Here is a 55,949-nt window from a genome sequence, read left to right as displayed (position 1 = left end):
GAGAACGGCCTGAAGTTCTACGACGACGTCATCTCCACCATCACCGCCGCGGGCATGCAGCCCATGCTCACCCTCGACCACTGGGTCTACCCCGGCTGGGAGGTCGATCGCGGCGGCTGGAACAACCCCGCCATCGTGTCGGACTGGCTCGCCAACGCGCGCACCGTCGTGGACCGCTACGCCCATTTCAATCCGCTCTGGGTCACCTTCAACGAGCCGGTCATGTACATGCTCAACGAGACCCGTCACGGCGGCATCTCGGCCGCGACCATTCCGGCCATGACCGATCGAATCGCCCAGGCGCACAACGGCATCTACGACTACATCCATCGGGTGCAGCCGGGAGCCATGGTGACGAGCAATGTCGCCTACATCCCGACGGCCGAGGACGCGATCAACGGCCCGCTCATGAACGCGATCGCCACCAAGCTGGACTACATCGGCATCGACTACTACTACGGCATGTCCCCGGACGATATGCGCGCCATCTCCACCGAACTCTGGAAGAACTCATTGCAGCCCGAGGGCATCTACTATGCGCTGCAACACTATTCGCGGGCCTTCCCGGGTAAGCCGCTCTATATCGTCGAGAACGGCATGCCCACCGAGAACGGCCTCCCGCGCGCCGATGGCTACACCCGTGCCGACGACCTCCGCGATACCGTCTACTGGATCCAGCGCGCCAAGGCCGACGGTATGAACGTCATCGGCTACAACTACTGGAGCCTCACCGACAATTACGAATGGGGTTCCTACACACCCCGTTTCGGTCTCTACACGGTGGACGTGCTGACCGATCCCACCCTCACCCGCAAGCCCACCGACGCGGTCCCGGCCTATACGGCCATCACCGCCAACAGCGGTGTCCCCGCCGACTATCGCCCCACCCGCGATCCCAAGGCCTGCTCCCTGGTGGACGCCGTGGCCAGCTGCGCCGACCCGGTCACCGTCCCGCGCTGATCGGACGGAAACGCCCCCGGCCGCAACGGGCACCGGGGGCGTAGGTGATCCGTCAGCGCAGGGCGGGGATGACCTCGTTCTCGAAGATCTCGATGCCCGTGGTGTCGTAGGCGGCTTCCGGGAAGTAGTGGATGCTGTACGACAGGCCGAGATCCTTTGTGCGGGTGATGTTCTCGATGACCTGCTCGGGGGTGCCCACGGCGGGGCTGTTGCGGAAGAGGCTGTCCACGTGGGACTTGGCGGCTTCCTCGCCGAGGGTTTTGGCGAAGCGGACTTCCAGATCGGTGAGGCGCTGCTGGACCTCGGATTCGGTCGCGCCCACCAGGGTGTTGAAGTTGGAGCTGCGGGTGATGGCATCGAAGTCGGTGCCGACCTTATCGCAGTGCCCGCGCAGCAGCTCCGACTTGTGGGCGAACTCCGTCGGATCGCCCGAGAAATTGGTGTACTGCGCGTACTTAGCGGCAATCCGCAGCGTCACCTTCTCGCCGCCGCCCGCCACCCAGATCGGAATTCCGCCCTCCTGCAACGGAAGCGGGCGGACGATGGCGTTGTCCACCTGATAGTGCTTACCGTCCAGGGTGGCCGCACCGGTGGTCCACGCCTGCTTGAAGATCTGCACGCCCTCGTCGAGGCGGCCCAGACGTTCACCGGCGGAAGGGAATCCGTAGCCGTAGGCGCGCCATTCGTGTTCGTACCAGCCGCCGCCGATGCCCATTTCCACGCGGCCGCCGGAGATCAGGTCGACGGTGGCGGCCACCTTGGCCAGGTAGGCCGGATTGCGGTAGCTGATGGCCGTGCACATCTGGCCGAGGCGGATGCGGGAGGTGGTGGCGGCGAAGGCGGACATCAGGGTCCACGCCTCGTGGGTCGCCTCTTCGGTGGGGACCGGCACGGTGTGGAAGTGGTCGTACACCCACAGCGATTCCCAGTCCGCGTTCGCGTCCGCGCGCTGGGCGAGATCGCGCATTACGTCCCACTGTGCGGCGGGGTCGATATCGACCAGGTCCAGCCGCCAGCCCTGTGGGATGAAGATGCCGAAACGCACGAGTTGTCTCCTCCGTATGGATGGATGGTTCCGGCGATCCACCCTTCCCCCTCGTCAGCGCGAGGGCAACTATTCGACTCCGAGCGCGCCGAACTCCCAGGCCGGTGCGATCAGCGGGTGCGCCGCGGTGCCGGATCGGGTAGCTCGGCCGGGCTGAGCACCTTGTGCAGGGCGTTCGCCACCGTCTCCAGCTCCGCGTGATCCAGTTGCCCGCCGAAACGGCGTTCGATGCCCGCGAGATAGTGCGGTGCCGCCTCCCGGAATCGCTCCCGCCCCTTATCGGTGATGCCGACGAAGGCCGAGCGGCCGTCATCGGGATTGGATTCGCGCCGCACCAGCCCGTGGGACTCCATCTCGGTGACCAACCGGCTCACCCGGGTTCGGCTCAGCACCACGCGCTCACCCAGATCGCTCATCCGGAGTTGGTGCGGTCCATCGAGTTCCAGTAGGACGTCGTACCAGCTCAGCGGCAGTCCGGTGGCGCGGCGCAATTCTGCGTCGAGTTCGGGCACCAGTGTGGCGTGCACCTGGAGCAGCGCGGCCCAGGCGGCGACGGCGGGGTGGGATTTCGGCGGCACCGGTTCAGCATAACCGGTTGCGTGCGCGCGCACATAAGTAGTAGCGTGCACACGCACATACTTTTGTGTTCGGGAAAGGAAAGACCATGACCACGTTGATCACTCGCGAAGAACTGGCGCACGAGATCGAGGCCGGAGCGGTGACGGTGCTGGACGCCCTCGGCGGCGAGTACTACGCCAAGGCGCATCTGCCGGGCGCGATCGCCCTGGTGGAGGCGGACGTCGAGACCCTCGCGCCGCGACTGCTGCCCGATAAGACGGCCGCCATCGTCACCTACTGCTCCAACGCCGCCTGTCCGAACAGTCAGAATGTCGCGGGCAAGCTGGAGCGGCTCGGCTACACCAACGTGCGCAAATACCGTGACGGCATTCAGGATTGGGCCGAGGCGGGCCTGCCAATCGAGAGTTAAGCCCGGAGAAATCGTCCCAGACGCTCTAGAATCCGCAGCAGTCATCATTCGGTGTTCGCAGACTGCGGAGGGGGCTCGTCGATGAGCTCAATGCAATTGGACGCGCCCGACGGGCCCATCGAGGCCTATCTCGCCACACCGTCGGGCGACGGCCCGTGGCCGGGGGTGGTGGTGCTGCACGACATGCTCGGTATCGGCAGCGCCGTACAGAAATCCACTCGAATGCTCGCCGATCACGGCTATCTCGCCATCGCACCGGACCTGTTCGCGCGCGGCAGGGTTCGGTGCGTACCGGGCATGATCCGCGACCTCATGGGCAATAACCGCGATGGCGTCGCGGTCCGCGATATTCTCGCCGCCCGCGCCCAGCTGACCAATGATCCGCGCTGCACCGGCAAGGTCGCGGTGGCGGGCTTCTGTCTCGGCGGCGCGTTCGCGCTGCTCGCGGCCACCGAGGGATTCGACGCGGCCGCGCCGTTCTATCCCGCCGGACGCGGCAATTACGAGGAGATGCTGCGCGGAACCTGCCCGGTGGTGGCCAGCTACGGCCGGCGCGATCCCCAGAACATCGGGCGCGGGCCGAAACTCGAGCGCGTTCTCACCGCGGCCGGGGTGCCGAACGATGTGAAAACCTATGCGGCATCGGGGCATTCGTTCGCCGATGACCATCCGGGGCAGCCGCTGCTGAAGGTGATGGGCCTTGGCTACAACGCCGACGCCACATCCGATGCCTGGCGGCGCATCTTCGCCTTCTTCGACACCCATTTATCGCCCGGCGACCAGCCCGGCGGGCCGAAGGAGTAACCGAGCCAGTCCCGAATTCTCCTGCTGGAGCGCAGATCCCGCCACAGCGCGCCGAACTCGTAGTACTGCAACGTGAGTACGTTGCCGCTGTCGATATTCTTGGTCAAACCGTAAGTGGGACGGAAGGTTTCGGCCCGGAAGGTGCCGAACATCCGGTCCCACAGGATGAATATGCCGCCGTAGTTCCGGTCCAGGTACTCCGCGTCGCTGGCGTGGTGCACGCGATGGTGCGAGGGCGTATTGAACACGAACTCGAACCAGCGCGGCAGCTGCCCGATGGTCTCGGTGTGCACCCAGAACTGGTAGATCAGATTGAACGACCAGGCGGTGAACACCATCCACGGCGGTACGCCCAGCAGCGGCAGCGGAATCCACGCCAGTAGTTCGAACCACGGATTCCACTTCTGCCGCAGTGCGGTCGCGTAGTTGAAGTACCGGCTGTTGTGGTGCACCTGATGCGCCGCCCACACCACCCGCACCCGATGCGAGGTGCGGTGATAGACGTACCAGAGCACGTCGACCGCCAGGATCACCGCGACCCAGCTCAGCGGATTGCGCGGATCGATCTGCCAGGGCGCGTGCACGTACAGCACCGCGTATCCGAGCAGCGCCACGAATTTGGCCGCACCGCTGACGAAGATCGATACCAATCCCATGATCAGGCTGTTGCGCGCATCGGACTTCTCGTATCCGGTGCGCTCGTCACCGTGCGCCCGCAGCGAGAGGATCTCCACCACCATGGCGAGCACGAAGAACGGGATCGCATACGTCACGGGCTGATTGATCTGGTCCCACAGATTCACGGCTACCACTCCACTCCCGCGCCGATGTGCGCGCGGTCACTACATCTGCCTCGACTGTAAGGCTCGCGATGCGATCTCCGGAAGCCCGCGTTTCCGGAAACGTTTGTGCTGCCGGAACCTCAGCCCCGGCGACAACGCGTGACCAGCGCCAAACAGCCCACCGCCAGTGCGGCGACGACGCCGAACATGGCCGGATAGCCGACACCGGTGCCGTCGTGCAGCATCGCCATGACGGCGGGCACGCCGAAGCCCAGATAGCTGACCGCGTAGAACACCGCGGTCAGACCCGCGAGATCCTCCGGCCCCGCCATCCGCTCGATCTCCAGGAGTCCGGCCACCAGGCCGATGCCGAAGCCCATGCCGAGGACGGCGGCGGTGGCAATGGTGAGCCACAGCGTGAGCGCCCCCGAAGCCGCGGCGGCCAACACCATTCCGGCGATCACCAGAATCAGCGCCAGCACCGGCAACCGAATGGTGCCCGGCCGATCCAGTTTGCGCGCCACCGATTGAATGGCGAAACCGCACCCGAGCGTGATCACGGTGATGAGCGCCGAGAACGCGATGGGCGCACCGTGCACGCGCGGCATCATCAAGGTCGGCATGATCGCGTAGGCGGTGGCCGACGAGGTGAACAGCCACAGCGAGACCGGCAACGCGACCAGCCGGAACCGCCGATGCGCCGCGGCCGGAACCTTGAGATCATCCAGTAGTCGAGCGGTAGTCGGCACGGGCACAAGGGTTTCCGGCGTCCGGGTCAGCGCGGCGGCAGCGGCCAGGCACAACCCCACATTGATCAGATAGGGCAGCACATCCGGTAGCGGACCCCACTGCGCCAGCACTCCCGCCACACCCGCACCCACACCGAACCCGCCGGTGAGACTCATGGCCGAACGCCGTGCCCCGAGCCCGGAAGCGTTCTCGCCCGCGAACGGCGGCTGTGAAAGCTCCTTGAGCCAACTGCTGCCCACCGCCATGGCCAAGCCGATGGCCACACCACTGAGCACGCGACCGGCGGAAAGCATTGGCACGGAAGAAGACCCGAACGCCAGCAGCAATGATCCGGCCGCCGCGATCAACGGCGCGGGCCGCATGAGCCGCCCCCGCCCATACCGATCCGACAGCGGCCCGCCGATCAGCAATGCGGGCACGATCCCCAGCACATACTCGAACAGCAACAGATCAACCGTGGTGACCGGCAACCCGTCCCGCTTGTACATCACCAGCAACGGCGTGAATTCGTTTCCGCCCCAGGCGATAGCGAAGATAGCCGCGCTGACGCTGATCCACGCCCGCCTGTGTGTCACCCGCGCCGCGACGGGCCGGTCCATGACGGCGACGGTGGTCGTCGCACCCGCCGCGTCGTTGAGACTGCCTGCGTGGCCCATATTTTCGCCCGCGATGCCCGGCCGAGCGGTCATGGAGTTCGAGTCGGCCTGCTGCCGTGCAGGGGTCGCGCGGGACGCGAAGTCGTTGATTTCGTTCGCCATCACAGCCCTCTCAGGGTGACGCCGTGCACGTCCATGAGGTGCTGGGCGAGGGCGGTGGCGAAGCCCGCGGTGTCGCCGGATTCGATGAGGTCGGCGAGGCGGGCGTGCTGGGCGATGATGCGGTCGGTGTGGATTTCGCCGTGGCGCAGGGCGACGCTGTTCATGCGGCGCTGGCGTTCGCGCAGCGAGTCGTAGAAACCGGCGAGCAGGGGATTGCCCGCGGCGACCACGTATTCGCGGTGGAAGTCGGCGTCCACGACGGCGAATTCGTCGAGGTCACCGCTCGCGGCGAGGGCGCGCTGGCGATCCAGGGAGGCGTGCAGGCGGGCGATGAGGGCCGACCGGTCGGTCTCGGCGAGAGCGCGTACGGCACCCGTCTCGACGACATAGCGCGCCTGTGTCACGTCCTCCGCCTCGTGCGAGGGCACCGGCACCACCAGCGCACCGCGCTTGGGGTACAGCTTCATCCAGCCCTCGGTCTCGAGCCGCAGGAACGCCTCCCGCACCGGCGTGCGCGAGGTGCCGAGCGCGGTGGCGATCTCGCCCTCGCTGATCAGCTCGCCGCCGGGGAGTTCCCCGCTCAGGATGCGTTCCTTGACCTCGCGGTAGGCCCGCTCGGCGGATGAATACGTCATAGACACAAGTTGCATCCTAGGTATCCGACCGGTCGGATTTGCTGGGATGTGGCCGGTCTCACCGCCCCGCCGTGTCAGCCCGGTGGCCACGCCGACCCGGGGACTTGCGCGCGCCGAACCTTTGGCACGATGATCTGTGCTGTTGGCATGCTGCCAGTAAGTCTGACAGGGAGGTCCCGCATGGCGAATGACGCCACCCCGCCGCTGAACGAAGTCGTGAACGGCGCACTCGAATTCACGATTCCGATCGCGCACAAGATGGGGATCAAGGCTACCGAGGTCCGGCCGGGCTACGCCGCCACCCGGGTTCCCATCGAGGGCAACGGCAATCACTTCGGCGTCATGTACGCGGGCGTGCTGTTCACCGTCGCGGAAATCCTGGGCGGTGCGCTCGCGGTCGCCAGTTTCGATGGCGCGCTGTACTACCCGCTGGTCAAGGACCTGCACATCTACTTCCGCAAGCCCGCCGCCACCGATGTGACCGCGGTGGCAGAGCTATCGGAGTCCGAGATCGCCCGGATCGCCGAGGAAGCGGAGTTGAAGGGCAAGTCCGACTTCACCCTGAAGGCGACCGTCACCGATGCCAATGGCGTCGTCGTCGCCGAGACCGAGGGTGTCTACCAGCTGCGCGCCCACCGCAAGTAGGCGGACGGGCCCGGTATCGCACGCCGATACCGGGCCGCGGCGGCCCGGTATCTCGGCATGAACGCCGCCGATCAGGCGATGCGCAGCGGGAGCCGGTGGTGGCGGCGCACGAAGATGCTCGGAAACCATTGCGGCGGTGCGTCATCCACCAGGGTGAAGGTCGAGGTGCGGTCCAGTAGCGCGGTCAGCGCGGTGGTGGCCTCGAGTTTCGCCAGCGCCGATCCGACGCAGAAGTGCACGCCGCGGCCGAAGGCGAGATTGTTCGCGCCACTGCGGCGATCCAGATCCAGGGTGTCCGGATCGTCGAAGCGGGCCGGATCACGGTTGGCCGCGCCCCAGGAGAGCAGCAGATGGCTGCCCGCCGCAAGCTCGATGCCGCCGAGCGTGGTGTCCGCGGTGACGTGCCGATGATGCCCTCGGAAGGGCGATTCCAGGCGCAGCGCCTCATCCAGGAACGCGGGCAGCAGGGCGGGCTCGCGCCGGAGTTCCGCTTGCAGCTCGGGGTTTTCGGCCAGTATGCGAACGGCATTGGCGATCAGCCCGGCCGAGGATTCACCGCCCGCCCCCACCAACTGCACCAGCACCAGTACGGCCACGGTATCGGTCAGTGTGCCCGCGGCGCAGGCTCTCGCGAGCACGCCCAGTAGGTCATCGCCCGAGTTCGCCTCGGCGGCCTTGAAGGTGGTGTACAGGTAGCCGGTGAGTTCCGCCGCCGCGGTGACCGAACGGCCGAACCCATCGGAATCGACTACGCCGCCGAGCATTTCGGTGCTGTCGTAGGCCCAGTCGAGCAGCCGCGGGACATCCGCGTTCGGCAGTCCGATGATATCGGCGACCAGGGCAAGCGGGAGCTGGTCGGCCACGGCGGTCGCCCAGTCGATGCGGCCGTCGCGCGCATGCGCGGACCACAGGCTGTCCACGAGCTTACGGACGGTCGGTCCGAGACCGCGAATTCGCTTGGCCAGCAAGGGTTGTACGAGCTTGCGATGCGCCAGGTGGGTGGGATCGTCGGCGGTGGCGAGCACATGCACGGCTTGACCGCCGCCATCCATATCGAAAGTGGCGGGCGGACCGTCGCTCTGCCGCAGCAGCACCCCGGTCAGGTTGGAGGAGAAGGCATCCGGCCGCCCGATCGCCTCGGCGACCAGATCCCAGGAGGTGACCAGGTGGAAGTCCGTCCCCGGGATCCGATACACCGGAGACCGCTCCCGCAGCCGGTGATACAGCGGGTACGGATTGTCCAGGTGGACGGGATCGAAGATATCGATCGCGTCCGGTGCGGTCTGCGTCATTGCCCACTCCGATGTCGGGAACCTCTGGTGGGCACACCGTCTCCGCTGCTGATCCGGGTGTCAACAAGTGTCTCCGGGTGAGACGCCAGTGGACCCGCCAGATGCGATGAGTCGGCCTAGTAGTTCGCGAAATGCACTGGTGAAAGCATGAATTCGCCGCGAGACAGAAGATGTCTTCTGTCTCGCGGCGAGATATTCGCGACCGCTGCGAGCGCGGCCGGATCTCTACCCGTTGTGCGGCAGGCGCACCAGCATCTTGCCGGTATTGGCACCGCTCATCATGGCCGTGAACGCGTCCAGCGTCTGCTCGATCCCGTCCACCACGGTCTCCTCGGCGCGCAGCGAACCGTCGGCCAGCCAGCCCGCCGCCTGTCCGATCCACTCCGGGGCCTGATGCAGATGATCGCTGACATTCATGCCGCGCAGGTTGATTCGCTTACCGATGGCCAGCGGCAGATGTGCGGGTCCGGGGGCGAGTTCGGTGTCGTTGTACACCGAGATGGCCCCGCACAGCGCGATCCGCCCGTACCGGTTCATGGCCACCAGCGCGGCATCGAGGTGATCGCCGCCCACATTGTCGAAGTACACATCGATGCCCTCGGGCGCGGCAATGGCCAACTGCCCCACCAGATCACCCTCGCGATAGTCGATGGCGGCATCGAAGCCGAATTCGTTCAGCAGCCGCGCGGTCTTGGCCGGGCCGCCCGCGGATCCGATCACCTTGGACGCGCCGAGCCGCTTGGCGACCTGACCCGCGATCGAGCCCACCGCACCGGCCGCGCCGGAGATGAACACCACATCGCCCTCCTTGACCGGGGCGACCTCGGTGAGACCCGCGTACGCGGTGATGCCGGTGGTGCCGAGCACACCCAAATACGCTTGCGCGGGCGCGATTTCGGCATTCACGACCTGTACTGCGGCGCCGTCGAGCAGCGCGTATTCCCGCCAGCCGTAGAAATGGCTGACGACCGTGCCGACCGGCACATCGTCCGCAGCCGAGGCGACCACGGTGCCGACGGCCCCGCCGGTCATGGCCTCACCGAGCACGAAAGGCGGGATATAGGATTCGACATCATTCATGCGCCCGCGCATGTACGGATCCACCGACAGCCAGTCATTGCGCACCAGCACCTGTCCCGGCCCGGGCTCGGGCAGCGTGACGGTGGCGAGTTCGAAATCGCCGGGTTTGGGCTCGCCGAAGGGGCGGGCGATCAGACGCCATTCACGGCTGTCCACGGTCATTACTGTTCTCCTTCAAAGGTTTTCGATGGCGCGCCGAGCCCGGCCAGTACGGCGTCGGACGCGGTGCGCAGTAGATCGGGGCGGCCCGCCGAGAGCAGCCCGATGGTGGCGGCCAGCACGATCCGGGCGGCGTCACCCGGCCGCTCCAGCTCGGCCGCGGCGAGCACTCCGGTGAGCAGCTCGTGCAGTTCATCGGTGAAGCCGCGGCAGATATCCCCGCACAGCCGGGCCTGTTCGTCGAGCAGTTCGGCGGCGTGCGGTGAGGCGGCGAACGGTCCCGCCATCAGTTCGGCCTTGGCGGTGACGATGCCGAAGACCCGGTCCGCCAGGGGAATCGGCGCGACGGCCGATTCCCGCGCGGCGGTCAGCGCCTGCTCGTGGAGCCGTTCGGCGATGCGCCGCACGGCATCGTCCTTATTGCGTACGTACTGGTAGACCGCCGACCTGGAAACGCCTGTCTCAGCGGCGATATCGTCCATGGTGGTGCGCCGCGCCCCGTACCGCAGCAGGCAGCGCAGGGTGGCGTCCAGGACATCGGCGGTCCGATCGGGCACGGCGGGTCAGAGCGCCTTCAGCAGCTCCGCCGCCAGCGGGGCGGAGGAGGCCGGGTTCTGCCCGGTGTAGAGATTGCGGTCGACCTCGATATGCGGGGCCCACGGCTCGCCCTCGCGGAAGTCGGTGCCCAGTTCGACGAGCCGATCCTGGAGCAGCCATTTGGCCTTGTCCGCCAATCCGGCCTGGGTTTCCTCGGCATTGGTGAAGCCGGTGAGCCGGTAGCCCGCGAACGGCGACTTGCCGTCGGCGTCGGCGGTGGCCAGCAGTGCGGCCGGGGCGTGGCACACCACACCCAGCGGCTTGCCCGAAGCCAGTGCGGCGGTGAGCAATTCACCGGATACCGGATTGACGGCCAGATCTTCCATCGGCCCGTGCCCGCCCGGGTAGTAGACCGCATCGTAATCGGCGAGGTCGACCGCGCTCAGATCAATGGGCGAACTCAATTCGGTTGCCTTGCGCAGGGTTTCGGCGACCTTCTCCGCGCCCTCGGGACCGCCGTTGGCCTCGGGGGCGAGACTGCCGCGATCGATCGGCGGTACCACCGCGCCCGGGGTGGCGACGACGATGTCGTGCCCGGCTGCCTTGAACGCCTCGTACGGCGCGGCGAACTCCTCGGCCCAGTACCCGGTGGGGTGCTGGGTGCCGTCGGCCAGCGTCCAATGATCGACGCCGGTCATGACGAACAGGACCTTGGCCATGATGCTCCTCGCTCGGAATGATGTATTACCGATGAACTGACACTTCGTATGCGGAATGTCAGGTTGTCGGGTTCCACCGTAGGTACGCGAACATAGATCGACCAATAGACTCGCCTATATGAGACATAGGCAAACCGATGGATCCGTGGATTTGGCGCAGCTCCGGACGTTTCTCGCCGTCTACCGGGCCGGATCGCTCACCGCGGGCGCGAGCCAGGTCGGCCTCTCCCAGCCTACGGTGACGACGCAGTTGCAGGCCCTGGAACGACACCTGGGCCGCCCGCTCTTCGAACGCCTGCCGCGCGGGGTGAGCCCCACCGCGGCCGCGCACGATCTGGCCACCCGGGTGGCCGATCCGCTCGACGCGCTGGAGACCGTGGTCGCCGATTCGCCCGAGGCGGACACCCCCGAACCCCCGGTGCTGCTCGGCGGTCCCGCGGAACTGCTCGCCGCGCTCACCCTGCCCGCCCTGGCCCCGCTCATCTCCCGGGGCATCCGGTTCACCGTCACCACCGGACTGGCCGATGATCTGCTCACCGACCTGCGCCTGGGCAAACTCGATCTGGTGCTGTCCACCATTCGCCCGCGCGGGCGCACCGTCCTGGCCGAACCGCTGGCCGATGAGGAGTTCGTACTCGTCGCCGCACCGCAGGTGGCCGCGCATATCGATATCGAGCGATTGCGCGTCAATGATCTCGCGGGGGTGCCGCTCATCAGTTATGCGGCGGATCTGCCCATCCTGCGCCGCTATTGGCGGCACGTCTTCGACAGCCGGCTGGAAGCCGAAGCGGCCCTGGTGATTCCGGATCTGCGCGCGGTGCTGTCCGCGGTCGTCGCGGGTGCGGGCCTGTCGGTGCTGCCGCGCTATCTGTGTGCGCGCGAACTCGACGCGGGATCGATTGTGACACTGCTGGATCCGGAGGATTCGCCGATCAATACGGTCTATCTCGCGCGCCGCGTCGGCGGTCCGGCCCGCCCGCATATTGATTTGGTTCGTACCCGCCTGGTGGAGGCCGCAGAGGTGTGGCGGGCCTGCGTGCACTGAGCACGCCGACCCGCCACGGTACCGAAATACGCTGCGGCGCTACTTATCCGAGATCAACCCGAATTCGCTGAGCAGTTCGCCCACCTCGGTCGAATCGAGGCGTTTGAACAGCTGTTTGCGCAGGATCTGCGGTCCGGGCAGATCGATGGCCTTACCGTCGCGTAGTCGGCTGGTCGCCGCCAGCAGGGAGCGGATGTCGTAGGTGGAGTTGAAGACCTCCGGCACCCCGCGCTCGATGTTCAGCAGCTGATACGCCGCCTCCATACCGGTGCGCACCGAATACTCGGTGGTGAAGATGCAATCGCGGCTGGTTTCGGAGAACTGCCCGATGAACGCGAAGTTGACCGATCCGTCCGGCACCACGTTCGGCCGGTCACCGGCCTTGCGCGGCATGAAGAACGCGGTCACGTACGGCATCATGCACGGTACGCAGGTGGCGGCGTTCGCGGCCAGATCCGGAATATCGGCGACCGGAACACCCATGTGGTACAGCCATTCCTGGGTGATCTCCTCGCCCGTGCACTCCTGCATGGTCTTCTTCACATAGTCGCCGGGCACATCCACGAACAGCGAGTACACCCACACCACGATCTGATCCTTGGGCTGCTGTTTGAAGTGCGGCTGCCGGTTCACCGTCCAGCTCATCAGCCAGCTCGAATCCTTCACCGTGACAATGCCGCCGGTGACGACCTTGCCGCTGAACGGATCTCGCTTACAGATCTTCTGAATGTATTCGGGGATGCGCTGATCCAGCGTGGTGACGGTGGCCGATTCCCATTTGGTCTTCTCGATATCGCCCGCGAACACCTCCGGGCGGCCGAACGCCGGATCCTTCGCCGCGAGGGTGCGCCACAGATCCCAGGCGGGCGCGGGACCCTTGTTCAGTTTCGCGGGGGTGTCCTGATCGCCCTCATCGGAATTCTCGGTCAGCGAGCCGATGGTCATGAGCAGCAGATCGTTCTCGCTCAGATCCACCCCGCCCTCCACACCCTCGGACACCCAGTGAATCCGCTTGGCCTGCTTGCGTTTCCCGCTCAAATCGAAGTCCACATCGGTGACCGTGGTATCGAATTTGAAGTTCACGCCCTGATCGAGCAGCCACTGATACAGCGGCAGCACCAGCGATTCGTACTGGTTGTACTTGGTGAACTTGAGCGCCGAGAAGTCCGGCAGACCGCCGATATGGTGGATGAAGCGGTGCAGGTACAGCTTCATCTCCAGCGCGCTGTGCCATTCCTCGAAGGCGAACATGGTGCGCCAGTACAGCCAGAAGTTGCTCTGCAGGAAGTCCTTCGAGAAGACCTCGTCGATGCGCTTGTCCTCCATCTCCTCGCGCGTGGCGAGGAAGACCTTGACGATCTCCTTCTGCGCCTTGTCATTCAGCGTGAACAGGCCGTCGGTGTGCGCGTCCTGACCGCGTTCCACGGTGGCGCGCTGGAGCGAGAAGTTCGGATCGTCCTTGTTCAGCCAGTAGAACTCGTCCAGCACGCTGGCCCCGTCGATCTCCATGGACGGGATGGTGCGATACAGGTCCCACAGGCATTCGAAATGGTTCTCCATCTCGCGGCCGCCGCGAATGACGAAGCCCTTCTTGGGTTTACGGATACCGTCCAGCGCGCCGCCGGGCAGTTTCAACTCCTCCAGAATGGTGATCTTGTCACCCGGCAACTGTCCGTCGCGGATCAGGAAGGCGGCTCCGGACAGCGAGGCGAGACCGGACCCGACGAACCACGCCGTTTTGCCGTCGACGCCCTCGGGCTTACGCGGGCGCGCGAAGGCTTCGTAATTGCCGCTGCTGTAGAACATGTGACTCCCATCCCTGGTTGTTTCGAACTTCGGGCGGATCAGTTGCCGTACTTGTAGAAGCCCTCCCCGCTGGCGATGCCGAGCTTGCCCTTGCCGATGTAGTTGTCCTGCAACCACTTCGCGAGGTGTTTGCCGTTCTCGTCGCCGTTGACCAGCATGTTGTACGGGGTGGTCAGACCGACGATGTCGAGAATCTGGAACGGTCCGGCGGGCGCTCCGGTGGCGATGCGCCAGGTCTTGTCCACCGTCTCGGGATCGGCGTAGCCGTTCGCGCCCAGATCCATGGCGGCGTTGAGCAGTGGGATCAGCAGCGAGTTGAGTACGTAACCCGCCTTCTCCTTATGCAATTCGATCGGCACCATGCCGATGTCCGAGGCGAAGTCGACGACCGCCTGATACACCTTGGGATCGGTGGCCGGGGTGCCCATCACCTCTGCGGTATTGAATTTCCACACCTGATTCGCGAAGTGCAGCGCCAGGAACCGATCCGGGCGGCCGGTGAATTCCACCATGGCACTGGGCAGCAGGCTGGAGGAGTTGGTGGCGAAAATGGTGCGCTCGGGGGCGAGTTCACCGAGCTTGGTATAGGTGTCCTGCTTGATCGAGAGCACCTCGGGGACCGCCTCGATGACCAGGTCGGCGTCCCGAACCGCCTGTGCCAGATCGGAAGTCAGCGTGATGCCCGCCGCGGTCTTCTCGGCCTTACCACCCCCCGCGCCGTTCACCTCACCCTTGTAGATGGCCGCGAGTTTCTCGAAGCGCTCGCCCGCCGCCTGCAGCGCATCGTCATTGATATCGTACGCGGTGACGTCGAAGCCGCTGAACGCGGTCTGGAAGGCGATCTGCGATCCGAGTACACCGGTGCCGAGTACGGTCACCTTGCGGATATCGATGGTCAATTACCTCTCCTGTCTTCGGGTTTGGTGACGGACGTGTGCAGGGCCGCGAAGAATCCGGCCACGATCTGCGCGATTTGCGCACGCAGATCGGTGAGCGGGTCATATCCGGGGTGCGCCCCGGTGGCGGGCCGGGCCAGCGCCAGATGCAGCACCGCGAAGACGCTGCGCCCGGCCAGCCGGGAAAGTTCCTCCAGCCGAGGCGATTCCAGTCCGCGGGCGCGGGCGTCGACGGCGAGCCGATCGGCGATCATGGCCTCCAGCCGGGCGACCAGGGCCAAGCCTTCGGCGCGATACTTCTCGTCCGGCGGGCCGAAGAGCAGTTCGCGCTGATAGGCGACGGTGTTCTCGGCGCTGCGCGCGGCGGATCGCACGGTGGGCCGGATGAGTTCGAGCACCGTCTCCACCGGATCGTCATAGGCACGGGCGCGATGCTCGGCGAAGTCCAGCGCGGACCGGAAGTCCGCGTTGTAGACCATGAGCAGCAACTCGCCCTTGGAGGCGGCGTAGCGGAACAGCGTGCCCGCGGCGATATCCGCGCGATCGGAGATCTGCTGGGTGGTGACGCGTGCGAAACCGTTTTCGGCAAACAATGCGGCAGCGGCGTCGAAGATGCGGCCCTGCTTATCCCGCATACCGCGTACCCGCCGTCCGACCTGGGGCGACTCCTGCGGTACGGGCACTGGACACCTCCGGATCGCCCTCGAATAATGAGCGGACTCATTCCCGAGCGTACCCATGGCTACCGAATGCGCAACCCTCCCGCGCAAATTACCGACTGAGCAGTATGTTGTGAGGGTGCGGCGTCTGCGCGACCTCGTGGAAGTGGTGACCGCGTTCCTGGCAGCGGCGGTCGCCTGCCTGTCGGTGATGATGCCCGTGGATTTCGCCCGGGTGGCCGGCAGTTCGGCGCTGCATCAATACCTGCTGGTGGTGAACGTGCCGCGCGCCGATACCGCGGGCGCAATCTCCGCGGTGGTGGCCGTGGTGCTCGCGGTCTCACTCGGCGATACCCGGCTCACCTGGATCTGCGCCGGCGTCACCGGAATCGCGCTGCTCGGCAATGCGGTACTGAGCCGGCGGCTGGATTCCGATGTCTCGCTGACCACGTCGAACTACATCGACTCCATTCTCGGCGGTGTCCTGCTCGGGCTCATCGGCGCGGCCGTACTGCGCTCGCGGCGCACCGGCGCGGCCTTCATGCTGGGCGCGGTCGCCAGCGTCGTACTCGGCGATCTGACCGAATTGCCGAGCGCCGAAGCCACTTACACCGGGGTAGGCACCGATTCACCGCCGCTGTGGGCGATCTTCGCGGTGGTCGTGCTCATCCTGCTCTCGATCCGCTGGCATCACCGCCGCCGCGTGGAGATGGTGCACGAATTGGACGCGCCGTTCGGGACGGTGGTGGCGGGCGCGATCGGTGCGGGCTCGACATTGCTTGCGGCCGAATGGTTCACCGGACATCAGGTGGACACCACCGTCGCGGTGGTGGCCGCCGCGGCGACCGTCGCGGTCGCCATACTGACCGCGTTCATTCTCACCGGCCGCGATGGCGGGATCATTCTGATCGGCGTCGGCCTGGCGGCGGTCGGCAGCGCCATTGTGGCTGTGCCACGGCCGAGTTGGGTGCATCCGCTGCTGTTCGTCGCGGTGGCGGCGGGCCTGTGGCTGGGGGATAGGCGGCGCTATCCGCTGGTCGCCATGGGATTGATCGCGGGCCTCGCGCTCTTCGCGGCCCTGGCCCCGGTCTCCGATCAGAACCGGGTGATTCCCTCGATCGGAGCACTCGCGCTGGCCGCGATCACCGGATACGGCTACGGGGCCACCCGGCCCGAGCTGCTCCAGAATCGGGTGCTCGGCATCGCGGTGCTGTTCGTGCCGTCCGTGGTGCTCGCGGTGCGCGGCGCACAGGACACCCTGGCCGGTTATTCACACCTGTGGTACCGATCGCCGTCGACCGCGCACGAGCCCAAGGCCGGATGGATGGCGCTGGGCATCGCGCTCGGCTGCGCGCTCGGACTGGTGTGGCTGCGCAAGGTCCGCCCCGCCACCCGGCCGCCCGCCGTGTACACGGAAGCGGTTCGGGCGCAGGGCGATTCGGTTACCGACGGTCAGTAGTGCGCATCGCTCAGTAGCGCAGCACCGCGATGGCGGCCGGGGCGATGGCGCTCTTGAAGAGTCCGGCCAGTGCCTCGGGCGGCAGCATGTACACCGCGCCCTTGTTCTCCAGGGTTTTCACCGTGGCGTATTCGGTCAGGTCGATCACCGAAGTGCCCGGCTCGGAATGGGTTTCGACGGCGTCGGCCATTTCGTCGAAACGGCCCCACTCCACCGCGCCGTCGGTGAGCAGCAGCGTCTCGACCCGGCCCTGGAAGGCCGCCCGCACCACCTCGCCGATGGTGACCGCGACCTTGGTCGGACCGTCGGCCAGCAGTAGCGCGGCGCGTTCCAGGGCGGCGCGTTCACCGGCCTCGAAATGCGGGCGCACCACCTGATAGGCGGTGTCGTGCAGTTTGCCGTTCAACAGGGCGGCCGGATTCTTCTCCACGGTGCCGACCAGCAGCGGGCCCAGGGTGCTGCGTTTCTTGAACTGGCCGCCGAGTTCGGGATCGGCGATGAGCACCAGCGGAATGGCCTGATCGGCCAGGCGGCGCTCGACCGCCGAGGCGACCTTGCCGACCCAGTCGTCGAGCACGGATTTGCGCCAGTCCGTTGGTGTTTCGCCGTATGCCTGGGTGGAGGTGGTGGCCTTGCCGCCGGTGTGCGGGCGCGCGGTCGGACTGGCCAGGATCCGGCTCTGATTGTCCTCGTCGAGGTTATCGGTGGGGCCACCCGGCAATCCGGCCTCCGGGTCCGGGGTGAGCGCGAATTTGGAGCCCGCGTACAGCGCCGCGCCGTCGGCGGTCAGGGTGAGCACCGCGAACTTGCCGTCGGCGGACAGCAGCGGCAGCAGCGGCTTCACATAGAAGCCGGGTTCGATATGCACCTGTTCGGTGAAGGTGAGCGGCACCGGGAATCGGTACTGCGAGCCGTCCGCGCCCAAGAAGAGCGCCAGCCCCTCATCCAGATGCTGCCAGAACGGATAGTCGTCCAGCAGTGCCTCGCCGGGGGCGAGCAGCTCGTCGGCCTCGCGCTTGCCGACGCCGTCGGCGACGAGTTTGGCATGCGCCTCGGTTAACAGATTCCGCAGCCGGATCGGGTCCTGGCGCGTTTCCGGACCACTGCTGTGCGTGGGCAGATAGATGGAGACGCCGCGCCCGGGCGCGGCGGAGATGAGCGTCGTCAGGTCGGACTGATTGAACATCGGCCGTCCTTCGGTAGAGGTTGGTTGGTCGATCCTCATGCAGGTTTTCGCCAGCCTACGCCTAGCCGAGATCAGCGCACTTCGATCGAGATCGTGGCCGCGATGGCATCGGCGGGCGCTTCGATCCGGGTGTCAGTCCTGGATGGGGTTGGGGGCCGCGGGGGCGGCGAGGAAATCGCGGAGGATTTCGGTGAAGCGGTGCGGGGTTTCGACATTGGGGCTGTGACCGGCGTTGTCGATGAGTTCGAAGCGGGCGCCCGCCGCGATGTAGCGGTCGCGGGTGGTGGCCCAGTCGTACATGCCGTCCAGGCGGCCGTGGATGACCAGGGCGGGCAGGGCCAGGCGGCGGAGTTGGCGGTCCAGGGGGTCGGCGGCCAGGGCTTGGCGGCGGACCGTGGTGACCTCGCGATAGGCGCGCCATGACATGGCGCGGTGGTCCAGGAACATCTGATGCGGGCTGGGGACCGCTCCCGATAGCTCGAAGCCGGGGGCGAAACCCTCGCGCAGGGCTTGGCGCACAATCGGTTCGGGGGCGAACCGCTGGATGAACCGGGCGACCGGGCCGAGGGCGAGCAGCGCGGCCCCGGCCGGGACGTGCAGATAGCTCAGGTCCGGGGCCTGATCCAGGATGATGATCTCGGTGATGCGGGGTGAGCGCGCGGCCACGGCCAGTGCGGCGTCCGCACCCCAGGAGTGTCCGCACACCGCCACCTTGGCGACGCCGAGTTCATCGAGCACCGCGGCCAGCATGCTGCCCTGTCCGTCCTGGCCGAATCCGGCTTCACCACCGGTGCAGCCGAATCCGAGCAGATCGACGCGAATCACCCGATAGGTATCGGACAGCAGCGGCGTGACCGCGTCCCACCAGTGCAGTGAACCCTCGAAACCGTGCAGCAGCAGTACGGGTTTGCCGTCGGCCGGTCCGTCCTGGCGTACGTGGACGCGGCGGCCCTGCACGGTGATGAGGTCACCGATCCGCGCGCGAGACTTGGTTTCGGTAGACGTCATTGTCCTCGGCACCGGCTTTCTGCAGTCGAACGGTCGAGTCAGATCCTCTCATTTCCGTGCATTTCCGGCATTGACCCGGGCCGCTCGAATACCGGCGGATGCAGCAGCGTCGCCACCGCCAGCAGTGCGGTGGCCACGATGGCGTCGAACCAGTAGTGATTGCCGGTGCCGACCACCACCAGTGTGGTGATGGCCGGATGCAGCAGCAGTAGCCAGCGCCATTGGGTGCGGGTGGCGGCGATCAGGCCCAGCGACAGCAGCAGCGCCCAGCCCACATGCAGTGACGGCATGGCCGCGAATTGATTGGAGAGGGTGTCGGTATCGGGCGGCCCGTAGACCGATTGACCGTATTTCGCCGCCAGATCCACGAATCCGTACTCGGGCAACATGCGCGGCGGGGCGAGCGGAATGAGCATGTGCAGCGCCAGCGCCGCCGCGGTGAGCGCGACCATCAGATTGCGGGTGACCCGGTAGTACATGGGCCGGAAGGTCCACAGCCACAGCAGCGCCGTGATGGCAACCGCGAAATGCGCGGTGGCGTAATAGAAGTTCGCGGGCACGGCCAGGAATTCATGTTTGACGAAGATCGATTGCAGCGCTTGCTCATTCGGCATCTGCAGGCGGTCTTCCCAGGTCAGCAGCGTGCGCGCGTTGGCGAGCGCATGCGTCTGCTCATCGGCCGCGAGCATGCGGCCGACGCGATAGGTCAGGTAGAGCACCGTGATAACCACGAGTTGGACCACGGCCTCGGGGCCGCGGCCGTGCACGGCCGCCCGCGTTCGATCGATGACGCCGGTTCCCGATGGTGAAACGCGTACGGGTGCATCGAGATCCAGTGCCACCATTGGCGCGGCCTCCTCCTCGCTCGGCTGACCGCCCTCCGGGAAGTTAACCGGAGTGATATCCTCCGGTTAACCTAGCACCACCTTCTCGTCACTGGAAATGGGGTGTGATCCGAGAGACACGGACCACTCAGACGGCCGCCGTTTCGGGCAGCCCCGCAGCCAAGGCAATGGTCTCGGCCAGTAGGTCCGCGGTCGAAATCAGCTGTTGCGCAGTGTGTTCGGAGGTGATGAAGAAGCGCAACCGCTCCTTGCCGACCGGCACCGCCGGGGCGGAGATGGCCCCGGCGTACACCCCGCGCTGGAGCAGCGTGGCCGAGACGAATCCGGCCCGCATCTCGCCGGGCACGATCACCGGGCAGATCGGGGTGCCCTGTGACTCGCCGAGGTTCAGACCACGCTCGCGCAGCGCGGCATGGAAGATCTCGGAGTTCTCCCACAGCCGCGACACCCGCTCGGGTTCGGCCTCGAGCACCTCGAGGCCGGCCATGGCGGCCGCGATGGTCGACGGTGCCGGACCGCCGGTCAGCATGGCCACCCCGGGTGCGCTGGCCTTCATCGCCCCGATCAGATCGGCGTCCGCGGCGATGAAACCGCCGCAGCTGCCCAGGGCCTTGGACAGCGTGCCCATCCAGATGTCGACGTCCGCGCCCGCCATACCGTAGTGCTCGCGAATACCGTGCCCGCGTTCGCCGAAGACGCCGAACGAATGCGCCTCGTCGACCATGACCGCGCAGTCGAATTCCCGTGCGATGGCGGCGAGTTCGGCCACCCGGCCGACGGTGCCGTCCATGCTGTAGTGACCCTCCAGCACCACCAGCGCGCGATCGAAACCGCTGCGCGACATGCGCAGCACCGCGCGCAGCGATTCGGGATCGTTATGCCGGAAATTGACGCGGCGGCAGCCCGCCCACTGCGTCCCCGACACCACGCTGCCGTGGATGAGCGCATCGCAGATGGCGACATCGCCCTCGCCGAGCAGGAAGCCGATCACGCCCGCGTTGGTGAGGTAGCCGCTGGTGGTCACCATGGCATCGCCCGCATCGTAGATATCGGCCAGTCGCCGCTCGAGTTCGCCGTAGAGCGGAATCTCCCCGGAGACGATGCGACTGGCCGAGGCGGACGCCCCGTAGTGATCGAGGGCGTCCTTGGCGGCCTCGATCACGTGCGGATGGTTCGACAGGCCCAGGTAGTTGTAGGCGCTGAAGTTCACCAGATCGGTGTCATTGGCCCGAATCACCGTGTCATTCGGGCTGTTTCGCGGCAGGAACAGCGGATTGACCAGCCCGGACTGTGCCGTGATGGCGGCGATGGCGGCCTGTTTGGCCACCGTCGCCGCCACGTCCGGATGGTCCGCGAACTGGCGGCCCGGACCGCGCACCGGCCGGGCGGCCGCCGCACCGGCCGCCGCGGGGCTCGCGGTGGCCGGGCGAGCGGCAGCGGGTCGGATGGCACCGCCGTTCGAGCGCGGTGCGGTCGCCACACCGCCGCCGTTACCGGTGCCCGCCAATAGTTTCCGGGCGATATCCCGTGCGGATTCGGTCATGCTGTCACCTCCGTGGGTGTCGGAGCCGCATCGGTGAGGCCGGTTGGATCTGTCGAATCGGTGCTGCCGATGAGGAATTCGGCGGCGCGAGCACCCGCCTGTTCCAGGGTGAAGGTGCGGCCCATCTTGAGCGCGGTGAGATCGATGCCGAGCGATTTGCCCACCAGCGCACCGAATTCCACCGCCATGAGCGAATCCAGGCCGAGATCCGGGACGGGGACGGTGAGATCGATGGAATCCGGGTCCACGCCCATGACCACCGCGAGCTGCTCGGCGAGCATATGCGCCACCACATCCCCGCGCTTCTGCGCGTCCAGGGCACGCAGGGCGGCCACCAGATGCGATGCGGCGGAATCATCTTCGGCCGCCGCCGCGATCTGCTCCTGTACGCGCCCGACCATGCTGAAGAACGGGACGGTCGAGGCCACCTTGCCCCAATCCACCGGAATGATCGCCACCTGATGGTGGATGCCGAGTTCCAGTGCCTTCTCCAGGAATTCGGTGCCCTCGTCCATATCGATATCGTCGAATCCGGTGGTGCGCAGATAGCGCGCCACGCTCTCGTCATCGGCCATACCGCCGCCGGACATATGACCCCAGCCGACGGCCAGCGCCGTACCGCCCTCGCGGACCACCACATCGGCGACCGATTGCAGGGCGAGATTCGCGGCGGTGTACGAGTATTGGCCGATTCCGGCGAAGATCGAACTGCCGGAGGAGAACAGTACGAACAGATCCAGTTCGGCATTCGCGAGATCGAGGCCGTAGCGCAGCGCGCGCACGCCTTCGATCTTGGGCCGGTACACCGCGGCCAGGCTGTCCCGGTCCATCACCGAAATGCGCTTGTCGTCAACGACTCCCGCGGTGTGGATGACACCGCGCAGCGGCGTCTGCGCCGTATTCGCCCGGGCGATGACCGCGGCCATGCCCTCGACATCGGTGACGTCGACGCGTTCGGTGATCACCTCGACGCCCTCGTGCTCCCATGCGGCCAGCTGATCGCGGCTGGCCGCGGTGGTCGCGCCATTGCGGCCCAGCAGGGTGAGATGCCGTGCGCCCGACCGCACCAGCCAGCGCCCGACCGCCAGGCCGAACGCGCCGAAGCCGCCGGTGATCAGGTACCGCGCCGCCGGATCGATGGCCAGGCGCGGAATCTGCGGCCGCACCAGCGGTGCGACGGCCTCCATGCTCACGGCGATGCGGCCCAGCTGCGTGGAGCGCGCCACCTCCTCGAAAGCCTTTGCCACATCATCGGTCTCGTACAGCTCGAACGGCAGTCGCCGGTACCGGCCCGCCGCCAGCGCGGCCTCCACCCGCTCCATCAGCTCGATGGTCTGCGTCCGGCGCAGCGCCAGCATGCGATCCAGATCGAAGGAGTGGTAGGAGATGTTCTTGTCGAAGTACTTCAGATCGAGCACGCCGCCGCCGTAGATATCGGCCTTGCCGATCTCCACGATGCGCCCGAATTCGGCCACCGCCTTGAAGTTCCGGCGCAGGATCTCCCCGGGCGCGGTGCTGATCACCACGTCCGCGCCGCGGCCGTCGGTGAGCGCGAGCACGTCATCGGCGAAATTCAGCGAACGCGAATCCAGGACGTGATCCGCACCCTGGCCCAGGGCGTAGGCGCGCCGGTCACCGGTGCTCGCGGTGCCGATCACGGTGGCGCCGTGCAGTTTCGCGATTTGCACCGCCGCCGTGCCCACGCCGCCCGCCGCACCGTGCACCAGCACCACGTCACCGGTGCGCACCCGCGCCAGTTCCAGCAGCGAATGCTCGGCGGTGGCGAAGGCGACCTCGCTGGTGCAGTAGCCGGGTTCGGCATCGGGGGATACCGGGCTGACCAGGGTGCGGTCGGTGGTGTGGAAGCGGCTGATCATGCCCTTGGAGGAGAGCATGACCTTATCGCCGACCGCGAGATCGGTGATGTCCGAACCGATTCGGACGACGATCGCATCGCCCTCCATACCGGGAACCGCGCCGAAGTAGGTTCCGGCCAGTTCCTCCTCATCCAGGACGCCGAGCACCTTGAGCGGATCCTTGTAGCCGAGGCCGACGGCCCGCATGCGGACCTCCACCTCGCCGGGACCGGGTTCGCGGCGGTCGCAGCGCCGCCAGCCCAGCCGGGACAGCAGCTTCGACTTCGGGAGCTCCAGGGTGAAGTTGGCTTCCGGATCGGTCAGCGGCACCGCCTGATCCATGGCTTCGATGCGATCGGGCAGGGACGCGTCCACCACCGGAATCCAGCGCAGGCCATTGCGCAGGAAGATCTCATCGGTGTTGTCATAGCTGAACGCACCGGTGATGGCCAGCTCCGCGGCGATATCGGCTGCGGCGGTGCCGGATTCGATATCGACCAGTCGCCAGCGCAATCGCGGCTGTTCGTTCAGCAGTACCCGGCGCGCACCGGCGAGGGCGGCATGCGCCGGATTCGGCGTCGCCTCCTCCTCCGGATGTGCGAAGGCGCGTTCGGTCACCACGCTCACGTGTAGCGAGCCGTCACCGATCATCGGGGTTTCGACGCCGCGCCGTTCCAGCCAGCCGTCGAAGAACTCGTCCAGGGTGAGGGCGAGGCGGCGCAGGGTCCACAGATTGTCGAGGTCCTCGTACTCGGCCCCGGCCACCACGATTACGTGCAATCGCTCGATGTCCTCGGCCGTGGCCGTCAGGAGTTGTTCGGCGACAACGGCTTCCAGATCCTCCCGCTGCGGATCGCCGAGTGTGACCAGTCGGTCCGTGCCGACCGCCGCCGCGATCTCGGCGCCCCGGGCGCCCGCGTGCACACCCAGCTCGAGTACCAGCGCGGCGGTATTCACACTGTCCGGCAGCGCACTTCGATCGATCGGATCCCGCAGCTCCCAGCGATCCTCGTAGAAGAAGTCCGTCATGCGTTGCAGCGCACCGCGTCCCGGCGCGATGGAGCCGAAGCGCATACCGATGAGCTGTAATACCACCCGCTGTTCGGCATCGAGCAGATCGATATCGGCGATCGGATCGGCGCTGGTGTCCAGGCGCGCGACCACCGTGACCCGGTCCGGAATGGCATCGAAGGCACGGACTTCGGCGACCCCGATGGGCACCATGGCCCCGTCCTCGGGACCGCCGACGCCCGCCAGCAGCGCCGCCACACTCTGGAGCGCGGCATCCACCACGCACGGGTGTGCCAGATGTCCGGGGGCCGCCGCACCCGCGCCATTGAGCGCCTCGGGCACGGTGCCGTCCAGGGTGGCCAGCACCGTGGACCCGGAGACGCGCACCGAGGTGGCGCGCTGGAAGGCCGGACCGTATTGCAGTCCGCGCGCGGCCAATCCGGCGTAGAACGCGGCCGGATCGATGGCGTGCATCTCATCGATAGCGGGCAGGTCCACCTTGCTGGATTCGAAGACGCCCTCCACCAGGCGACCGGTCGCGTGCACCGTCCACAGCGCGTCCACGGTCGCGCGGGAGCGAATGGTGAAGCGCCGGGTCGAATCCTCCACGTGCAGTTCGACGGTCGGCGCGGCCCCGTCATCGATGATCAGCGGTGCGATGAAGCGCACCTCCTCGACCGCCACCCGGCGGGTCTCGGTGCGCAGTGCGGCCGCACTCAGCGCGGCGTCCAAATAGGCCGCGCCGGGCAGGATTCGAGCGCCGCCGACCACATGGTCGTCCAGCCACGGCATCGCGCCGACGCTGAGCTGAAGCCGCCACGAGGTCGAGGCATTGTCCAGATCGGCATCGCCGAGCATGGCGTACACCCCGGGCGTCCCGTGCTGGAGCTGGGTGAACACCGGCAGTTCATGCCGCAGGTGGGTGCGCTGCCACGGATAGCGCGGTAGATCGATATGCGGGGTGATCAGATCACCGAAGAGCGGTTCCAGCTCCAGCACGCCCGCACCGTACAGTCCGGCGATGGTCTGCCGGATGCTCTCGGCATCGGCCTGTTTGCGATTGAGCGTCGCCACCGAGGTGCCGGTCTCGCCCGCGCCGATCAGGATTTCGCGAATATTCGCGCCCAGCACCGGATGCGGGCCGACCTCCAGGAATACCCGATGCCCGGCGTCCACGAACGCGCTCACGGCATCGGCGAATCGCACCGGCTGCCGCACATTGGCGCACCAGTATTCGGCATCCCAGTCACCGGCGACGACCTCGCGGCCGGTGACGGTGGACAGCAGCGGGATCGTCGGATCGGAGAGCGTGAGATCGGCGAGCGCCGTACGCAATTCGCCGAGGATCGGCTCCATGAGATAGCTGTGGTACGGCACCTCGACCTGCAGGCGGCGCGCGAAAACACCCTCCGCGGTGAGGCTTTCGGCGATCTCGTCCAACCGCGTCTCGGCCCCGGCCAGGGTGACCGCGCTCGGGCTGTTCACCGCGGCGATATCGACCAGATCATCACCGTCGATCAATTCCAGTGCGGCCGCGAGCGGCAGCCCGATCGCCAGCATGCCGCCCGAACCGGCGGTGGTGGCCTGCAATCGGGCGCGGTGGTAGCTGACCCGCAGGGCGTCACGCAGCGAGAGCATGCCGGTGACGTACGCCGCCGACACCTCGCCGACACTGTGCCCGACCACCGCGGCCGGATGGATGCCCAGCTCATCGAGCAGGGCGAACAGCGCGACCTGCACCAGGAAATTGGCGGGCTGCGCGATGGCGGTGCCGGTGACCCGGGATTCCTCCTCCGGGCGCAGCAGTTCCTCGATGATGGACCAGCCGGAGATCTCCTGGAACACCGTGTCGATGCGCTGTGCCTCGGCGGCGAAAGTGCCGCCCGCGGTGAGCAGTTCGCGGCCCATGGCCCACCACTGCGGTCCCATACCGGTGAAGACGAACACCGGATCGGCGACCTTGCGCGGCACCACCTTGGTGGCGGCACGACCGCCGCCATTGGCGTATTCCACCAGGGCCGTGACCAATTCGGCGTCACCGCCGAAGGTCAGGCCGGTGCGGAACTGGTGATGCTGGCGGCGGGTCCAGGCCGCCTCGGCCAGCAGGCCCGGATCCGCGCCGTCCGCGATGAGCTCGGCATAGCCGCGCGCCAGTTCCCGCGCGGCCTGATCGGTGCGCGCGGACACCGGCAGCACGCCGTAATGCCGTGGTTCGCGGTCGATTCCGCTGGTCTGCCGGTATTCCTGGAGAATGGCATGGGCATTGGTGCCGCCGTAGCCGAAGCCGTTGACGGCCACGGTCATTCGCTCGACCTCCGGCCCGACCGGCTCCGCCTCCAACTGGAGTTTGATACCCAGCTCATCGAAGGGGATATCCGGATTGGGGGTCTCCAGCCAGCCCTGCGGTGCGATGGTGCGCTTGGAGATGGCCAGCGCCGATTTGATGATGCTGGCAATGCCCGACGCGGCCTCGGTATGCCCGAGCTGGCCCTTGACCGAGCCGACGCCGACCGGTGCGGTGCGGCCCTCGACCTGACCGTAAGCCCGTCCGATGGCACGCAATTCGAGCGGATCGCCGACCGGGGTCCCGGTACCATGCGCCTCCACGTAGGTGACCTCGTGCGGTGCGATGCCCGCGCGCCGCGATACCGATTTGGCCAGCGCCTCTTGCAGATCCGCGTTCGGCACCGTGATGGCCGAGGTGCGCCCGTCCTGATTGGAGCCGGTGGCCTTGATGACCGCGTACACCCGATCACCATCGCGCTCGGCGTCTTCCAGCTTCTTGAGCACCACCATGCCCGAGCCCTCACCGCGCCCGTAGCCGTCGGCGGCGGCGTCGAAGGGTTTGCTGCGCCCGTCGGCGGCCAGGAAGCCGCCCTTGCACATGGACACGAACGCCTCGGGCTGCAACAGCATGGTGACGCCGCCCGCGATGGCGACCGCGCAGTCGTCGTTCGCGAGCGCCTGACAGGCCAGATGCAGTGCGACCAGCGAGGACGAACACGCGGTGTCCACGGTGAGCGCGGGGCCGACCATATTGAGCGCGAACGCGATTCGGTTCGACAGCATGGTGTACGACGCGCCCGCGGCGGTGTGCATATCGACGTACGGCAGCGCGGTGCTGGTGCCGGAGATGGCCAGCTGATCCAGGGTGAACGCGCCGATGTAGACCCCGATCGGGGCGCCGGAGATATGCCCGGCGATGCCCGCGTCGTCCAGCGCCTCCCACGCGACCTCGAGCACCAGGCGCTGCTGCGGATCCATGGCGGCCGCCTCGCGCGGTGAGATGCCGAAGAAATCCGGATCGAAGGCCCAGGGATCGCCGGTCATGAACGCGGCGCGTTTGGTGTACATGCGGCCCGGCGTGCGCCGGTCCGGATCGTAATAGCGGCGGTAGTCCCAGCGCTCGGGCGGTATTTCCGCGACCCCGTCGCGTTTGTTGATGATGAAGTCCCAGAAGGATTCCGGTGAATCGATACCACCCGCGTATCGGCACCCGATTCCGACAATGGCAATGTCAGACACTACGACTCCTCGGCAAATCAGCTCGAACTCTTGATCCCCCCCGAGAAGGCTGCGGAACTCGCTACGGCACCGGAACCGGCTGTCGCAGAACGAAATTCATCTCGGGTCCGGTACTCCCGATCCGGACCCGGCGAATCAACCCATAGCCGAAAGTGGCGTAGTACGGCATATTGCCGTCCTTGCAGATACCGCCGACGGTCTCGTTGCGCTCATCGGCGAGCGCGTCCAGCCAATTGACCAGCGAGCGGCCCACGCCCGCGCGCTGCACAGTCGGATCCGCGCCCAGGTACACCATGAAGTGGTGTCCCTCGACCGGCCTGACCTCGGCGATGGCATTGTCCACGTGTACGCCCCGGGCGGTCCCCGCGCCCATGGCGGCCAGCAGCAGCGGCCCCGAAATCGCTTCGCGCCACAGTGATTTCCGGTATCCGGCCGGGTACCACAGCAGTGCGCCCACCACCTTGCCGTCAACCGTGGACACTGCCGCGCCCCCGGCGGGCAGGAAGCGGTACCTGATCATGATGCGCAGCATGCGCGGTGATCTGCGATGCCGGTCCGCCGCATCGGGGAAGACGTATTCCTCGATCGGATCATCGGTCGCGAAGGCCCTGGAGATGATCCGCGCAATGTCCTCGATGTCCTGCGAGGTAGCCCGGCGAATGACCGGTGTACCCGACTGATCCAAGATTTTTCCCTCGATAGTTCCCGGCTTGCCCCATGCCGGGGCGGTAGCCGAACAAGGCTACTGACCAGTAGGTTACATGGCCGGGATTAACTCGCCACCCGTTCGCGTTGTGGCATAAAACAATTCACCCGGCCATTGCCTGTGGGAGGTTCATAATCTAAAGTGCCGCCAATCAAATCCCTTGGGGCGCAACACTATTGACCCAGACAGCCGTGTATCACCAGTACTGGGAATGGCTCACAATGCGGCTTGAAATGCGGTGTAGCTCAACAGAGTTGCGCCCAATCCCGCGATGACGCTCACGACGATATTCATCGCGGCGTACAGGTATGCCCGCTGTTCGGTCAGTCGCACGGTTTCGTAGCTGAACGTGCTGTAGGTGGTGAGCGCACCGCAGAACCCGGTGCCCGCCAACGCGTACACCGGACTCGAGACCGCGGCTCCGGTCAGGCCGCCCAGCACCGCGCAACCGATCAGGTTCACCGTGAAGGTGCCCCACGGGAAGACGCTGTCGTGCTTGGACTGAATCGTGCGATCGGTCAGATAGCGCAGCGGTGCGCCGATCATCGCGCCGAGTACGACGAGCAGGGCGGTCATCGCGCGGCCTCTTTCTCGCGCAGTGCGCCGTGCAGGGTGCGGGTGAGTGCGATCGCGGCGAGGGTGGCGAGCAATGCGCACACCAGTGTCCCGGCCAGATACGCGAAGGCGAGTGGGACCGTGCCCGGTTGCAGCAGCCCGCGCGTCTCATTGGCATAGGTGGAGAAGGTGGTGAAGCCGCCGAGAATGCCGACGCCCACGAACGGCCGGGTGAGCGGATGTACCGGGCGGATCTCGGTGATGGTCACCATGAGCACGCCGATCAGGAAACAGCCGAGCACATTGGTGGCGAAGGTGGCCCAGGGGAACCCGCCCGCGGGGGTCGGCCAGATCCGCGCGAGGCCGTAGCGGCTCAGCGCGCCGAGCGCGCCGCCGGCCGCGATCACCATGAGTACGGTCGCCGGATGGTCGGTGAGTTCGCGGCGCTGGGCGGGGGAGTGCACGTCGATATCGGAATCGACCGGACCGCCGATCGGTTCGGTAGCCTCGGGTACGGCAGTGCCGTCCTTGTTCGTGCTGCTCATCGGGTCCTCCGCACGATCGATCAGGGTAGCGGAATAACCTGTGAGACCCGCCGGTTCATTTGGTTGCCATATCCACAAAGTGGCTTTCGATCCGAGGAGGACTCGTGCAGTTCGGAATCTTCACCGTCGGGGACGTCACCACCGACCCCACCAACGGCCGCACCCCGACCGAGGCGGAGCGGATTCAGGCGATGGTCGCCATCGGCGAGAAGGCCGAAGAGGTCGGACTCGACGTCTTCGCCACCGGTGAGCACCACAATCCGCCGTTCGTGCCGTCCTCGCCGACCACCATGCTGGGCTATCTCGCCGCCCGCACCGAGCGCCTGATCCTGTCGACCGCGACCACGCTGATCACGACCAATGACCCGGTCAAGATCGCGGAGGATTTCGCCATGCTGCAGCACCTCGCGGGCGGGCGTGTCGACCTGATGATGGGACGCGGCAACACCGGACCCGTATACCCGTGGTTCGGCAAGGACATTCGCGACGGCATCCCGCTGGCCGTGGAGAACTACCACCTGCTGCGGCGGCTGTGGCGCGAACAGCGCATCGACTGGGAAGGCCGATTCCGCGGGCCGCTACAGGGTTTCACCTCGACCCCGGCTCCGCTGGACGGCACCCCGCCGTTCGTCTGGCACGGTTCGATCCGCTCGCCCGAGATCGCCGAACAGGCCGCGTACTACGGTGACGGGTTCTTCCACAACAACATCTTCTGGAACAAGGAGCACACCGAGCAGATCGTGCGCCTGTACCGGCAGCGCTTCGAGCACTACGGACACGGCAGCGCGGATCAGGCCATCGTGGGACTCGGCGGTCAGGTGTTCATGGCCGAGACCGAGGCCGAGGCCAAGAAGCGGTTCCGCCCCTACTTCGACAACGCGCCCGTCTACGGGCACGGACCGTCGCTGGAGGATTTCACCGAGCTCACCCCGCTGACCGTCGGCACCCCGGAGCAGGTCATCGAACGCACCCTCGGCTTCGCCGATTACGCGGGCGATTACCAGCGCCAGCTGTTCCTGATGGACCATGCCGGTCTGCCCCTGGACGTGGTGCTCGAGCAGATCGAGATCCTGGGCCGCGAGGTGGTTCCGGTGCTGCGCAAGGAGTTCGAGCTGCGCCGCCCCGAGCATGTGCCCAGCGATCCGCCCACCCACGCCAGCCTGGTCGCCGCCGGTCCCGACGCTCCGCACCACCTGGTCGAACCCGCCCGTGACCGCACCGCGGCCGAATCGAATTGAGGCACAACAGATGAGCCGCAAGGTCGTGGTACTCACCGCCGGACTGTCCCAGCCCTCCTCGACCCGCCTGCTCGCCGATCAGCTCGCCGCCGCCGTCTCGGCGGCGGTCGGCGGGCGCGGCGAGAGCGTCGAACTCGACGTGATCGAACTGCGTGAACTCGCCACCGAACTGGCCGCCACCATGGCCACCGGCGGTATCCCCACCCCCGCCGTGGCGGCCGCCCGCGAACGAATCTCCCAGGCGGACGGCCTGATCGCGGTGACCCCCGTCTTCGCGGCGAGCTACAGCGGCCTGTTCAAGATGTTCTTCGACATCCTCGATCCGGACGCGCTCAACGCCATGCCCGTCCTGATCGCGGCCACCGCGGGCACCCCGCGGCACTCCCTGGTCCTGGACTACGCCATGCGGCCGCTGTTCACCTACCTGCGCGCGGTGATCGTCCCGACCGGCGTCTTCGCCGCGACGGAGGATTTCGGCTCCACCGGACTGGCCGATCGAATCCACCGCGCCGCAACCGAATTCGCGACCCTGGTGGTAGCCGAACCCGCGGCCGTCGGCGGCTTCCTGCAGGAGCCCGAGCCCCGTAAGCGCCATTCCGGCAACTCGCTCGGCGCGGTGACCCCCTTCAGTCGCCTGCTCGCCGGACACACCGGCAGCGGACCGGTACCGGCGAAAGAGCACTGAGCCGAACGCTATTTGGTGCTGTCGGCCAATTCGATCAGGCGGGCGCGAACCAGTTCCGGGCGTTCGTCGATGACGAAATGGCCGCAGTCGGTGACGGCTTCGAACGTGTAGTCATCGGCCTTGGCGGTGGCCGGATCGGCCATGGAGTGGTGGACGGCTACGTCGTCCACGCCGAAGAGCGCACGAATGGGGATGGTGCCGCGGCGGCGCTCCGGATTACGGGCGGCCTGCGGGATCTCCTTCAGCCAGAAGGTGCGGTAGGTGTCGGTGGCGGCCTTGGCGCAGACCGGATCCCGGAAGCGGTCGGAGAAGATGCGGATATCCTCGCGGCTGACCGATGAGCGGTCGCTGATGGCGGCGGTGATGAGCCGATTCAGGAAGCCGGTGCGCTGCTGGATCGGCTTGCCCGCGACGGCGATCAGCGGCTGGTAGGCCAGGAAGCGCCAGATATTGCGTGCCACAACGGAAGTGGGCACCCAGGGGTGCGCCATATTCATCGCCAGGTAGCCGGAGAAGCGGTCCGGGTTGCTCAGGATCATCCGGTAGCCGATGAAAGCGCCCCAGTCGTGGCCGCCGAGCAGGACGCGCTCGATGCCCATTTCGTCGAGCAGCGCGAACAGATCCGAGGCCACCTCATCCTTGGCCCAGCGATGCGGTGCGGGTCCGGACCAGCCGTACCCGGGCAGATCGGGAACGATGATGCGCAGTCCCGCAGGCGGATTCGCGAGCAGCTCGCGGTACGCGTAATGATGCTGGGGCCAGCCGTGCAGCAGCAGTACCGCGCGGCCGTCCGCCGGTCCGGCCTCGGTGACGTGGAATTTCACGCCGCGCGCGGTGACGAATGAACGCCGTACCCCGTCGATCTCGGGTGGTAGGGATGCGGCGGCACTGCCGAATTCAGCCATGCGGCCACGATATCCGGCGGTGCGAGGTCCCGCCTCCTACCGCGGGCGGAGCCCGGACGCCGCCCACGGGCGGGCCGCGCGGAGCTGTCCCGAGGCGCGCCGACGCTGTCAGCAACCTCCCAGTCAAGCCGCCGGGTCGCGCCCGCCGGCCGCGCCCGATGCGGTGAAAACCGCCCGTACGCACGGCGTCCAGGCCGTACTCTCGGGAGGGTGTGGCTCGATCTGATCTCCATTCCATTGTTCACCGGGGTCATCGGCTATGTCACCAACTGGACCGGCATCCTGATGCTGTTCGAGCCGATCCGCTTCCACGGTTTCCGCTTACCCGGCTTGCGCTGGGTGTTCCCCTATCTGCCGCGTCGTATTCAAGTGCTGCCGCTGCTGTCCGCCGACGGTCAGGTCGGATGGCAGGGCATCGTGCCCTCGCGCGCGGAGAAAATGGCCAGCATCGCCGTCGACAAAGGGCTCTCCAAACTCGGCGGCATGTCCGACTTCTATCGCGAGCTGGATCCGGACAGTATTGCCGAACAACTGGTCACGCTCACCCGGCCGCAGGTTCCGACCATGGTGGCGCGCATTCTGGAGCGGCGGAATCCGCAATTGTGGTTCAACCTGCCCGAATCCGCGCGTGAACTGGTGTTCCGCCGGGTCGCCGAACAATTACCGGCGAGCGCCCGCGCCATTACCGATGGCATCGGCGACCATATCGAGGAATTGATCGACCCCAAGTGGATGACCATCCGGCATCTCACCGCCAATCCGCGCCTGATCAATCGCATATTCCGCGAGATCGCCGCATCGGAACTGCGCTTCATGCAGAATTTCGGCTTCTACTTCGGCTTCCCCATGGGTTTCGTGCTGGTCGCCATCCTGCATTTCTTCCCGTACTGGTGGGTGCTGCCGCTGGGCGGTGTGGTGATCGGCTACATCGTGAACTGGGTCGGCATCACCATGATCTACGAACCGCTGCATCCGAAGTGGTGGGTGCCGTGGCGGCAGGGCCTGATGCTCAAGCGCCGCAATGAGATCGCCGACGGCTACGCGGAGATCATCGCGGGCGAGGTGATGACGCCGCAGAATCTGGCGCGGGAATTGCTGGCCGGTCCGCGCGCGGACCGCACCACCGCCATGCTCGACTCGATTCTGAGCGCGTCCATCGATCAGGCGGTGGGGCAGGCCAAGCCCGCGCTGCGATTCTCCTTGGGCCGCACCGGTTATGACCGACTCAAATCCGATGCCACCCCGGAGATCCTGCAATTGGCGCACACCGCGTTCGACGATCCGTCGTTCCTGTCCTCGCAGACCGCGCGCATTCGCGATTTCGTGGCGACCCAGATGCGGGCCCTGGATCGCCGCGATTTCGTGGACCTGCTGCGTTCGGCGACTCGTCAGGACGAGTGGCTGCTGTTCGTGCACGGCGCCGCGCTGGGTGTGCTCGGCGGTCTGCTGCACCTGGCCATATTCGGGGTCTGAGCGGGAGCGCTAGACGGGGGTGATGGTGGCGACGATGGTGTGGATCGCGCCCTCGGTCATGGCGAAGGTCTCCACGATGTCCACCGTCATGAGCCGGATTCCGGCGACCCCGGAATCGAGCAGATAGCGCGCGGTGACCACATCACCGGCTTCGGAGAACTTGATATCGCGCACCCCCTGGATCACCGAGTACTGCACACCGTGTTCGAGGTCATTGGACAGCTGCGGTCCGGAGGTCCCGGTCTTCAGTCCCGCCTCCACGCGGGTCGCGTCCGGGGTGAAGCGCACCGCGCTCGCGTCATGTGAGACCAGTGCGTCGATGTACGCCTTGGCCATGGCGGCGTTGGGGCTGAGCGCGGGATCCGTTGCCGCCCCGGCGCTTCCCGAGCCGAAGGTGAGCGCCGCTGCCGCCGCTGCCGAGACGACTGCAACCTGTTTCATTTTCATGGTCACATCCTGTCAGCAAACCCGGTCCGCGCGGGCGCGATCCGGAACTCGGACCGGGTAATCATCGCTAAATGGACTTCCCAGTTTTCCGGGCGCTCGGTATTCCATAATCGAATCCATGCCCAAGCCCTGCGTACTGCTGCAGTTGCGTCCGGAAACCGCCGCGGCGGATGACGAATACGCCGCCATCCTGCGCATGGGCGAGCTGTCGCCCGGCGATCTGGTGCGGGTGCAGATGGATCGCGAATTCCCGGATCTGGCGCTGGACGACTACTGCGCGGTCATCGTCGGCGGCGGTCCCAGCAATGTCAGCAATCCCGACGCGCGCAAGTACGACTATCAACGGAAATTCGAGCCCAAGCTGCGCAAACTGCTCTCCGAGATCGTGGCGCGGGACTTTCCCTACCTGGGCGCGTGCTACGGACTGAGTATTCTGGCCGATGTGCTCGGTGGACGGGTAAGCGATGAACGCTACGGCGAAACCGCCGGGGCGACCACCATCGAGCTCACGGCCGAAGCCGAGCGGGACAGCCTGCTCGCGGGCCTGCCGCATTCCTTCCGGGCCTTCGTCGGCCATAAGGAAGCCTGTCAGGAGACTCCGCCGGGTGCGGTGCTGCTGGCCGACTCCGCGGGCTGCCCGGTGCAGATGGTGCGGGTCGGCGAGCACGTGTACGCCACCCAGTTCCATCCCGAACTCGACGGCGACGGACTCGCGCTGCGCATCGAGATCTATCGCAACGCAGGCTATTTCGATCCCGAGGAGGCCGATCTGCTGACCGCCCTCGGCCATCGTGAATCGGTGCCCGTACCCGCGGAGATACTGCGCCGCTTCCTCGACCGCTACTACCGTGATCGATGAGTGCGCCCGTGGCACAAGCACTTCGCCGCATCCTGCCACCCGGTAGGTTCGATGGGGTGAGTGCTTGGTTTGGGCGAAAGTTTCGACAGGTGGGCAATTTCGACCGGGCCGTGAACGGCGCGGTGGGGCGGATTCCGGTGACGGCGGTCGATCGCGGCATGCTGCGCCTGACCCAGACCGCGGATCGCGGTGTGCTCTGGGCGGGTATCGCGGTGCTGCTGGCCGCACGGCAGGGTTCGACCCGGCGGGCGGCGCTGCGCGGGGTCATCTCGGTCGCGGGTGCGAGTTTCACGGTCAATGTGGTGCTCAAATCGCTGTTCGCGCGCCGCCGCCCGGCCGCGGAGGCATTGCCCGCGGCTCGGCGGCTGCTGCGCTTCCCGACCTCCTCGTCCTTCCCGTCCGGGCACAGTGCGTCGGCGGCGGCCTTCGCGACGGCGGTCGCACTGGAAAGTCCGCGTGCCGCGCTGGTGGTCGCCCCGCTGGCGGCCTCGGTCGCGTATTCGCGGGTGCACACCGGTGTGCACTGGCCCTCGGATGTATTCGTCGGCGCGGCAGTGGGTTCCGGTGTCGCGCTGGCGACCCGGCGCTGGTGGCCGGTGCGTGTCTCGGATGAGGCGCAGGCGCGGCTGGTGCGCGAGGCCCCGGCCCTGGTCGACGGCAAAGGTCTTGTACTGCTGGTGAATCCGGTTTCCGGCGCGGCCGGTTACGACCCGTACGACGATGTGGTCGCCGCCCTGCCCGCCGCGACCGTCTACCGCACCGAGCCGGGGCGCGATGTCGTGGAGCATCTGGAGACGCTGCTCGCGGAGTACACCGGTGAGGTCCGCGGGGTCGGGGCGGCCGGTGGTGACGGCACCATCGCCGCGGCCGCCACGGTCGCGCTCCGGCACGATCTGCCGCTGGCGGTCATCCCCGCCGGCACGCTCAATCATTTCGCCCGCGATCTCGGCGTCTACGATCTGCTCGAGGTGGTGGATTCCACCGGTGCGGGCGAGGCCGTCGCGGTCGATATCGCGAGCGTGGAACTCGAGACCGCCACCGGTTCGCGCACCCACCATCTGATCAATACCGCGAGCCTGGGCGCGTATCCGGATCTGGTGCGGCTGCGCGAGAAATGGCAGGGGCGCTGGGGTAAGTGGCCCGCCTTCGCGGTCGCGCTCATCATCATGCTGCGCCGCGCGGAGCCGATCCGGATTCGTTTCGAGGATCGCTGGCACGATGTCTGGTTCGTCTTCATCGGCAATGGCCCCTACCATCCGCACGGTGCGGTCCCGGCCTTCCGCTCGCGGCTGGACGCCGGGCTGCTCGATGTGCGCTGGGTGCGCGCCGATGTCCGGTTCTCCCGTTCGCGGGCGGTGCTGGCGTTGTCGCTGGCCGCGATCGGCCGCAGCAAGGTGTACGGCGAACGCCAGGTGCCGGAGTTGACCGTGCATCTCAATGAGCCGGAGTCGGTCGCGGCCGACGGCGAGGTGCTCGGTGCGGCCGTGCGCGTGCACTTCTCGATCGCCGGGCAGGTGACGGCCTATCGCCGCGACGAATCCAATCCGCGCTGGGCGAATCGTCCGCGTCCGCACCACCGCGGCTGACCCTTCCCCTTGTAGAGTTCGGAACACAGGTTTTTCCGCTGGTTGCCGTGTTCCGATCTCTTCGCGAGGGGAATTCGATGAAGCATTCAGCTCGACCGGGCGCGGGCCTGTGCCTGGCTTTCATCGCCCTTCTCCTGACCGGATCCGCCTGCGCCACTTCCGCCGCCGATGATCCGACCGCGGACCGGGATACCGGGGCCACCCCGGGCACCTACTCGTACTGGGTGCCGCCCGCGGATCCGACCTCGTTCAGCATGCCGATGATCCTGGTATCCGATCCCGGCAACTACAACGCCTACTGGTCGAATCAGTTCAGCCTGAACGACGCCGCGCACACCGGCGGATACCTCGGCTTCCAAACCCATGACACCGGCGGCGGCATGTTCCTGGGTTCGCTGTGGAACGCCAAATCGGCGAAACCCGGTTCGGAAAACACCTACTGCACCGAATTCGGCGGTGAGGGCGTCGGCATGTCCTGCCGCTGGAACGAGCGCCCCCGCCCGGGTGATCAGTATCTGCTCACCGTGAGCAAGGCGGGCAGTCACGGCTGGACCTTCACCGTGGTCAACTCCACCGCCAACACCACCACCGTGCTCGGCACCATCTACACCGAAACCGACGCCAAACTCTCCGGCGCCGACTTCGTCTCCTGGACAGAGTATTTCGACTGGAACAACCCGGCCACCACCTGCGCCCAAGCCAAATACTCCAAACTCCTGTTCGGCATCCCCGCCACGAGCGCGGGCAACGGCCACTACACCGGAACCGACACCCGCAAACGCTGCCCCCAAATGGAGCGCGTAACCCTGAGCCCCGCCGGCGCGACCCAGGAGAACGGTCCGCTGTGAACGGGCGGCTGCGCGGCGCGGTACCGGTGCTGATCGCGGCCGCGCTGCTGGTGGCCGCGCTGGCGGTCAGCCTCGGGCTGTACGCGGTGCAGAAGAATCACGGCAGCGCGGTGCACGTCGTCGGTGCGGAGGAGCACGCGGATCGCATCGATCTGGATGTGGCGATCATTCGAATCGACGCCGCCGCACAGGAACTCGTGATGCAGATGACGCCGATGGCGCGCGGTGCGCTCGGCGATTCGGACGGCCGCTTCCGCGCCGACACCGTACTGCACACCTCGGGGCTGACCTCCGAACCGATCACCTATCGGGCGGGTGATATCAACTCCGGTTCGGAACTGCGGGTCGCTATCGGTGGCGGCGGCATGATCACCGACTATCCGTTCGACAAGTACGACGCGCGCATGGCGTTCGCGGGAACCAGTGCCGGACAGGATGTTCCGGTGGTGCTGGATCTGTACAGCCTGGACGCGGCCTTCAGCGTGACCGCGAAGCCGGATACCGCGTACGGGGCAGACACCGTCGGCGCGGTGCTGACGGTGCGCCGGTCCACGCCCTCGATCGTGTTCGCGGTGTTCGTCATGGTGCTCATGCTGGGGCTGGCGTGGGCCGCGGCCACCGCGGCGTTCTATGTGCTGTCCGGGCGGCACGGATTGATCTGGCCCGCCAATACGCTGATGGCCGCCATGCTGTTCGCCATGGTGCCGCTGCGCAACGCGGTGCCCGGATCACCGCCGATCGGTTCCATCATCGACTTCGGCTCGTTCTTCATCGCCGAGACGGTGGTGGCGCTGGCGCTGATCTGCACGGTGCTGGTCGGGTACCGGCAGGAAATGCGGAAGGCGCGCGCAACGGACCGCTGAGCATGTTCCGATTCTCGTGAAAGTTGGCGGCGCTGGTCGTACCGTTGTTGGGGGCGTTTTAGTCGATGACTAGGGGGTTGCTGTGCAGCCGTTCGAACTTCCCGATTTCTATATGCCCTATCCCGCGCGGCTGAACCCGCATCTGGAGCAGGCCCGGGCCCATACCCGGGAGTGGGCCGCTGACATGGGGTTCTTCGAACCGCAAGCGGGGCATCATATTTGGGACGAGTCGGATCTGGAGCGCCACGACTACGGGTTGCTGTGCGCATACACGCACCCGGATTGTGATGGCGCGGAACTGGATCTGATTACCGACTGGTACGTCTGGGTGTTCTACTTCGACGACCACTTCCTGGAGCTCTACAAGCGCACCCGGGATATCACCGGTGCGCGCGACTACCTGGAGCGGCTGCGGGAATTCATGCCGCTCACCGGAATCGATATGCCCGAGCCGACCAATCCGGTGGAGCGCGGCCTGGCGGATCTGTGGCCGCGCACGGTGCCCGCCATGTCCCTGGACTGGCGCAAACGCTTCGCCACCACCACCCAGGCGCTGCTCGAGGAATCGCGCTGGGAGCTGAACAATATCGCCGAGGGCCGCGTCGCCAATCCCATCGAATACATCGAGATGCGGCGCAAGGTCGGCGGTGCGCCGTGGTCGGCGAATCTGGTGGAACACGCGGTGGGCGCGGAAGTACCCGCCCAGCTCGCGCCCACCCGGCCGCTGCGGGTGCTGTGCGATACCTTCGCCGATGCCGTGCACCTGCGCAATGACATCTTCTCCTATGAGCGCGAGGTGCGGCAGGAGGGCGAAAACGCCAACTGCATCCTGGTCATGGAGCGTTTCCTGGGGGAGGAGACGCAATGCGCCGCCGAGATCGTGAACGATCTGCTCACCTCGCGGGTGCAGCAGTTCGAGTACACCGCGCTCACCGAATTACCGCTGCTGTTCGCCGAATACGGCGTCACCCCGGCCGAGCAGGCCGATGTGGCGTTGTATGCCAAGGGATTACAGGACTGGCAGTCCGGCGGCCACGAATGGCATATGCGGTCCAGCCGGTATATGAACAAGGGCAGCCGCAAGAGCGCCACCCATGCGCTGCCCGCCGCTCTAGCTCCGGCGGGCCTGGGTATGTCGGCGCTGCGAATCACCCCGAGTAGCCTGGGGCTCAAGCGATTCGCGCGATTCGCGCATCAGCCGTTCGAACCGGTCGGCCCCACGCCGCTGCCCGAGATCTACATGCCGTTCGAACTGCGGCTCAATCCGCTGCTGGACAGCGCCCGCGAGAACGTCGTGGAGTGGGCGCGCGGAATGGGCATGCTCGAACCCGTGCCCGGCCTGGAGATCAATATCTGGAGCGAGGCTGATCTGCGCGATTTCGACTTCGCGCTCTGCTCTTCGGGATTGGACCCGGACGCCACCGCCGACGAACTCGATCTGGCCACCGCCTGGCTCACCTGGGGCACCTATGTGGACGATTTCTATCCGGCCGCGTTCTTCCCGACCCGGAACGTGATCGGCGCGAAGGCGCAGGGACACCGGTTACAGCAGTTCATGCCGATCGACCAGCCGGTCACCGCCGTGCCCGCGAATCCGCTGGAAAGCGGTCTGCTCGAGCTGTGGGCGCGCACCACCGCGGCCATGGACACCGAGCAGCGGACCGAATTCCGCAGGGCCGTACAGAGTTTCCTCACCGCCTGCGAATGGGAGGTGCTCAACCAGACGCTGCACCGCATCCCCGACCCCATCGATTACGTGGAGATGCGCCGGGACACCTTCGGCTCCGATCTGACCAAGGCGCTGTCCCGGCTCTCGCACGGCAATCTCGTTCCGCCGCACGTGTATCGGACCCAGACGCTGTCGAATCTGGAGAACACCGCCGCCGATTACGCCATCCTGCTCAACGATCTGTTCTCCTATCAGAAGGAGACCGAGTTCGAGGGCGACTTCCACAATGGCGTCAGCGTGATCCGCAATTTCCTGGACTGCGACCGCGATCGGGCCGTCACCCTGATCAATGATCTGATGACGGCCCGGCTGGAACAGTTCGAGCGGGTGGTGAGCCGGGAACTGCCGACGCTGTACGAGGAATACGACCTCGACGAATCGGTGCGCCGGGTGCTGAATCAACGCGCCGCCGAACTGCAGGACTGGATGGCGGGCATCCTGAACTGGCATCTGCACTGCCGTCGCTACACCGAATCCCAACTGGTGCAACGATTCCGGCCGGAGCCGGTCGCCGCGGCGGCCCGGCCCGAACTGCCGTTCCTGCGGCCGACCGGGCTGGGCACGCTCGGACTGCGCATCGGCGCGGCCCGAGCGCAGGTCACCTCCGGGTGACGCACACCGTCGCACCGAGGCTGATGCCCGGATCGATGGTGATGTAGGGCGAACCCGGCGGGCAATTCCCGTCATTGGGCTGATGTACGTCGGTCACCTGGAAACGGGCCGCCGGATCGCCGCAGTCGAGCCGCCGGGTGCGGGCCGAGGTGCCGGTGCCGTCGACGGCGATGCAGTCGCCGAATTTGGCGTAACCGCTATCGCTCTGATCGGCCGGGCCGAGGCAGATCGACAGCACCAGATCGGTCTTGTCATTGCTCGTCATCGAGAATGCCGAGGCGGCAACGATATCCGGGCATTGCGGGCGCACCGGCTGCTGGTAGCCGGTGCTCACCTTCAGCACCTTCTTGGACGCCTCGGGCGCGGTGCAGGCCACGATCTTCTGCACATTCCTGTCGAGGCAGTCGCCGACCACGGCGCTGCCCAGATAGGTGGGATCCGTTGCGGTCACGCACAATACGATCGCGCGGCCGCCCAGTGACGCCTGCGCGTACGCCTGCCGCGCGGTGGTCTCGTTCTTGCACGCCTGATCGGTGACCGGCACCGCCAGATGCATTTCGACGGCCAGCACCTTCGCACCGAAAACGCCTGTGCCACAGGGCACCCGCAGAATCGTATCGCCGGCGCCCTTCACATCGACGCAGTCACCGGCCTGCACCGCGCCCGGATCGTTCATATTGATTCGGGTCGGCGCGAGACACAGCACGGTCTCCACCTTCGCGCCCGCATCCACCGGTTCGGCGACCGCCCTGGTGACATCGGGATATTTGGTGCACACCGATTCGATCGGATACTTCACATCCTCCCGGGCGGCGATCCGATAGAGCGCGTTCGGGTCCGCGCAATCGAATTCGGCCAGTGGATTCGACGTGATCGATACGCACGCGTTGAAAGCGAAGCGCTGCACCGGATCCGGCCGGGTCACCAGATACCCGGCCACCGATCCCGCCACCGCCACCACGAACGCCACCGCTACCGCGACCCATACCAACGGCTTTCGCGTCCAGGACCTTTGCGGCGGCTCTACCGGATGATCGGTCGGCCACGGCCCGGGCGGAACGGAGCCGGGCGGAACGGGGCCGGGCGGTATCGTTCCGGCACCCCACCCGGCGGGGGCGGTTGGTGGCGCGCCCGCCCACGGTCCTGGTTCGGCGGGCGCGGGCCACATCGCGGGGGCCTGCACCGCGGGCGACTCCCCGGTCGGCGGCGGTGCCCAGCGCGAGTGGGCAACCGGGTCCGGTCCGGCGGCCGCCCATTGGACCTCGGCCGGGTGATTCGGTTCCGGCGTCGGGGCCGGGCCGGTATGGACGGGTTCGTCGACAGAATTGTCCGACTGGTCGTGCACTTTTCTTCCCCCACCAGCTGTTACGCGGTATTCGAGTCCCCGCGGGCGCGGGGGAAGATGATCTTAACCGGGCCGGGCGACAGCGCCGCCCGATCTGTCATTGCGGTGCGGCCCAATCCCTCTCGGCTGTCAGTCCTGCGGCAGATGGCGGGTGGCCTCGGTGTAGCCGCCGGTGCGGGACTCATGGTCCGAGGTGTAGATCAGGTGCAGCACGCCGGTGCTGAACGGGGTGGCGGACAGCAGCCGCAGCGGGATGGGGTCGCCCTCGTCGAACAGGCGCAGACCGCTCCGCAGCGCGATCGGATGGACCAGCAGGTGCAGTTCGTCGAGCACGCCCGCGGCCAGCAGTTGGCGCACGATGGACGGGGAACCGCTCATGGCGATATCGGTCTCGCCCGGCTCCTGCTTGAGCGCGGTGACCGCCTCGATCAGATCGCCCTTCAGCAGTTCGGAATTGCGCCACGGCAGGTCCAGATCCTGATGTGAGACGACGATCTTGCGCGCGTCGCCGAGCGCTTTCGCCATACCGGCGTCCTCACCGTCACTGTTCTCGCGGTCCGGCCACGCGGCGGCGAAACCCTCGTAGGTGGCGCGGCCGAGCAGCAGGGTGTCGGCGGTGGCGAGCTGGGAGCCGACGGCCGCACCCATCTCGTCGTTGAAGTAGGGGAAGTGCCAGTCCTGGGGGTCGCCGATCACGCCGTCGAGCGAAATGAACAGTCCCGCAGTGATTTTCCGCATTGTGAGCTCCTTGCCGAAGTTGGTGTCAGCAGTACAGACGGGGCCCGCTCCGGAAAGTAATCGGTCACCAGCCGGGTCGAGCGCGATCGCCGTGTTTGAGCCGGTTGGTGTTCTCCACGATCGCCCGGGTCAATGCCTGTTCGGGTGCGGACTGCGCGCGGCGGGAGGCGGAGATCAGCACGAATTCGATGCGCTCGGGACGGGGCACCGGCAGGCCCGCGACCGGGTACAGATCCGGCGGCAGCAGTGCCTCGCTGTGCACCACGAAGCCGAGTCCGGCGAGCACCGCGGCGCGAAGTCCCAACTGCCCCTTGGTGGTACAGGTGATCCGGTATTCCAGACCGGCGTGTTTCAGCGCCGCCAGCGCGGATTCGCCGGACAGTCCGGGCGGCGGGTAGGCCACCACCGGGATGGGCCGGGTGAGATCGGGGACGGCCCCGTCCGGCCCGGCCCAGATGAACCGGTCCTCGAAGATCAGCTGTCCGTGGCGCTGGCCCGGTCGGCGCTTCACGAAGGCCAGATCGATGCGATCGGCGCGCAGATCGGCGTGTATCTCATCGCTGAGTCCGATGAACAGCTCCAGATCCACCTGTGGATAGGCCCGCCGGAATTCCAATAGGATCGCGGGAAGGGCCTGGGAGACAAGGTCTTCCGAGACACCGAAGCGAATCCGGCCGGTGATCGGCTCACCGCCGAACAGCCGCATGGCCTCGTCCTGGGCGTCGACGATGGTGCGCGCCAGGCGAATCAGGGCCGCACCCTCGGTGGTGAGCGTGACCGCATGCGTATCGCGGGTGAAGAGCTCCCGGCCCAGCGCGGATTCGAGCTTCTTGACGTGCCCGGAGACCGTCGGCTGGCGCAGCCCGAGCTGCCGGGCGGCCTGACTGAAACTGCGGTACTGCTCCACCGCCAGGAAACTGCGCAGCATGACCGGATCGAGCATGGGCGCTCCTATCGCGATTCGTGATAACGAATATAGCGGATATCGCATTCTGCTATGTACTGCCGAACCGTAGCGTCGCCAAGTGTGAAGGTGCTGAGCAAGTTCCATCTCGACGGTTTCATCCTCGGCCTGCTGACCATGGTCTTGCTGGGGGCGGTGGTACCCGTCTCGGGGTCGGCCGCCGATATCTTCGGCTGGATCACCAAGGCGGCCATCGCCCTGCTGTTCCTGCTGTACGGCACCCGGCTCTCACCCGGCGAGGCGTGGGCGGGCCTGAAGCATTGGCGGCTGCACCTGACCGTGCTGTCGGTGACCTTCCTGATCTTCCCGCTGCTCGGGCTCGGGATCTGGTTCCTCGGACGCGATCTGCTACCCGCCGATCTGCGCACCGGCGTGCTGTTCCTGTGCCTGGTGCCGTCCACGGTGCAGAGTTCCATCGCCTTCACCTCCATCGCGCGCGGCAATGTGGCCGCGGCCATGGTCAGCGCCTCGGCCTCGAATGTGCTCGGTGTGCTGCTGACCCCGCTGCTGGTGGTGCTGCTCATGACCACCGGCGGCGGGGTGCGCATCGGTGCGGGCGCGATTCTGGCGATCATGACGCAATTGCTGCTGCCGTTCCTGATCGGCCAGCTACTGCGCCCGGTGATCGGCGGCTGGCTGACCCGGCATCAGCCGCTGGTCAGATACGTCGATCGCGGTTCGGTGCTGCTGGTGGTGTACACCGCGTTCAGTGCGGGCACGGTGCAGGGCATCTGGCGGGCGGTGCCGCCGATTCGGATTGCCGAGGTCGCGGTGATCTGTGCGGTGCTGCTGGCGGCGGTGCTGGCCATTTCCGGCGGGGTGGGCAGGCTGTTGCACTTCGCGCTCGCCGATCGCATCGTGATCACCTTCGCGGGCTCGAAGAAGAGCCTGGCCTCCGGCCTGCCGATGGCCGCGGTGCTGTTCGCCGGTCAGCAGACCGCGCTGATCGTGCTGCCGCTCATGATCTTTCACCAGATTCAGCTGATCGTCTGCGCCTTCCTGGCCCCGCGGTTCGCGCGCAAGCACGCGGAAGGTGAGCCCGTGCCACCGGTCAGTACGGTGCCGATTGCGGCGACCAGCGCGCGGTGAGCTCTCCGGAGAGGTTGCGGGGGAACGAGATTCGACCCGGATTGCCATCGCAGGTGTAGCGCTGCTCCGGATGCTCGGTGAGGTGATCGAGCCAATAGCTGGAGTCGAACGGTACGGGCGCGCGGCCCGAACGAATGCGCGGAATGGCGGTGGCGTCGAGCGTGCCGAACGGGGAGGGCGCGGGTTCCGCGCCGACCAGCATGACGGCGTCGAAGGAATACGGTGTGCCGTCCCAATTGCCCGCGCTCGCCAGCCCGCGATCCGCTGGTGAAATGCCAAGGGGCAGTGCCATTGTCCGGATCGGCGAGTTCGGAACCGCGGCGGTGATGGCGCGCAGGTTCTCCACCAGTTCGCGCTGCACGCCGGTGCTGTCCAACCGGCCCAGGTTGGCATGCGTGGCGGTGTGCGCGCCGATCTCATAGCCGTGCGTGGCCAGCCAGGGCAGGGCGCGCGGATCGTTCGCGAACGGTTCGTTATTGACGAAGAATGTTGCGGTGGAGCCGAATTCGGGGTGTTTGGCGTGGAAATCCTCGAGTATGCCGATGGCGCTGTCCGGCGTCGGAGTGCCCTCGGCGGTGAAGGCGAGCTGGCTGATGGTGGAATCGTCGAAGGTGAGCACCACCGGATGGGTGCCGGCGGGCAGATCGATCGCGCCGGAGACATAGCGGGACACCGTGATCGGCCGGTAATTCTCGCGCAGCAGCCGATCCAGTTCGGCGCGGAACTTCTCCGGCGTCTGGTCGTAGTCCCCGGCGGGGGCGGGGGAGAGCTGGTGATACATGAGAATCGGGATCAGCCCGAGTTCGTTCGCGCCGACGGCGGCCGGATCGGGTGGCGGCTCGGTGGTGGCCGAGGGCGGGGTGGTGGCCGGGGCCGGGGGGCTTTCGGTACCACCGCAGGCGGCGGCGAACAGCAGCAGTGCGGCGGCGGCGACCCGCAGGGCCGTGATCTTGGCCATTGTCGAACTCTACTGTCCGACAATCCGTCTCGGGCGAGAGTCGGAAATCCCAACCGCCCGGCTCGCCGACAGCGGATAGTTGAGGGACCTCGAGTGAGAGTTGGTGTGGGCGTTGCTGAAGCGGGTCCCGGCCACCGGGCGTCGACGACTGTTGATCGTCGGCACGGTGGTGGTGATTGTCGTGGCCGGTGTGATCATCGGCTTCCTGCGTACCGATCCCGCGGCGCGAACCGCCTCGGCGGCGGTACCGCTGGCGTTGGAGGTGACCCAGCCCGATCCGGTCACCTCGCTGCATGCGCCGATCACGGTGCGCGGTAAGACGACCGGGGCCAAGAGCGTCACCGTCGCGGGTAAACCGGTGACTCCCGGGGCGGACGGCACGTTCGCGCTCACGGTGCCGGGTCCGGCCGCCGGGGCCACCGTGGTCGCCACCGACGGTGACGGCAAAACCGTCACCCAGCCCATCACCACCCGGGCCGAGGTGCCGCGCATTCGCGCGGTGCATGTCACCGCGTACGCCTGGGCCTATGAACCCATGCGCGAAGATGTGCTGAATATGGCGCGCGAGGGGCGGATCGACACCGTTCAGCTCGATATCAAGGATGAGGACGGCGTCGTCGGCTACGACTCGCAGGTGCCGCTGGCCCGCGAATCCGGTGCGTCCGCGGCCATCTACGATGCCGGGTCGGCCCTGAAGACACTGCACGATATGGGTATTCGGGTGGTCGGGCGGATCGTGGCCTTCCGGGACAAGACCATGGCGGAATGGGCGTGGCATGCCGGGCATCAGGACTGGGTGATCCAGAATCCGGGCGGCGGGCCCTACGCGAGTCACTACGGCGCGATCGCCTTCACGAACTTCGCGAGCCCCGAAATGCGCCGCTACAACATCGATCTCGCCACCGAGGCGGCCGGGCTCGGATTCGACGAGATCATGTACGACTACATCCGCCGTCCCGATGGGCCGCTTTCCAGCATGGTGTTCCCGGGACTGGTCGATACGCCGACGGTGTCGATCGCGGAGTTCCTGCGCGAGAGCCGGGATCCGGTGCGGGCGGCGGGCGCGTTCCAGAGCGCGGCGGTATTCGGCATAGCCGCCACCCGGCCCGATGAGATCGCCCAGGACATTCCGCAGATGGCTCGGCATCTCGACTACGTCGCGCCCATGCTCTACCCCTCGCATTGGAATGCGGGTGAATACGATGTGGCGAGCCCGAATTCGCAGCCGTACGACATCATCTTCCGGTCACTCCAGGATTTCCAGCGCCAGGTGGAGGGCACCGGGGCGAAGGTGATTCCGTGGCTGCAGGATTTCAGTCTCGGGGTGAGTTACGGCGATGCCCAGGTGCGCGCGCAGATCGATGCCGCGGCGGCGGTGGGGATTCCGAGCTTCTTCCTGTGGAACGCGTCGGTGAGCTATCACGCGGGGGCGCTCGACCCGGCGTGACGGCTCGACCGGCGGGCCCGGGCGCCTGCTCGACTCGCCTGGGCCGGTGATCCGGTTTCGACCGGGGTGCGGGGGATAGTTGACCGTATAGCTACACCGACCGGTCGGAACTATCCCGCCAGGAGTGCGCATGAGTAGCCCGGAAAAGCGGTCCTTGCTCTCCCGCATCACGCCGAATCAGTGGATCGCCCTGGTCATCACCGTGCTGGCGGTCATCTTCGTGGCCGCGAACCGGAACAAGGTCTCCATCGAATTCCTGCTCGTCTCGGTCACTTCGCCGCTGTGGTTGATCCTGCTGGTGATGTTCGTGATCGGCTGGATCGCGGGCCTGCTCACCGCACGTTCGCGCCGCCGCCGCTAACCGGACATAGGTGAGAATTGGCGCGAAGGCTGAATTCGGCGGAAATCGGTGCTGTACTTGAGCCGGTTTATTACGAATTGGTCTCGGGCTGCGAGGTGGCGCGATGGTTCGGAAGGTCAAGCGGTTCGGTTCGGCGCGGTCGCGGCGGCAGTTGATGCCGCTGCCCGGTGGCTATCCACCGCGGACCGCACCGTACTACCTGGTGCCGATTCGGCCCGCGCAGACTCCGCGCACGGACTACACGGAGCCCGGCGGCGAGATACTGCTGCTGGTGCTCGGACTGCTCTGCTTCGGGGCGGGCGCGGTGCTGGCGGTGCACGGTGTGGTGGTGATCGCCATGGTGCTCATCGCACTCGGCGGTTTCCCCATCTACTTCGCGAAGGTGATCCGCGCCCAGCGCCGGCTATGACGTGCGTTTCATCAGATCGAGCAGGGCGGCGGTGTCGGTCGTGCGCGATCCGCCCGCGAAAGCCAGTGTGGCATAGGCGCGTTCGGCCGCTTCGGGATGTCCCGCGCCGCAGGCGTCGGTCACCATGACCGGGAGATAGCCGAGATCGGTGGCGTGCCGCACGGTGGGTTCGATGCCCACCTCGAGCGCTATGCCCGCGATGGCGAACGAGTCGATTCCCAAGTCCCGCAATACGATATCGAGCGGGGTGCCGACGAACGCCGACATGGCGATCTTGTCGAACACCACCTCATTCGCACCCGGCGCCAACTCGGGCACCAACTGGTACTGGGCCGACCCCTGCGGGAACGCCGCCTGTACCTCGTTGGGGTCGTCCTTACGCTGCCATTCCATCGCGGTCCGCAGCTGCGAGACGCCCGCCGCCGCTACCGGCATCGACATATGCCGGGTGTAGAAGACGCGAAAACCCTTCTCCCGGGCCATATCCCGAATTCGCACGCAGTTCTCGACGATGCGGGCGGAGTCCGGAATCTGCCGCACGATCCCCACCTGCATGTCATAGATGATCACCGCCAGCCGCCCCGGGTCGACCACATCCTCGACCGTCTGCGGAATGCTCAATCCGTACGCGTACCGCACGCCACCCTCACTTGGTCCGGTCATATGGCTCACCGACGTCGACCGAGGTATTCATCAGCGCCTCCAATGGCAGTGGTGCGGTCACCGGCACATACGTCCACTCCAGCAACCCCTTCTTGGTCAGCGGAAAATCGTCGATATACCGCTTCGCCTCCTCCACACTATCCACCTCGAACACGATCACCACCCCTGGTTCGTCGGCCCGGGCGTAGTTCTCCCGCACGATCCCCGCCTTCCACAGCCGCCACACATTGGCGACTTCTTCGGGTAGGAATGGAGTGATGGTCTCCAACGTAACCCCCGGCTTGAAACGATCAAATGTAATGACCTTCATGAGTTTTCGACTCCGTATCGGCAGTTTCGACGCTTGCGTACGGAGTCCATGGAAGCCCGATGATTACAGTCTTACAAGAACGCACTTTCCGGTAAGCACCCCGAGGTAACCATGCCCGCGAAGCGCTACTACTGCCCCGTCGAGGTCACCGTCGACCTCATCGGCGGCAAATGGAAACCCGTAATCCTCGCCCACCTCAAGGAGGGCGCGCACCGCTACGGCGAACTCCGCCGCCGCATGCCGAACACCAGCGAGAAGATGCTCATCCAGCAACTCCGCGAACTCGAGGCCGATGGCCTGGTCCGCCGCACCGCCACCGCCACCATCCCACCCCAGGTCGACTACGACCTCACCGAAGAGGGCTGGAGCCTGGTCCCGGTCCTGACCGCGCTGTACGAGTGGGGCGAAAAGCGCAGCGCCAGAGCGGGAATCACCCTGGAGAACGTCGCCCCGCAGGTGGGTTGAGGATCAGATCAGGTGACTGCCGGGCCGGGGGTCACCCGATGCGGTCGCGCCCGGATCCGGGGAACCCGGGTCGACGGTGACCGTGTGGTGGTCGTCTACGCCGCGGGTGAGTTCGATGTGCAGCGTCGTGCCCGTGGACAGTGCGGTGTGCAGGGTGTCGATGGCGCGCAGGCTTCGGCCGTCGACCGCGGTGAGCACATCGCCGGTTCGGATTCCGGCTTTGTCGGCGGGGGAGTCGGGGGTGACTTCGCGGACCAGCAGGCCGGTGATCGGGGGCAGGCCGACGGCCCGGCGCATGGTGACGGCGAGGTGGGCGGGGGCCAAAGTCATTCCCAGCCCGGGGGATTCGGCGTCGGGGGTCGAGCCCTCGAAGGAGACGAGTAGGCGGTGCAGCAGGGCGCGGAGCGTATCGCGCTCGTCGGGCCCGAGGGCGGACAGCATGCGGTTTTCCAGGTCCAGGTGGGCGGGGGTTACCCGGTCGAGACGTTCGCGGCCCGAATCCGTCAGTGCCACCAGGGTATTGCGGCGGTCGGCGGGGTCGGCGGTGCGGGTCGCCAAGCCTTGCTCGACGAGCCGGTCGACGCGGACGCTGATCGTTCCGGAGGTCAGTCCCAGTTCACGCATGAGGTAGCGCTGGGAGACGCCGCCGGTGTTCTCGTGCAGTCGGAGGGTGGCCAGCGCGATGTAATCCGGTCCGTTGAGGCCGAATTCGACGAATCCGGCTTCGATCTCGGCATCCAGGAAGCGGCGCACCTTACCGAGTCGCTGCACGATCGCGACCGGTGCGAAGTCCAGCTCCGGCTGTACACGTGCCCAGCCCGCCAGCAATCGATCCACCGAATCCGGTGGTCCGGCCTGCTGCGGCCCGGCCGGGTTCGATTCATTTCCGGTTGACGAAGGCATTCGCTCACCTTACGCTTCGGATCAATAGTTTGGACTCAAACTATTGACTCAAGCGAAAGCGAATCACGCATGGACCTGCAACTCGACGGTAAGCGCGCCCTTGTCACGGGCAGTTCTAATGGAATCGGGCGGGCCATCGCGCTCGCCCTGGCCGCCGAAGGGGCGGCGGTCGTGGTGCACGGGCGGGACCCCGAGCGCACCGGGGCGACCGCCGACGCCATCGCGGCGGCGGGCGGCAAAGCCGCGGTGGCCCTTGGCGATCTGTCCTCGGATGATCCGGCCCGCGAGGTGGCCGACACCGCCACGGCGGCTTTCGGTGGAATCGACATCCTCGTCAACAATGCGGGCGGGCTCGGTGCGGACGGCTGGACCACCGCCACCGCGGCGGACTGGCTGGCGCTCTACAACACCAATGTCGCCGCCGCTGTCCGGCTCATCCGGGCGCTCACTCCGGCAATGCGAAATGCAGAGTGGGGACGCGTAATCCAGATCGGCAGTGCCGCGAACCCCAACCCGCTACCGCCGCGCGCCGCCTACAGCGCCGCCAAGGCGGCCCTGGCCAACCTCACCGTCAGCCTCTCGAAAGAACTGTCCGCCACCGGCATCACCGTCAATACGGTCAGCCCCGGCCCGGTTCACCTGCCCGCCTTCGACGATTTCGCGCGCGAGTTCGCCCGAGCCCACCACCTCCCCGACGATATCCCGGCCGCCACCCGCGTCCTGTTGAACGGCCCGCTCGCCAACCCGTCCGACCGGCTCACCGAACCCGCCGAAATCGCCGCCCTCGTAACCTTTCTCGCCAGCCCACTCGCCGCCTCCGTCAACGGCGCGAACCTGCGAATGGACGGCGGTATGGTCCCCACCGTCAACTGAGGTGGTCAGGCCGCGCCGGAGAGGTGGGTCATGAGGCGTTTGCGGTAGGCGTCGAGGATGACCGCGATGATGATCACCGCGCCGGTGACCATGATGCGCTGGAAGTCCGAAACTCCCATCAGGAGTAGGCCGTTGGTGAGGACGCCGAGCAGGCATGCGCCCAGTAGGGTGCCGATGACCGAGCCGCGGCCACCCGACAGGCTGGCTCCGCCGATCACCACGGCGGCGATGGCATTGAGTTCGTAACCCTGGCCGAGGATGGGGCTGGCGACTCCGAGGCGGGCCATGTAGATGACGGCGGCTATGCCCACGCACAGTCCGCCGATGACGAAGCAGACGATTTTGATCAGATTGGTGCGATGGCCCGAGAGTCGCACCGCCTCCTCATTGTTTCCGGTGGCATAGACCAGGCGGCCGAAGACGGTGCGGGACAGGATGAACCAGGCCGCGGCGACGATCAGCAGCGCCACCGCGAAGACGGCGGGTATGCCCGCGATGGTGCGGGTTCCGAAGGCGGTGAGTTCCTTGGGGAGGCTGTAGATGGTGCGGGCATCGGTGTACTGCTCGGCCGCACCGCGTGCGAAATACAGCATGCCGAGCGTGACGATGAAGGACGGAACACGCCAGCGTTCGGTGACGAAACCGCTGATCAGTCCGCAGAGCGCACCGATGACAAGGCTCAATGCGATCCCGGCGGGGATGGAACCGGCCCCGCTGTTCTCCATCGCCTTGCCCGCCACCACCGCGCAGAGCGCGATGACCGAACCCACCGAGAGGTCGATGCCGCCGACCAGGATGACGAAGGTCATCCCCACGGCCAGAATCGTATTCAGGGTGATCTGGGTCATGATGTCGCGGATATTGCCGGTGGTCGCGAAATGCGGTGCGGCGGCGAGGAAGAACGCGGCCAGGGCCACCAGGGCCACGCCGATTCCGGCTTCGCCGAGCACCTGGGTCAGGATGCGGTTGGTGCGGGTGTCGGCTCGTACCGTGCTCAGGGATGTCATGCTGCACCACCGTTTTTCAAGTAGCCCGAGTAGGCGAGGTTGAGGATGTGTTCGGGATCGAAGTCGGGGCGGGCGATTTCGCCGGTGATCCGGCCCGCGGAGAAGACCAGGATGCGATCGCAGACGCCGATGAGTTCGGACAGGTCGGAGGAGACCATCAGCACGCCCTTGCCGGTATCGGCGAGATTCAGTAGCAGCTGGTGGATTTCGTAACGCGCGCCCACGTCGATGCCGCGCGTCGGCTCGTCGACGATCAGCAGATCGGTGTCGGCGGCCAGCCAGCGGCCCAGCACCACCTTCTGCTGGTTGCCGCCGGACAGGGCGCGCACGGTTTGCTCCACCCCGCTCGATTTGATCCGGAGCTTGTCCGAAAGCGCACGCGCCGAAGAGTTTTCGGCTCCACGCCGGAGCAGCCCCAACCCGCTGACCTGGTCCAGGCTGGCCAGGCTCAGATTCGCGGCGATGGACAGATCCAGCACCAGCCCCTGCGCCTTGCGATCCTCGGTGAGCAGGCTGATACCGCGCCGCACCGCCGCGCGCGGATTCGGAATCCGAGTCGCATTGCCGCGCACCGTGACCGCGCCACCGGCGGCCCGATCCGCGCCGAAGATCGCGCGCATGGCCTCGGTGCGCCCGGAGCCGACCAATCCGGCCACCCCCACCACCTCACCGGCGCGCACCATGAACGAGATCGGCGGGGTTCGCGGGGTCACCGTCAACTCCCGCACCCGCAGTAGCTCCGGGCCCAGCTCGCGAGGAGTGACCGGGGGATATTCGGCGGCCAGCTCGCGCCCGACCATCATGCGCACCAGCCCGGGAATGTCCAGCCCGGCGATATCCCGCGCCGCGACCCCGGTTCCATTGCGCAGCACGGTGACTCGATCGCCGATCTCGAAGATCTCGTCGAGATGATGCGAGATGAAGATGATCGCGACGCCCTCCTCCCGCAGCCGCCGCATCACCTTGAACAGCGTGGCCGTCTCGCGCGGGGTGAGCGTGGCGGTGGGCTCGTCCATGATCAGCAGACGGCATTCGGTGGACAGCGCCTTGGCGATCTCCACCAGCTGCATCTGCGCGATGCCGAGCCGCCCGACGGGAGTGTCCGGCGATACGTCGAGGCCGACCTGCTCCAGCAAACCTGCTGCCCGTCTGCGCATTTCACGACGGTCGACAATCCCGAACCGGCGCGGCATGCGCTGCAGGAACAGATTCTCGGCGACGGTCAGCGCGGGCAGCAGCGCCAATTCCTGATGCACGACCTGGATTCCGGCGTGCAGCGCCGCCGCGGCGGATCCGGGCCGATGCTCCGCACCGCCCAGCCGCATCTGCCCGGAGTCCGGCTGTTCCAGTCCCGCAAGGCATTTCACCAGTGTCGATTTTCCCGCGCCGTTCTCGCCGATCAGCACGTGAATCTCTCCGGCGGTGACGCTCAGGTCGACGCCGTCCAGCGCTGTGACGCCCGGATACCGTTTGGTCAGACCGGTGACCTCGAGCAGGACGCCGGCCGTTGATTCGGGGTTCATACCGTTTCCACTACTCTCGCCGATGGACCGGGGTGGAGTCGCTTGGATCGACTCCACCCCGGCCGTGTCCACACCGGGCCCCTCACGCCCCGGCGGTGACCACGTTCATGCGGGTCTTCTGCCAGCCGGTGACCGCCTGCCCATTGATCAGCTGCATGGCCACGTCGATACCGTCGCCCGCCTGTTCGGAGCCGTACTGGTCGAGGGTGGCCAGCATGGGCCCGTTCTTCAGGAACGGCGTGACGGCCGGAATATTGTCGATGGACACGACTTTCACATTCGCGGAGCGTTCCTGGATCACCTTGATCACGCCCAGCGCCATGGAATCGTTGGAGGCGAGTACACCCTGGATATCCGGATGCGCGGTGAGCATATTGCCGAATACCGTGTACGCCTCATCGGTTTCCCAATGCGCGGTCTTGGAATCCAGCAGCGTCAGCTTCGCCTCGGCGACGGTGTCGTTGAAGCCGTTCTTGCGCTGTAGCGCGTTGTCCGCACCCGGATTGCCCTCCAGGATAACGACTTTCCCGCCCGGGACAGCCTTGGCCAGTACATCGCCGACCTGTTTGGCCCCGGCGCGGTTATCCGGTCCCACCAGCGGGATATCCACACCGGCGGCCTTCAGCGCGTCCGGATCGAGTGCCACATCGATATTGACGACCTTGATTCCGGCCTTGCTCGCCTTGACCACCGACTGCACCAGCGCCTTGGAATCGGCCGGTGCGATCACGATCGCCCGCACCTGCTGGGTGATGCATTTGTCGACCAGTGCGATCTGCCCGTCCACATCGGTCTCGTTCTGAATGCCCGCGGTCTGCAGATCGAGCGTGCCGAGCTTGTCGACGTGCTCCTTGGCACCCTTCTGCATCTGCTGGAAATATTCGTTCGCCAGCGATTTCATGATCAGGCAGACCTTGGGCTTCCCGCCGGAGTCCCCGGACGGACCGGATGCGGTCTGTTCGGTGCCGCAGCCGCTCAGTACCAGCGCGGCCGCGGCCGTCACGACGGCGAGTACCGTCCCTGTGCTTCTTTGCATTTCGGATTTACCTCTCTTTGTGGAGCTAGCGCCCGGCGCTGATCGCGGAATCACCGCCGAGCGGGTCCGGGCAGCCGCAGGAGCCGCGCGCGACCAGCGTGGTGGCGTGACTGATCCGGCTGGGCGCCAATCCCGGATCCGCGATCTTGGCGAGCAGCCATTCGACCGCCGCCCGCCCGAGTTGTTCGAAGGGCTGCCGCATGGTGGTGAGCGCGGGCACCGTGTACGCGCTGCCCTCGATACCGTCGAAGGCGCACAGGGCCAGGTCCCGCGGCACCCGCAGACCCAATTCGGCCGCCGCGCGCAGTACCCCGAGCGCCTGCTCGTCACTGGCCACGAACAGCGCCTCGGGCCGATCCGGCCGGGCCAGTAGCGCCCGGCCCGCGCGATACCCCTCGGCCCGCCCGAACGCGGTGTGCACCAGCAGTTCGTCGGCGGGCCGCTGTCCGGCGTCGGCGAGCGCGCGCCGCCACCCCGCGACCCGATCGACGGTCGGATGGATACCGGGCACCCCCGCGATACAGCCGATGCGTGAAAGCCCGTGCCCCAGTAGATGTTCGGTCGCCGCGTACGCGCCGCCCGCATTGTCGACCAGTACATGTGCCGCACCGGGCAGTTCCAATTCCCGATCGAGCACCAGTCGCGGCACGGCGGTTCCGGCGAGTTCGGTGACCCAGCTGCCGATTCCGTGCGCGGGTGCGACGATCAGCCCGTCCACCTGCCGGTCGATGAATATTCGAATGTAGGCGGCCTCGCGCTCGTCCCGGTCCATGGCATTGCCGAGCAGTAGCGTGTATCCGGCCTCGAACGCGAC

Annotated in this window: 53 protein-coding genes (2 of these 53 cut by a window edge); 20 read left to right on the top strand and 33 right to left on the bottom strand. The window is 66.7% G+C overall.

Annotated elements, in window-relative coordinates:
- Window positions 1-960: the 3' portion of a family 1 glycosylhydrolase gene (locus tag ACFC0O_RS10850; RefSeq protein ID WP_375955627.1), read on the top strand. Its footprint begins 351 nt before the window's first position; only the last 960 of its 1,311 coding nucleotides appear in the window; its start codon lies off the left edge, out of view; its stop codon occupies window positions 958-960.
- A 52-nt stretch (window positions 961-1,012) separates the two neighbouring features.
- Here the strand turns inward: ACFC0O_RS10850 and ACFC0O_RS10845 are convergent, their stop codons facing one another.
- Both ACFC0O_RS10845 and ACFC0O_RS10840 read right to left on the bottom strand, forming a co-directional pair.
- Window positions 1,013-2,005, bottom strand: a complete 993-nt coding sequence (locus ACFC0O_RS10845; protein WP_364628911.1) for an LLM class F420-dependent oxidoreductase — start codon at window positions 2,003-2,005, stop codon at window positions 1,013-1,015.
- A 110-nt stretch (window positions 2,006-2,115) separates the two neighbouring features.
- Window positions 2,116-2,583 (bottom strand): MarR family winged helix-turn-helix transcriptional regulator, encoded by a 468-nt coding sequence (locus ACFC0O_RS10840; RefSeq protein WP_375955625.1) that lies wholly within the window; start codon window positions 2,581-2,583, stop codon window positions 2,116-2,118.
- Between the two features lie 86 nt (window positions 2,584-2,669).
- Here ACFC0O_RS10840 and ACFC0O_RS10835 point away from each other — a divergent pair, with 86 nt between their 5' ends.
- Together ACFC0O_RS10835 and ACFC0O_RS10830 are read left to right on the top strand one after the other, a co-directional pair.
- Window positions 2,670-2,993 carry a rhodanese-like domain-containing protein gene (locus tag ACFC0O_RS10835; protein ID WP_364628920.1) on the top strand — a complete coding sequence of 108 codons (324 nt, stop codon included), beginning with the start codon at window positions 2,670-2,672 and terminating at the stop codon, window positions 2,991-2,993.
- A gap of 81 nt (window positions 2,994-3,074) precedes the next feature.
- The gene (locus ACFC0O_RS10830) at window positions 3,075-3,797 is read left to right on the top strand and encodes a dienelactone hydrolase family protein (protein WP_375955623.1); all 723 of its coding nucleotides are present in this window, start codon (window positions 3,075-3,077) and stop codon (window positions 3,795-3,797) included.
- On the opposite strand, the gene ACFC0O_RS10825 is transcribed toward ACFC0O_RS10830, so the two are convergent.
- From ACFC0O_RS10825 to ACFC0O_RS10815, 3 genes are all read right to left on the bottom strand, one after another.
- The gene (locus ACFC0O_RS10825) at window positions 3,698-4,600 is read right to left on the bottom strand and encodes a sterol desaturase family protein (protein WP_375955621.1); all 903 of its coding nucleotides are present in this window, start codon (window positions 4,598-4,600) and stop codon (window positions 3,698-3,700) included. The genes ACFC0O_RS10830 and ACFC0O_RS10825 overlap by 100 nt on opposite strands.
- A gap of 119 nt (window positions 4,601-4,719) precedes the next feature.
- Window positions 4,720-5,928: an MFS transporter gene (locus tag ACFC0O_RS10820; RefSeq protein WP_375956104.1), complete on the bottom strand. Its 1,209-nt coding sequence runs from the start codon at window positions 5,926-5,928 to the stop codon at window positions 4,720-4,722.
- Between the two features lie 158 nt (window positions 5,929-6,086).
- A complete protein-coding gene (locus ACFC0O_RS10815; protein WP_364628930.1) occupies window positions 6,087-6,722 on the bottom strand; it encodes a GntR family transcriptional regulator in 636 nt (211 codons plus the stop codon).
- 180 nt (window positions 6,723-6,902) lie between these two features.
- On the opposite strand from ACFC0O_RS10815, the gene ACFC0O_RS10810 reads away from it, so the two are divergent.
- Window positions 6,903-7,367 (top strand): YiiD C-terminal domain-containing protein, encoded by a 465-nt coding sequence (locus tag ACFC0O_RS10810; protein WP_364628932.1) that lies wholly within the window; start codon window positions 6,903-6,905, stop codon window positions 7,365-7,367.
- Between the two features lie 71 nt (window positions 7,368-7,438).
- Here ACFC0O_RS10810 and ACFC0O_RS10805 read toward each other — a convergent pair whose 3' ends face one another.
- From ACFC0O_RS10805 to ACFC0O_RS10790, 4 genes are all read right to left on the bottom strand, one after another.
- The gene (locus ACFC0O_RS10805; RefSeq protein ID WP_375955619.1) at window positions 7,439-8,659 is read right to left on the bottom strand and encodes a cytochrome P450; all 1,221 of its coding nucleotides are present in this window, start codon (window positions 8,657-8,659) and stop codon (window positions 7,439-7,441) included.
- Window positions 8,660-8,884: 225 nt separating this feature from the next.
- Entirely contained in the window at window positions 8,885-9,901 is a 1,017-nt protein-coding gene (locus tag ACFC0O_RS10800; RefSeq protein ID WP_375955617.1) for an NADP-dependent oxidoreductase, read from the bottom strand.
- Window positions 9,901-10,455 carry a TetR/AcrR family transcriptional regulator gene (locus ACFC0O_RS10795; protein WP_375955615.1) on the bottom strand — a complete coding sequence of 185 codons (555 nt, stop codon included), beginning with the start codon at window positions 10,453-10,455 and terminating at the stop codon, window positions 9,901-9,903. The genes ACFC0O_RS10800 and ACFC0O_RS10795 overlap by 1 nt, the downstream gene beginning before the upstream one ends.
- A 6-nt stretch (window positions 10,456-10,461) precedes the next feature.
- Window positions 10,462-11,154, bottom strand: a complete 693-nt coding sequence (locus ACFC0O_RS10790) for a type 1 glutamine amidotransferase domain-containing protein (protein ID WP_375955613.1) — start codon at window positions 11,152-11,154, stop codon at window positions 10,462-10,464.
- Window positions 11,155-11,272: 118 nt separating this feature from the next.
- Here ACFC0O_RS10790 and ACFC0O_RS10785 point away from each other — a divergent pair, with 118 nt between their 5' ends.
- Window positions 11,273-12,199, top strand: coding sequence for a LysR family transcriptional regulator (locus tag ACFC0O_RS10785; RefSeq protein WP_375955612.1), 927 nt, complete (start codon window positions 11,273-11,275; stop codon window positions 12,197-12,199).
- 39 nt (window positions 12,200-12,238) lie between these two features.
- Here the strand turns inward: ACFC0O_RS10785 and ACFC0O_RS10780 are convergent, their stop codons facing one another.
- From ACFC0O_RS10780 to ACFC0O_RS10770, 3 genes are read right to left on the bottom strand one after another with little or no spacing between them, the layout of a single operon-like run.
- Window positions 12,239-14,005 (bottom strand): oleate hydratase, encoded by a 1,767-nt coding sequence (locus tag ACFC0O_RS10780; RefSeq protein ID WP_375955610.1) that lies wholly within the window; start codon window positions 14,003-14,005, stop codon window positions 12,239-12,241.
- A gap of 38 nt (window positions 14,006-14,043) precedes the next feature.
- A complete protein-coding gene (locus ACFC0O_RS10775; RefSeq protein WP_375955608.1) occupies window positions 14,044-14,904 on the bottom strand; it encodes a 3-hydroxyacyl-CoA dehydrogenase in 861 nt (286 codons plus the stop codon).
- Complete coding sequence (locus ACFC0O_RS10770) at window positions 14,901-15,584, bottom strand: TetR/AcrR family transcriptional regulator (RefSeq protein ID WP_375955606.1); 684 nt, start codon at window positions 15,582-15,584, stop codon at window positions 14,901-14,903. Before ACFC0O_RS10770 ends, ACFC0O_RS10775 begins: the two co-directional genes overlap by 4 nt.
- Before the next feature lie 115 nt (window positions 15,585-15,699).
- On the opposite strand from ACFC0O_RS10770, the gene ACFC0O_RS10765 reads away from it, so the two are divergent.
- A complete protein-coding gene (locus tag ACFC0O_RS10765) occupies window positions 15,700-17,019 on the top strand; it encodes a hypothetical protein (RefSeq protein WP_375955604.1) in 1,320 nt (439 codons plus the stop codon).
- 10 nt (window positions 17,020-17,029) lie between these two features.
- Here the strand turns inward: ACFC0O_RS10765 and ACFC0O_RS10760 are convergent, their stop codons facing one another.
- The 8 genes from ACFC0O_RS10760 to ACFC0O_RS10725 form a co-directional block, all read right to left on the bottom strand.
- Window positions 17,030-18,205: a hypothetical protein gene (locus ACFC0O_RS10760; RefSeq protein ID WP_375955602.1), complete on the bottom strand. Its 1,176-nt coding sequence runs from the start codon at window positions 18,203-18,205 to the stop codon at window positions 17,030-17,032.
- A gap of 132 nt (window positions 18,206-18,337) precedes the next feature.
- Window positions 18,338-19,213 (bottom strand): alpha/beta fold hydrolase, encoded by an 876-nt coding sequence (locus ACFC0O_RS10755; protein WP_375955600.1) that lies wholly within the window; start codon window positions 19,211-19,213, stop codon window positions 18,338-18,340.
- Window positions 19,214-19,251: 38 nt separating this feature from the next.
- Window positions 19,252-20,058: a phosphatase PAP2 family protein gene (locus ACFC0O_RS10750; RefSeq protein ID WP_375955598.1), complete on the bottom strand. Its 807-nt coding sequence runs from the start codon at window positions 20,056-20,058 to the stop codon at window positions 19,252-19,254.
- A 127-nt stretch (window positions 20,059-20,185) separates the two neighbouring features.
- Window positions 20,186-21,601 (bottom strand): aminotransferase class I/II-fold pyridoxal phosphate-dependent enzyme, encoded by a 1,416-nt coding sequence (locus tag ACFC0O_RS10745; RefSeq protein ID WP_375955596.1) that lies wholly within the window; start codon window positions 21,599-21,601, stop codon window positions 20,186-20,188.
- The gene (locus ACFC0O_RS10740; RefSeq protein WP_375955594.1) at window positions 21,598-27,993 is read right to left on the bottom strand and encodes an SDR family NAD(P)-dependent oxidoreductase; all 6,396 of its coding nucleotides are present in this window, start codon (window positions 27,991-27,993) and stop codon (window positions 21,598-21,600) included. The genes ACFC0O_RS10745 and ACFC0O_RS10740 overlap by 4 nt, the downstream gene beginning before the upstream one ends.
- A 61-nt stretch (window positions 27,994-28,054) precedes the next feature.
- Window positions 28,055-28,678, bottom strand: coding sequence for a GNAT family N-acetyltransferase (locus ACFC0O_RS10735; protein WP_375955592.1), 624 nt, complete (start codon window positions 28,676-28,678; stop codon window positions 28,055-28,057).
- A gap of 237 nt (window positions 28,679-28,915) precedes the next feature.
- A complete protein-coding gene (gene crcB / locus ACFC0O_RS10730) occupies window positions 28,916-29,275 on the bottom strand; it encodes a fluoride efflux transporter CrcB (RefSeq protein ID WP_375955590.1) in 360 nt (119 codons plus the stop codon).
- Complete coding sequence (locus ACFC0O_RS10725; protein WP_375955588.1) at window positions 29,272-29,799, bottom strand: fluoride efflux transporter FluC; 528 nt, start codon at window positions 29,797-29,799, stop codon at window positions 29,272-29,274. Before ACFC0O_RS10725 ends, crcB begins: the two co-directional genes overlap by 4 nt.
- A gap of 104 nt (window positions 29,800-29,903) precedes the next feature.
- Between ACFC0O_RS10725 and ACFC0O_RS10720 the strand changes: the two genes are divergently transcribed.
- Both ACFC0O_RS10720 and ACFC0O_RS10715 read left to right on the top strand, forming a co-directional pair.
- Window positions 29,904-31,037, top strand: a complete 1,134-nt coding sequence (locus tag ACFC0O_RS10720; RefSeq protein WP_375955586.1) for an LLM class flavin-dependent oxidoreductase — start codon at window positions 29,904-29,906, stop codon at window positions 31,035-31,037.
- Window positions 31,038-31,047: 10 nt separating this feature from the next.
- Window positions 31,048-31,722, top strand: a complete 675-nt coding sequence (locus ACFC0O_RS10715; RefSeq protein ID WP_375955584.1) for an FMN reductase — start codon at window positions 31,048-31,050, stop codon at window positions 31,720-31,722.
- A gap of 8 nt (window positions 31,723-31,730) precedes the next feature.
- Here ACFC0O_RS10715 and ACFC0O_RS10710 read toward each other — a convergent pair whose 3' ends face one another.
- On the bottom strand, window positions 31,731-32,627 hold the full coding sequence (locus ACFC0O_RS10710) for an alpha/beta fold hydrolase (protein WP_375955583.1): 897 nt from the start codon (window positions 32,625-32,627) through the stop codon (window positions 31,731-31,733).
- Between the two features lie 210 nt (window positions 32,628-32,837).
- Between ACFC0O_RS10710 and ACFC0O_RS10705 the strand changes: the two genes are divergently transcribed.
- Complete coding sequence (locus ACFC0O_RS10705; protein WP_375955581.1) at window positions 32,838-34,100, top strand: hypothetical protein; 1,263 nt, start codon at window positions 32,838-32,840, stop codon at window positions 34,098-34,100.
- Window positions 34,101-34,109: 9 nt separating this feature from the next.
- Here ACFC0O_RS10705 and ACFC0O_RS10700 read toward each other — a convergent pair whose 3' ends face one another.
- A complete protein-coding gene (locus tag ACFC0O_RS10700) occupies window positions 34,110-34,541 on the bottom strand; it encodes a hypothetical protein (RefSeq protein WP_375955579.1) in 432 nt (143 codons plus the stop codon).
- A gap of 124 nt (window positions 34,542-34,665) precedes the next feature.
- Here ACFC0O_RS10700 and ACFC0O_RS10695 point away from each other — a divergent pair, with 124 nt between their 5' ends.
- From ACFC0O_RS10695 to ACFC0O_RS10675, 5 genes are all read left to right on the top strand, one after another.
- Window positions 34,666-35,406, top strand: coding sequence for a glutamine amidotransferase (locus tag ACFC0O_RS10695; RefSeq protein WP_375955578.1), 741 nt, complete (start codon window positions 34,666-34,668; stop codon window positions 35,404-35,406).
- Window positions 35,407-35,495: 89 nt separating this feature from the next.
- Window positions 35,496-36,992, top strand: a complete 1,497-nt coding sequence (locus ACFC0O_RS10690; protein ID WP_375955576.1) for a bifunctional phosphatase PAP2/diacylglycerol kinase family protein — start codon at window positions 35,496-35,498, stop codon at window positions 36,990-36,992.
- A gap of 77 nt (window positions 36,993-37,069) precedes the next feature.
- Window positions 37,070-37,840 (top strand): DUF3472 domain-containing protein, encoded by a 771-nt coding sequence (locus ACFC0O_RS10685; RefSeq protein WP_375955575.1) that lies wholly within the window; start codon window positions 37,070-37,072, stop codon window positions 37,838-37,840.
- Window positions 37,837-38,703, top strand: coding sequence for a DUF4436 family protein (locus ACFC0O_RS10680; RefSeq protein ID WP_375955573.1), 867 nt, complete (start codon window positions 37,837-37,839; stop codon window positions 38,701-38,703). Before ACFC0O_RS10685 ends, ACFC0O_RS10680 begins: the two co-directional genes overlap by 4 nt.
- Before the next feature lie 82 nt (window positions 38,704-38,785).
- Window positions 38,786-41,044 carry a germacradienol/geosmin synthase gene (locus ACFC0O_RS10675; protein WP_375955572.1) on the top strand — a complete coding sequence of 753 codons (2,259 nt, stop codon included), beginning with the start codon at window positions 38,786-38,788 and terminating at the stop codon, window positions 41,042-41,044.
- Here ACFC0O_RS10675 and ACFC0O_RS10670 read toward each other — a convergent pair.
- From ACFC0O_RS10670 to ACFC0O_RS10660, 3 genes are all read right to left on the bottom strand, one after another.
- Window positions 41,031-42,389 carry a hypothetical protein gene (locus tag ACFC0O_RS10670; RefSeq protein WP_375955571.1) on the bottom strand — a complete coding sequence of 453 codons (1,359 nt, stop codon included), beginning with the start codon at window positions 42,387-42,389 and terminating at the stop codon, window positions 41,031-41,033. The two genes, ACFC0O_RS10675 and ACFC0O_RS10670, sit on opposite strands and share 14 nt — an antisense overlap.
- Before the next feature lie 129 nt (window positions 42,390-42,518).
- On the bottom strand, window positions 42,519-43,127 hold the full coding sequence (locus ACFC0O_RS10665; RefSeq protein ID WP_375955569.1) for a dihydrofolate reductase family protein: 609 nt from the start codon (window positions 43,125-43,127) through the stop codon (window positions 42,519-42,521).
- Window positions 43,128-43,191: 64 nt separating this feature from the next.
- The gene (locus ACFC0O_RS10660; protein ID WP_364629007.1) at window positions 43,192-44,070 is read right to left on the bottom strand and encodes a LysR family transcriptional regulator; all 879 of its coding nucleotides are present in this window, start codon (window positions 44,068-44,070) and stop codon (window positions 43,192-43,194) included.
- Between the two features lie 84 nt (window positions 44,071-44,154).
- Here ACFC0O_RS10660 and ACFC0O_RS10655 point away from each other — a divergent pair, with 84 nt between their 5' ends.
- Window positions 44,155-45,180 (top strand): bile acid:sodium symporter family protein, encoded by a 1,026-nt coding sequence (locus ACFC0O_RS10655; RefSeq protein ID WP_375955566.1) that lies wholly within the window; start codon window positions 44,155-44,157, stop codon window positions 45,178-45,180.
- Here the strand turns inward: ACFC0O_RS10655 and ACFC0O_RS10650 are convergent.
- Window positions 45,143-46,138 carry a polysaccharide deacetylase family protein gene (locus ACFC0O_RS10650; RefSeq protein WP_375955564.1) on the bottom strand — a complete coding sequence of 332 codons (996 nt, stop codon included), beginning with the start codon at window positions 46,136-46,138 and terminating at the stop codon, window positions 45,143-45,145. The genes ACFC0O_RS10655 and ACFC0O_RS10650 overlap by 38 nt on opposite strands.
- Window positions 46,139-46,250: 112 nt before the next feature.
- On the opposite strand from ACFC0O_RS10650, the gene ACFC0O_RS10645 reads away from it, so the two are divergent.
- From ACFC0O_RS10645 to ACFC0O_RS10635, 3 genes are all read left to right on the top strand, one after another.
- Window positions 46,251-47,585, top strand: a complete 1,335-nt coding sequence (locus ACFC0O_RS10645; RefSeq protein WP_375955562.1) for a putative glycoside hydrolase — start codon at window positions 46,251-46,253, stop codon at window positions 47,583-47,585.
- Window positions 47,586-47,715: 130 nt separating this feature from the next.
- Window positions 47,716-47,946 carry a lipopolysaccharide assembly protein LapA domain-containing protein gene (locus ACFC0O_RS10640; RefSeq protein ID WP_364629018.1) on the top strand — a complete coding sequence of 77 codons (231 nt, stop codon included), beginning with the start codon at window positions 47,716-47,718 and terminating at the stop codon, window positions 47,944-47,946.
- Window positions 47,947-48,049: 103 nt separating this feature from the next.
- A complete protein-coding gene (locus ACFC0O_RS10635; RefSeq protein ID WP_375955560.1) occupies window positions 48,050-48,355 on the top strand; it encodes a hypothetical protein in 306 nt (101 codons plus the stop codon).
- On the opposite strand, the gene ACFC0O_RS10630 is transcribed toward ACFC0O_RS10635, so the two are convergent.
- Both ACFC0O_RS10630 and ACFC0O_RS10625 read right to left on the bottom strand, forming a co-directional pair.
- On the bottom strand, window positions 48,350-49,018 hold the full coding sequence (locus ACFC0O_RS10630; RefSeq protein ID WP_375955559.1) for a cysteine hydrolase family protein: 669 nt from the start codon (window positions 49,016-49,018) through the stop codon (window positions 48,350-48,352). The two genes, ACFC0O_RS10635 and ACFC0O_RS10630, sit on opposite strands and share 6 nt — an antisense overlap.
- Complete coding sequence (locus tag ACFC0O_RS10625) at window positions 49,002-49,328, bottom strand: hypothetical protein (RefSeq protein WP_364629026.1); 327 nt, start codon at window positions 49,326-49,328, stop codon at window positions 49,002-49,004. The genes ACFC0O_RS10630 and ACFC0O_RS10625 overlap by 17 nt, the downstream gene beginning before the upstream one ends.
- A 111-nt stretch (window positions 49,329-49,439) precedes the next feature.
- On the opposite strand from ACFC0O_RS10625, the gene ACFC0O_RS10620 reads away from it, so the two are divergent.
- Window positions 49,440-49,793 (top strand): winged helix-turn-helix transcriptional regulator, encoded by a 354-nt coding sequence (locus ACFC0O_RS10620; RefSeq protein ID WP_375955557.1) that lies wholly within the window; start codon window positions 49,440-49,442, stop codon window positions 49,791-49,793.
- A gap of 3 nt (window positions 49,794-49,796) precedes the next feature.
- Here the strand turns inward: ACFC0O_RS10620 and ACFC0O_RS10615 are convergent, their stop codons facing one another.
- Window positions 49,797-50,696, bottom strand: a complete 900-nt coding sequence (locus tag ACFC0O_RS10615) for a MarR family transcriptional regulator (RefSeq protein ID WP_375955555.1) — start codon at window positions 50,694-50,696, stop codon at window positions 49,797-49,799.
- A 69-nt stretch (window positions 50,697-50,765) separates the two neighbouring features.
- Between ACFC0O_RS10615 and ACFC0O_RS10610 the strand changes: the two genes are divergently transcribed.
- On the top strand, window positions 50,766-51,569 hold the full coding sequence (locus tag ACFC0O_RS10610; protein ID WP_375955553.1) for an SDR family NAD(P)-dependent oxidoreductase: 804 nt from the start codon (window positions 50,766-50,768) through the stop codon (window positions 51,567-51,569).
- A 5-nt stretch (window positions 51,570-51,574) separates the two neighbouring features.
- Here the strand turns inward: ACFC0O_RS10610 and ACFC0O_RS10605 are convergent, their stop codons facing one another.
- The 4 genes from ACFC0O_RS10605 to ACFC0O_RS10590 all read right to left on the bottom strand — a co-directional run.
- Window positions 51,575-52,576, bottom strand: a complete 1,002-nt coding sequence (locus ACFC0O_RS10605) for an ABC transporter permease (RefSeq protein WP_364629038.1) — start codon at window positions 52,574-52,576, stop codon at window positions 51,575-51,577.
- Window positions 52,573-54,099, bottom strand: a complete 1,527-nt coding sequence (locus ACFC0O_RS10600) for a sugar ABC transporter ATP-binding protein (protein ID WP_375955551.1) — start codon at window positions 54,097-54,099, stop codon at window positions 52,573-52,575. The genes ACFC0O_RS10605 and ACFC0O_RS10600 overlap by 4 nt, the downstream gene beginning before the upstream one ends.
- Window positions 54,100-54,181: 82 nt before the next feature.
- On the bottom strand, window positions 54,182-55,135 hold the full coding sequence (locus tag ACFC0O_RS10595) for a sugar ABC transporter substrate-binding protein (RefSeq protein WP_364629044.1): 954 nt from the start codon (window positions 55,133-55,135) through the stop codon (window positions 54,182-54,184).
- Window positions 55,136-55,160: 25 nt separating this feature from the next.
- Window positions 55,161-55,949: the 3' portion of a LacI family DNA-binding transcriptional regulator gene (locus ACFC0O_RS10590; RefSeq protein ID WP_364629047.1), read on the bottom strand. The gene runs 252 nt beyond the window's last position; only the last 789 of its 1,041 coding nucleotides appear in the window; its start codon lies off the right edge, out of view; the stop codon is at window positions 55,161-55,163.

Source organism: Nocardia sp. NPDC056100 (genome assembly GCF_042266325.1).
GTDB lineage: Bacteria > Actinomycetota > Actinomycetes > Mycobacteriales > Mycobacteriaceae > Nocardia.
This window is presented reverse-complemented; position numbering and strand designations above follow the sequence as displayed.

What these genes read in the sequence shown, in the direction of transcription:
- ACFC0O_RS10835 (WP_364628920.1), top strand. Translation starts at nt 2,670, where the DNA reads ATGACCACGTTGATCACTCGCGAAGAACTGGCGCACGAGATCGAGGCC.
- ACFC0O_RS10830 (WP_375955623.1), top strand. Translation starts at nt 3,075, where the DNA reads ATGAGCTCAATGCAATTGGACGCGCCCGACGGGCCCATCGAGGCCTAT.
- ACFC0O_RS10820 (WP_375956104.1), bottom strand. Translation starts at nt 5,928, where the DNA reads ATGGACCGGCCCGTCGCGGCGCGGGTGACACACAGGCGGGCGTGGATC.
- ACFC0O_RS10815 (WP_364628930.1), bottom strand. Translation starts at nt 6,722, where the DNA reads ATGACGTATTCATCCGCCGAGCGGGCCTACCGCGAGGTCAAGGAACGC.
- ACFC0O_RS10810 (WP_364628932.1), top strand. Translation starts at nt 6,903, where the DNA reads ATGGCGAATGACGCCACCCCGCCGCTGAACGAAGTCGTGAACGGCGCA.
- ACFC0O_RS10805 (WP_375955619.1), bottom strand. Translation starts at nt 8,659, where the DNA reads ATGACGCAGACCGCACCGGACGCGATCGATATCTTCGATCCCGTCCAC.
- ACFC0O_RS10800 (WP_375955617.1), bottom strand. Translation starts at nt 9,901, where the DNA reads ATGACCGTGGACAGCCGTGAATGGCGTCTGATCGCCCGCCCCTTCGGC.
- ACFC0O_RS10790 (WP_375955613.1), bottom strand. Translation starts at nt 11,154, where the DNA reads ATGGCCAAGGTCCTGTTCGTCATGACCGGCGTCGATCATTGGACGCTG.
- ACFC0O_RS10785 (WP_375955612.1), top strand. Translation starts at nt 11,273, where the DNA reads ATGAGACATAGGCAAACCGATGGATCCGTGGATTTGGCGCAGCTCCGG.
- ACFC0O_RS10780 (WP_375955610.1), bottom strand. Translation starts at nt 14,005, where the DNA reads ATGTTCTACAGCAGCGGCAATTACGAAGCCTTCGCGCGCCCGCGTAAG.
- ACFC0O_RS10760 (WP_375955602.1), bottom strand. Translation starts at nt 18,205, where the DNA reads ATGTTCAATCAGTCCGACCTGACGACGCTCATCTCCGCCGCGCCCGGG.
- ACFC0O_RS10755 (WP_375955600.1), bottom strand. Translation starts at nt 19,213, where the DNA reads ATGACGTCTACCGAAACCAAGTCTCGCGCGCGGATCGGTGACCTCATC.
- ACFC0O_RS10750 (WP_375955598.1), bottom strand. Translation starts at nt 20,058, where the DNA reads ATGGTGGCACTGGATCTCGATGCACCCGTACGCGTTTCACCATCGGGA.
- ACFC0O_RS10745 (WP_375955596.1), bottom strand. Translation starts at nt 21,601, where the DNA reads ATGACCGAATCCGCACGGGATATCGCCCGGAAACTATTGGCGGGCACC.
- crcB (WP_375955590.1), bottom strand. Translation starts at nt 29,275, where the DNA reads ATGACCGCCCTGCTCGTCGTACTCGGCGCGATGATCGGCGCACCGCTG.
- ACFC0O_RS10725 (WP_375955588.1), bottom strand. Translation starts at nt 29,799, where the DNA reads ATGAGCAGCACGAACAAGGACGGCACTGCCGTACCCGAGGCTACCGAA.
- ACFC0O_RS10715 (WP_375955584.1), top strand. Translation starts at nt 31,048, where the DNA reads ATGAGCCGCAAGGTCGTGGTACTCACCGCCGGACTGTCCCAGCCCTCC.
- ACFC0O_RS10710 (WP_375955583.1), bottom strand. Translation starts at nt 32,627, where the DNA reads ATGGCTGAATTCGGCAGTGCCGCCGCATCCCTACCACCCGAGATCGAC.
- ACFC0O_RS10700 (WP_375955579.1), bottom strand. Translation starts at nt 34,541, where the DNA reads ATGAAACAGGTTGCAGTCGTCTCGGCAGCGGCGGCAGCGGCGCTCACC.
- ACFC0O_RS10695 (WP_375955578.1), top strand. Translation starts at nt 34,666, where the DNA reads ATGCCCAAGCCCTGCGTACTGCTGCAGTTGCGTCCGGAAACCGCCGCG.
- ACFC0O_RS10685 (WP_375955575.1), top strand. Translation starts at nt 37,070, where the DNA reads ATGAAGCATTCAGCTCGACCGGGCGCGGGCCTGTGCCTGGCTTTCATC.
- ACFC0O_RS10665 (WP_375955569.1), bottom strand. Translation starts at nt 43,127, where the DNA reads ATGCGGAAAATCACTGCGGGACTGTTCATTTCGCTCGACGGCGTGATC.
- ACFC0O_RS10660 (WP_364629007.1), bottom strand. Translation starts at nt 44,070, where the DNA reads ATGCTCGATCCGGTCATGCTGCGCAGTTTCCTGGCGGTGGAGCAGTAC.
- ACFC0O_RS10650 (WP_375955564.1), bottom strand. Translation starts at nt 46,138, where the DNA reads ATGGCCAAGATCACGGCCCTGCGGGTCGCCGCCGCCGCACTGCTGCTG.
- ACFC0O_RS10640 (WP_364629018.1), top strand. Translation starts at nt 47,716, where the DNA reads ATGAGTAGCCCGGAAAAGCGGTCCTTGCTCTCCCGCATCACGCCGAAT.
- ACFC0O_RS10635 (WP_375955560.1), top strand. Translation starts at nt 48,050, where the DNA reads ATGGTTCGGAAGGTCAAGCGGTTCGGTTCGGCGCGGTCGCGGCGGCAG.
- ACFC0O_RS10630 (WP_375955559.1), bottom strand. Translation starts at nt 49,018, where the DNA reads ATGACCGGACCAAGTGAGGGTGGCGTGCGGTACGCGTACGGATTGAGC.
- ACFC0O_RS10625 (WP_364629026.1), bottom strand. Translation starts at nt 49,328, where the DNA reads ATGAAGGTCATTACATTTGATCGTTTCAAGCCGGGGGTTACGTTGGAG.
- ACFC0O_RS10620 (WP_375955557.1), top strand. Translation starts at nt 49,440, where the DNA reads ATGCCCGCGAAGCGCTACTACTGCCCCGTCGAGGTCACCGTCGACCTC.
- ACFC0O_RS10615 (WP_375955555.1), bottom strand. Translation starts at nt 50,696, where the DNA reads ATGCCTTCGTCAACCGGAAATGAATCGAACCCGGCCGGGCCGCAGCAG.
- ACFC0O_RS10610 (WP_375955553.1), top strand. Translation starts at nt 50,766, where the DNA reads ATGGACCTGCAACTCGACGGTAAGCGCGCCCTTGTCACGGGCAGTTCT.
- ACFC0O_RS10605 (WP_364629038.1), bottom strand. Translation starts at nt 52,576, where the DNA reads ATGACATCCCTGAGCACGGTACGAGCCGACACCCGCACCAACCGCATC.
- ACFC0O_RS10600 (WP_375955551.1), bottom strand. Translation starts at nt 54,099, where the DNA reads ATGAACCCCGAATCAACGGCCGGCGTCCTGCTCGAGGTCACCGGTCTG.
- ACFC0O_RS10595 (WP_364629044.1), bottom strand. Translation starts at nt 55,135, where the DNA reads ATGCAAAGAAGCACAGGGACGGTACTCGCCGTCGTGACGGCCGCGGCC.